The sequence below is a fragment of the Caballeronia glebae genome (genome assembly GCF_001545035.1).
GTDB classification, from domain to species: domain Bacteria; phylum Pseudomonadota; class Gammaproteobacteria; order Burkholderiales; family Burkholderiaceae; genus Caballeronia; species Caballeronia glebae.
Genome location: NZ_FCOJ02000052.1, coordinates 1 through 53,271 on the forward strand (window position 1 = coordinate 1; position 53,271 = coordinate 53,271).

Consider the following 53,271-nt stretch of genomic DNA (forward strand, 5'->3'; position numbering starts at 1 on the left):
TTTCTGGTCGGGGCGAGAGGATTTGAACCTCCGACCACCTGCACCCCATGCAGGTACGCTACCAGGCTGCGCTACGCCCCGAAAGAGCGAAAGTATATCAGAGAGAAACGAATAGTAGAACTGCTTCGAACAATTTCGCTGTTGCACTCACTAAATTCACTCGCCGCGCGTCAGAGCGTCAACTCCGACCGCGTATACGGCGAGGTTTGGATCTGCAGCGTGCCTTCGCGCTCGGCCGGCGCTCCGTCATGCGAGAGAGCGCGCGCGAAGCGCTGACGCCTGCGGAACCGCAATGCCAGGAACAGCGAAATCGCGCCTGGGATCAGATACGTGACGACGCGCTCGCTCCACGCGATCCTGGAGCCGAAGCTGTCATACGGCGTGCGCGCATTGAAGCCTGCGGACGCGAAGATCATCGTCAACGTGAAGTCCAGCAGCATGGCCGCGAAGCACAGAAACAGGAAAATCAGGGCGCCGTTCCACTTCAGACTGCGTTCACTCGCATTCAACGTGCGGCAGACAAACAGCGTGAAGCCCAACAAGCCCAGAATAAAAACCAAAGGAAGCCAGGGAAAATGCATGTCGCGCTTGCCTCGCGTGCGGGTGACAGGGGCGATCCCGGCGGCGCGCAAGATGGATGGACTTTTGTCGCATCTGGCACGCGAGATCCGGAAGCGAGCGCGATCATTACACGCGAGTTTCGGCGCTAAAATAAGAGTAATCCTAATCACATTGGCCGGTCAGCCAGCGACTCCGACAGGAAATCGATGAAAGTCCGCACCTTCGTCGTCATGTATTTGCGGCTCGTGTACACCGCGTACACCGACGGCGAGAACGCCGAATAGCTCGGCAGCACGCGCACGAGCGAGCCCGATGCCAGCTCCGGCTCGACGATCCACAGCGGAAAGTACGCGAGTCCGAGCCCGGCGCGCACGAGTTGCAGGGCCATCGACGTATCGTTGGTCTTCAGCACGGCCTGGTTCTTCACGGTGAACGCGCCGTCGGGCCCCGTCAATGTCACGGAATCGATGTTCGTATACGTCGGCAAGACAAAGCGATGACGCGCGACGTCGTCCGGATGAAGCAGCTTGCCGTGCCGTTCGAGATAGGCGCGCGAGCCCGCGAGCACGAAGGGCATCTTGCACAGCGGCCGCACGATCAGCGAGGGCGACGGCTCCGAGGTCGCGCGGATCGCCATGTCGTAGCCTTCCTCGACGAGATCGACGAAGCGATTTTCCAGCCGCAGATCGACGAGCACGCCGGGATAGCGCGCCTGATAAGCGACGAGCAGATCCGCGAACTTGCGATTGGCGAACCAGCCGGGCGCCGTGACCTTGAGCACGCCTTGCGGTTGCGCCGTTTGCACGCCGACGGCGGCTTGCGCGGCCTGCAGGATATCGAGCGCCTCGCTGCACTGCTCGTAGTAGACGTTGCCGGCTTCCGTAAGACTCAGATGCCGCGTCGTGCGGTTCAGAAGGCGCACGCCCAGTTGGCGTTCGAGATTGGCGACGTGCTTGCTCGTCATCGCGGTGGATATGTCGAGCCGTTCCGCCGCTTTCACGAAGCTTCCCGCCTCGACGACTTCGCGGAACACACGCAAGCTGGTCAAAGCATCCATCGATCATTTCCTGTCGGGAAACAAAACGCTAATGTTAGCCGGATTTATCGACGGACGATCACTGCCTAAACTCAAGTAATTCACCTTCAGAGGAGTTCTGCGATGTTCACGACTCAAGCTCGCCCGGCCACGACAAGCGCGCCCGCGCTCGCCGGCTACGCTCACGCGCTGCTGCGCATCGTCGCTTCGTATCTGCTGCTCACGCACGCGAGCGCGAAACTGTTCCACGTTCCGCATATCGCGATGTTCGACGGCTTGCCGCTGTTCTCGTTGCTCGGCGCGGCGGGCATCATCGAATTGATCGGCGGCGTGCTCGTGCTGATCGGCTTGTTCACGCGCGCGGCGGCGTTCGTGCTGTCGGGCGAACTGGCGTTCGCGTATTTCATCGGGCACGCGCCGAATGGGCACTTCTTTTTGCCGCTTCTGAATCAGGGCGAACCGGCCGTGCTGCTGTCGTTCATCTATTTGTTCATCGCGGCGGCGGGCCCGGGCGCGTGGAGCATCGACAAGCGGCGTTGAGGCCTATTTAGGCCATTCGTCGAGTTCGTCGTTGAAGAGCGAAGCGACGACGCCGCGCAGCCACATCGTGCGCGCATCGTTGTGAAACTTGCGGTGCCAGTGCTGTTTCAGATCGAAGCGCGGCAACGCGAGCGGCGGCTCGGCGAGCGTGATCGAGGCGTGCTCGGCGACATACGCGAAGCCGATCGCATGCGGCACCGTCGCGATCAGATCGGTGCGCGACAGGATGAAGGGCAGGCTCATGAAGTGCGGCGTTTCGAGCACCGCGCGCCGCCGCACGCGCTGCTTGTCGAGATAGTTCTCCAGAACCTCCTGGCTGCGACCTTCCGCGCGTACGACCGCGTGGCCGCATTCCATGAAGCGTTCGAGCGTGAGCGGCTGGTTCGCGAACGGATGATCGCGTCGCATCAGACAGATGAAACGATGCGAGAAGAGCCGCTGCTGGAAGAAGTTATTGCCGCGCAAGTCTGGAAAGTATCCGACCGCCAGATCGATGTCGCCGGCTTCGAGCCCGCGCTCGACGTCGCCGTGCGAAGCCGACACCGAGCGCAGATTCGCGTTCGGCGCCTTGTTCGCGAAGGCCTGCAGCAGGCGCGGCAGAAACACGATTTCGCCGACATCGGAAAGGGCGATCGAAAACGTCTCGGTGCTCGTCGAAGGATCGAAGTGCTGCCGGTCGAGCAGGCCGCGCTCGATTCGCGCCAGCGCCTCGCGCGCCGCGGGCACGAGCGCGAGGGTGCGCGGCGTCGGTTCCATGCCGCGCGAAGTGCGCACGAAAAGCGGATCGTTGAAGTATTCGCGCAGACGCGCAAGCGCCGTCGACACGCGCGGCTGACTCACGCCGAGCCGCTCGGCGGCGCGGCTCACGTTGCGCGTCTCCTCGATGGCGACGAGGTACGGAATCAGGTTGAGATCGAGATCGTTCATGGTAGAGCGGCTGCCTCCTCGCGCGTCGATGGCCGATGCGGTGTCATCCACGCCGCGCGACCATGTCCGACACGCGCTGGGCCGCTTCCTGCAGTGGTTCGAGATACGCCTTCACCATCTGCTTCGCGCTTTTGCGCTGCGCGTTGCCGCTGATGTTCAGCGCCGCGATCACGCGGCCTTGCCGGTCGCGGATCGGCGCGGACATCGAAATCAAGCCTTCCTCCAGTTCCTGATCGACGATCGCCCAACCCTGGCGGCGCACCGCGGCGATGGCTTCCTTGAGCGCGCTCTTGTCGACGATCGTGCGCGGCGTGCGCGCGACGAGCGAACTCGAATCGAGCGCTTCGTCGAGGCGCGCTTCGTCGAGCGCGGCGAGCAGGACACGGCCCATCGACGTGCAGAACGCGGGCAGACGGCTGCCGATAGACAGATTCTGCGTGATGATCTTGTGCGTCGGCACGCGCAGCACATAGACGATTTCCGCGCCGTTCAGCACGGCCGCCGAGCAGCTTTCGTGCACCTGCTCGACGAGATCTTCCATCACCGGCTCCGCGAGATTCCAGAAGGGCATCGACGTGAGATACGCGAAGCCGAGATCGAGGATCTTCGGCGTCAACTGAAAGAGCCGCCCGTCCGCCTCGACATAGCCGAGCGCCTGCAGCGTCAGAAGAATGCGGCGCGCGCCCGCGCGCGTGAGGCCCGTGGCGGCGGCGACATCGGTCAGCGTCTGGGCGGGGCGGTTGGCATCGAACGAGCGGATGACGGCGAGTCCGCGCGCGAACGACTGCACGTAGGCATCGCCGGGGCGCGTCTGCGCGTCTTGCGGCTCGGCATCCGGATTGAGCGTGGCTGAATTCTTCATAAGACCTGTCATGAAAGCGCGAACGGACGATGAACCCCGTGAAAACCCGCAGTTTGCAGATGCTTCGTTGACACGACAACGAATGCCGGACTAACATGCCGATGTTCGCTAAACGAATCCATGTTCGCATGACGAACATTCTGAAGCAAGTCTGATTACCAACTGGTAAACCCGAATTCGGGAAGCGCGGTTTGAGAACCGGCTCTCCCGGGACAGCAGAAGGAACGGCACATGATCAACAAGATTTTCGATTCGCTCGCCTCGGCCGTGGCCGACGTCCACGACGGCGCGACCATCATGATCGGCGGTTTCGGCACGGCGGGCATGCCGTCCGAGCTGATCGACGCGTTGATCGAGCAAGGCGCGCGCGAGCTCACGATCGTCAACAACAACGCCGGCAACGGCGACACGGGCCTGGCCGCGCTGCTCAAGGCGAAGCGCGTGCGCAAGATCATCTGTTCGTTCCCGCGCCAGTCAGATTCGCACGTGTTCGACGCGCTCTATCGCGCGGGCGAAATCGAGCTGGAACTCGTGCCGCAAGGCAATCTGGCTGAGCGTATTCGCGCGGCGGGCGCGGGCATCGGCGGATTTTTCACGCCGACCGGCTACGGCACGAAGCTCGCGGAAGGTAAGGAAACGCGCGTGATCGACGGCAAGCATTACGTGCTCGAAGCGCCGCTGCACGCGGATTTCGCGCTCGTGAAGGCATATAAGGGCGACCGCTGGGGCAATCTGGTCTATCGTAAAACTGCCCGCAACTTCGGTCCGATCATGGCGAGCGCCGCGAAAACGGCCATCGTGCAAGTCTCGAAGGTCGTGGCGCTCGGCGAGCTGGACCCCGAAAACATCGTGACGCCGGGCATTTTCGTGCAGCGCGTCGTGGAAGTGCCGCAAGCGGTGCACGCAGCGGAACTCGCAGCCTAAGGACAAAAGCCATGAAGAAACTCTCCCGTGACGAAATGGCCAAGCGCGTGGCCGCGGACATTCCCGAAGGCGCGTATGTGAACCTGGGCATCGGCGTGCCGACGCTCGTCGCCAATCATCTCGCGGCGGACCGCGAAATCTTCCTGCACAGCGAAAACGGCTTGCTCGGCATGGGTCCGGCGCCCGCGAAAGGCTCCGAAGACGACGAACTCATCAACGCCGGCAAGCAGCACGTGACGCTGCTCACGGGCGGCGCGTATTTCCATCACGCCGATTCTTTCGCGATGATGCGCGGCGGCCATCTCGACTTCTGCGTGCTCGGCGCGTTTCAGGTATCGGCGACGGGCGATCTCGCGAACTGGCACACTGGCGCGCCCGACGCGATTCCGGCTGTCGGCGGCGCGATGGATCTCGCGATCGGCGCAAAGCAGGTCTACGTGATGATGGAACTGCTCACGAAGCAGGGCGAAAGCAAGCTGGTCGACGTGTGCACGTATCCGGTGACGGGCGTTGCGTGCGTGAATCGCGTGTACACGGATCTCGCCGTGTTCGACGTCACGCCGGAAGGCCTCGTCGTGCGCGAGATCGTGGAAGGCTTGTCGTTCGAAGAGTTGCAGAAGCTGGCCCAGGTGCCGCTTCAATTCGCGCCGCTGACCGAAGCCGCCTGACGCCCGAAAGACATAAGAGAACTGGAGCAACTGATGAAAGAAGCTTTCGTATGTGATGCCATCCGCACGCCGATCGGCCGTTACGGCGGTTCGCTCGCTTCCGTGCGAGCCGACGATCTCGGCGCCGTGCCGTTGCGCGCGCTAGTCGAGCGCAACAAGGAAGTGGACTGGGAAGCCATCGACGAAGTGATCTACGGCTGCGCGAATCAAGCGGGCGAAGACAATCGCAACGTCGCGCGCATGTCGGCGCTGCTCGCGGGCCTGCCAATCGGCACGCCGGGCTCGACCGTGAACCGCCTGTGCGGTTCGGGCATGGACGCGATCGGCATCGCGGCGCGCGCGATCAAGGCGGGCGAGACGAGCCTGATGATCGCGGGCGGCGTCGAAAGCATGAGCCGCGCGCCGTTCGTGATGGGCAAGGCGACGAGTGCGTTCTCGCGTTCCGCCGAGATCCACGACACGACCATCGGCTGGCGTTTCATCAATCCGCTGATGAAGAAGCAATACGGCGTCGATTCGATGCCCGAGACCGCCGAAAACGTCGCGGACGATTACAAGATCAGCCGCGCCGATCAGGACGCGTTCGCATTGCGCTCGCAGCAAAAGGCGGCGCGCGCGCAGAAGGACGGCACGCTGGCGCAGGAAATCGTCGCGGTGACGATTGCGCAGAAGAAGGGCGACGCGCTCGTCGTGGACCGCGATGAGCATCCGCGTGAAACCAGCCTCGAAGCGCTCGCAAAGCTGAAGGGCGTCGTGCGTCCGGACGGCTCGGTGACGGCGGGCAACGCGTCGGGCGTGAACGACGGCGCGGTCGCCATGCTGATCGCCGACGAGCAAAGCGCGAAGCGCAACGGCCTCACGCCGCGCGCGCGCATCCTCGGGCTCGCGACGGCCGGCGTGGCGCCGCGCGTGATGGGCATCGGCCCGGGCCCGGCGTCGCAGAAACTGCTTGCGCGTCTTGGCATGACCATCGACCAGATGGATGTGATCGAGCTGAACGAAGCGTTCGCATCGCAAGGGCTTGCCACGCTGCGCATGCTCGGCGTCGGCGACGACGATCCGCGCGTCAATCCGAACGGCGGCGCGATCGCGCTCGGCCATCCGCTCGGCGCGTCGGGCGCGCGGCTCGTCACGACCGCGAGCTACCAGTTGCATCGCACGGGCGGCCGTTATGCGCTTTGCACGATGTGCATCGGCGTGGGCCAGGGCATCGCGATGATCATCGAGCGTGTCTGACCCGATGTTCGCATCCACGGGACGTCTCACCGATCTCATTTGCGGCAACGCAGCCGCGAACGAGATCTGGTCGCCGCGCGCGACCGTGCAGGCGATGCTCGACGTCGAAGCCGCGCTCGCGCGTGCTTCGGCGCTGCATGGCGTGATTCCGCCGGGCGCGGTCGAGGCGATCGTCGCCGCGTGCGACGCCGATAACATCGACGCCGATGCATTGATGACCGGCGCCGCGGCGGGCGGCAATCTCGCGATTCCGCTCGTCAAGCAACTGACGGCCGTGGTGAAGGCGCGCGACGCCGAAGCCGCGAAGTACGTGCACTGGGGCGCGACGAGCCAGGACATCATCGATACCGGCGTCGTGCTGCAATTGCGCGCTTTCCTCGACTCGATCGATACGGATCTGCGTGCGCTTTCCGATGCGCTCGTCGTGCAGGCGCAAGCTCACCGGACAACGCCGATGATCGGGCGCACCTGGCTTCAGCAGGCGCTGCCGGTCACGCTCGGTCTGAAGTTCGCGCAGTGGCTCGATGCGGTGACGCGTCATCGCGAGCGTCTTGGCGAGTTAAAGGCGCGCGCGCTCGTGCTGCAATTCGGCGGCGCGGCGGGCACGCTCGCGAGTCTGCGCGAGAACGCATTGCCGGTCGCTGCATCGCTTGCGCAAGATTTGAAGCTGACGCTTCCCTCATTGCCGTGGCACACGCAGCGCGATCGCATCGCGGAAGCCGCGTCGTTTCTCGGCATGCTGACGGGTTCGCTCGGCAAGATCGCGCGCGACATTTCGCTCATGATGCAGACCGAACTCGGCGAAGTCGCCGAACCGGCTGCGGCAGGCAAGGGCGGCTCGTCGACGATGCCGCACAAGCGCAATCCGGTCGGCTGCGCGGCCGTGCTCACGGCGGCGACGCGTGCGCCGAACCTCGTCGCGACGATCTTCGCGGGCATGGTTCAGGAGCACGAACGCGCGCTGGGCGGCTGGCAGGCCGAATGGGAGGCGCTGCCCGATCTCGCGCGTCTGACGGCGGGCGCCTTGTCGAATATCGTGGGCATCGTTGCGGCGCTGGAAGTCAATGTCGAACGGCTCGCGCGCAATCTCGACGTGACCAACGGACTGATTCTCGGCGAAGCGGTGATGCTCGCGCTCGGCGACGCCATCGGCCGGCTCGACGCGCACAAGCTGGTCGAAGGCGCATCGAAGGCGTCGGTCGCGAATGGCGGCTCGCTCTTCGACGAACTCGCCGCGAACGAAACCGTCACGCGTCCTCTGTCGCACGATCAATTGAAATCGTTGCTCGATCCGGCGAACTACGTCGGACAGGCGCAAGCGTTCGTCGATGCCGCCATCGCGAACGCTCACTCGAAAAAACAGGAGCGGTAAAAACATGCCTCTTGCCGAAGTCAACGGAACACGGATTCACTATCGCATCGATGCGACGGCGGGCGACCACGCGCCGTGGCTCGTGCTGTCGAATTCGCTCGGCGCCGATGTCTCGATGTGGACGCCGAACATCGAGGCGTTCGCTGCGCACTTTCGCGTGCTGCGCTACGACACGCGCGGCCACGGCCATTCGGACGTGCCGGCCGGCCCGTACACGATCGACCAGCTCATCGGCGACGTGATCGGCCTGATGGATCATCTGAAAATCGAGCGCGCGAACTACTGCGGCTTGTCGATGGGCGGGCTGACCGGCGTCGGACTGGCCGCGCGTCATCCGGAGCGCTTCTCGCGCGTGGTGTTGTCGAATACGGCCGCGCTGATCGGCTCGGACGCCGTGTGGACGCCGCGCGCCGCGAAAGCGCGCGAGCCGGGCGGCATGCCCGCGCTGACCGACGCCGTGATCGCGCGCTGGTTCACCGCGCCGTTCATCGAGCGCGAGCAACTCGAACTCGCGAACATTCGCGATGTGTTCCGCCACACGTCGGGCGACGGCTACGCGTCGAACTGCGAGGCGATCCGCGATGCGGACCTGCGCGGCGAAGCGAAGACGATCAAGCTGCCCGTGCTTGTTATTTCCGGCACGCACGATCTGTCGACCACGGCCGAGCAGGGCCGCGAGCTTGCGGGTTATATCGACGGCTCGCGCTACCTCGAACTGGACGCGGCGCATCTGTCGAACATCGAAAAGCGCGACGACTACACGCGCGCCGTCCTCGACTTCCTCGGAGAATAAAGATGACCGACGACGAACGTTACGAAGCCGGGATGAAGGTGCGCCGCGCGGTGCTGTCCGACGCGCACGTCGACCGCTCGCTTGAGAATCGCACCGAGCTTACGACCGAATTCCAGAATTTCATCACGCGCTACGCATGGGGCGAAATCTGGACGCGCGAGGGCCTGCCGCGTCACACGCGCAGTCTTCTCACGATCGCGATGATGGTCGCGTTGAACCGCGGCGAAGAACTCGCGCTGCATTTGCGCGCCGCCAAAAACAACGGCGTCACGCAGGACGAAATCAAGGAAGTGCTGTTGCAGACCGCGGTGTACTGCGGCGTGCCGGCGGCGAATTCGGCATTCCACCTCGCGCAGAAGATCTTCGACGAGGAGAGCAAGGCGTAGTCGCCACGCGGCTTCGACAGGAAACCGTCTCCGGGAAACCGGAGACGGTTTTTTGCTTTCTGGACTCAGAAGGCGTAGTACGGCCCCGGTCCCGCCGGCGTCGCGCGTCCGGAGAGCGCCGTGAACACGCGCCGGCCATAGAAGAACGGCAGGCCCCAGTCGAAGCCGCCGCTCGCGGCGCCGGCGAGATTGTCGAAGGCGAAGTTGCCCGAGCCGAACAAGGCCGTCGATTGTGCGACCGTGAAGCTCACCGCGCTCTGCGCGCCGCTCGACGAGCGGATCGTCGCGGTGATAGTTTGCGGCGTCGACGGGCAATACCACACGCCGCATCGGGCGAGCGTCGTCGACGGGAAGAAGACGCCGTTCGATCCGCTGTCGATGAAGCTCGACCCGTACTGGTTGCTGCCGAAATCCGTCGTCACGTAGCCGGAACTCGAACTCGATTTGAGCACCGTCGCGGAGCCGAGCAGATTGTTCGACTGCGAGCCGATGCCGAAGGTCATCGTCCCCGCGACCGCCGACGCGCCGCTGTCCGGCACGTCGGGCAGTTCGATCAGCACGCCGTTGTTGTCGGAGGCGAAGTTCGCGACCGGGTTCGTCACTTGTTGCGCAACCGCCAGCGCGCCCGCGACGCAGTTGCCCGAGACGCAGTTGTAGTACCAGCGGGGCAGCGCGGAGGCCGCGCAACTCGCGCCGCAGTCGGCGGCGAAGGGTCCGACGCCGAGAATGCCGTTGCCGCGCAAGCTCGACGCGGTGAGCATCGGCAGCCCGGACTGGCTGCAGTCCTGCGCCGCGTTGCCCGCGGCGGTGTCGGCGATCAGTTGCACCGGCGTCGAGCGTGCGACCTGGCTTGCGAGCCGTACATCGGCCGTGCGCACCGCGCCCCACGTGTAGCCCGAGCCGAACACGGCGCATTCCGCGACGATCGCGCTCTGGCTGCCGCCCGCGACGAGCGGCAGCACGATCGAAGGATCGAGCGCGGACGCCAGCACTCTCAGGCCGTGCGAACCGGTATCGACTTGAATGTTGTCGATGGTCTGACAGGTGTCCGTGCCGGGCACGCAGATCGTGACGCTGGTTTGCAGCATGTTGCGCGTGTTGGTCGGCGTGCTGACGACACGGACGGCCTGGACGTTGGGCGTCGTCGATTGCGGCACGCTCGTGTCGGCGGATGGGGATGACGACGGCGCGCTCGCGGGCGGCGCGGCGCTGGCCGTTTCGGGCGCGCTGGCCTGCTGCGGCGACGCAGCGGTACTTCCGCTAGAGCCGCCGCCTCCGCAGGCGTGCAGCAGAGCGCAAAGCGCGAGGGCCGGAATCGAGAGGAAGGCACGGGTGTTCATGTTCGACCTCTTACTCAATATCCGTGGAGTTCACGCCCGGCGGCAGAGCGCTCGCGAGCCATGCGCGGCCGGTGAATTCGCGCAGCCGCACGCGATTTTCGACGACGAGATCGTCCTTGGCGACGCGCGACGTATGCAAACCTGCATCGCCGGCCGACGCGTTCGCGCCTTGCCTGAACGTCTCGAAATAACTGCCGAGCAGCGACTGGACATCCGGCATCGCGGGGCCGCGCCACGAAACCGCGTACACCGCGCCGCTCGAATCCACGTACTCACGCACGGCGATGCCGTTGGCGTCGGTCGTTTCGTGATATCGCACGAGGCCGCCCTGCGCCTGATGCACGACATCGCCCTGCGACGCGCTCGCGGCGCGCCCGGTCGCGCCGAGTTGAGCGTGCGCGGCAACCGACGAGCCGATCGCGAGGAATGTCAGGCAAGTCGCTGCGTAGTGAGGAATTCTGATTTTTCTCATCACGTTCTCTCCGATATTTAGGACTGTTCTTATTTTCGAGATGCGATTTTATGAGGAAGTCGGAACAAAGCGATATGCGCCGATGCGTCCGCGCGAGGAGGGCGGATTCGCGATGGAGGGAAAGAAGCCTAGATGAATCAGTATGTTACGAAGATTGAAAAGTTGAATTGCCGATTTTCCGAATTGTCATAAATTGTCAATTCGACGTGAAGCGACTTAAATGGAGAAATGCAAAGGCGCCATTTTGCTGCTCGTAAGCTGCTTTCGTCATCGAAAGGCAACGTTCAGCGGGCGCGCTGCGGGTGCTCGGCGGAGACGCTCGAACCTCTTTTTTTGTCACGACGCGCGGCGGACCGGTAAAATAACGGGTTGATCCACGGAGAACGCCCGTGGCGTAGCGGAAGGACTTCTCCAAATGACAGATTTTCGTGTAACGAAGCGGATGGCTGCGCTTTTCGCGGTGGCCGGAATCGTGGCGGGATGTGGCTCGACCAATCCCAATGCATTCAACTACAAGAGCGATCAGCGTTCGAAACAGGTGTCTCTCGCCGTTCCGCCGAACCTGCTCGACGAAGCGGTCGACCAGCGTTCGCTGCCGCCTCAGGGCGGGCAGGCATCGCTGTCCGAGCTGCAGCAGGTCCAGAAAGTCGCACCGAACGCGCCTACGGTGGTTCCGCCGGTGTCGGGCATGCACGTCCAGCGCGACGGCACCGAGCGCTGGCTCGTCGTCGACGGCAAGACGCCCGATCAGGTGTGGCCGCAGATTCGCCGTTTCTGGCAGGAGCAAGGCTTCCTGCTCGTCGTCGATCAGCGCGACAAGGGCGTGATGGAAACGGACTGGAACGAAACCCATCCGCAGATTTCCGACGGCCTGATCCGCGACACGCTCGCCAAGGCAACCGGCAACTCGTATGTCACGGCCGAGCGCAACAAGTACCGCACGCGTCTGGAAGCGGCGCCGAGCGGCGGCACGTATGTGTTCATCAGCCAGAAGGGCATGCGCGAGGCGCTGACCGGCGTGAACAACGACACGAGCCAGTGGCAGGCGCGCCCGAACGATCCGGCGCTCGAAAACGAATACCTGAAGCGCCTGATGTCCTCGCTCGCGTTGGCCGATCAGCGGGCGGCTTCCGGCGGCGCGACGTCGCTCGACACGCCGGTTGCCGCCGGTGCAGCGGGCGCCGCGGGTGCGCAAGCCGCGAAGGGTGGCGATTCGAAGGCGGCGTCGGTCGCGGCGCAGAACGTCGTGAACGCGGGCAACTCGCCGATCCGCAACGAAGTCGTGCCCGAGGCCGCGTCCTCGCAACTCACTTTGCCGGAAGCCTATGACCGCGCGTGGTTGCGCGTGGGCATCGCGCTCGATCGCGCCAGCTTCACGGTGGACGACCGCGACCGCAGCAAGGGCGTCTACTACGTGCGCTACGTCGACCCGACCGACAAGAAGTCGGCGGAGCAGGGTTTCTGGAGCCAGGTGTTCCATGGCCGCACGGAAATGAAGGCGAAGCAGTATCAGATCAACGTGCGCGCCGTGACCGATCAGCAGACGCGCGTCGCGATCGTCGACGACAAGGGAAATCTCGATGCGTCGCCGCAAGCTCGTCAGATCATGGCTTTGCTTGCCGACCAGATCAGCTGATCGTTTTTAAGTCCAATCCCGCAGAAACCGCCTCCTTCGCGAGGCGGTTTTTTTTTGAGCCATCGCCGTCGCGCCGTCCGCGCAAACGATTTCTTCGGCATGCGCGGAAATGCGAGCGTGAAGTAATAATTGCGCAGACAATTCTTTCTATCGGGAAATGTGCGCAAAAGCTTATAGAAATGAACGTGCGGACAGTACATTGCATCAATGGCGAAATTCACCCGCCCGACGTTCTTCGAAAGCGCGCTCATCAGGCACGTTGCACCGACAAACAGACGATTGGCTCGCCACGCGCGAGCCCCGATGGCCCCGTCGCCTATCCTCGTAGGGCGACGGTTTTTGCCCGCGTTTCTCTCGGAACGCGGGCTTTTTCTTTGGCCCTGATCTGGCGTTTTCGGCGGTACGTGCGGTGCGCGGTTATGCTCCTGTTTTCATCGTTTGAGTGAAAACAGGAGAATGCTCATGTCGGAAGTTGCAGTCGTCGCTATTTTGGTCGCCAAGCCGGGCAAGGAAGAGGAACTGAGGCAAGTGCTGGAAGCGAACGTCGAGCCGACGCGCAAGGAAGCCGGTGCGCTGCAATACGACTTGCACCGCGACATCAAGGAGCCGCGGCGCTTCATCTTCGTCGAGCGCTGGGACAGTGAGGCGGCGCTCGCGAAGCACGGCGAGTCGGCGCATATTCAGGTGTTTCGAGCCAAGTCGCCGGATTTGTGCGAGCACGCCGAGGTGCGTGTCGCGAGCAAGATTCTCTGACGGACGGAATACCGCTTTTAGTGCGTTTCCTGCGGGACGTCGAGGATCAGGATGATGGTCCAGTCGGCGTCGCCGTCGTGATGATACTGGCGCTCCGCGACGATGAACGGCTGCTGCTTGCCGGCCGGCCCGAGGAAGAGCACGTCGCCTTCCATCGGCAGGCATTCGACGGGCGGCAGCGCCAGATACGAGTCCTTGTTCACGTTGCGCGGCATCAGTTTTTCGATTTTGCGCGATGCCGCTTCGGTCCATTCGATGTCGAGCTGGATATTGCTCATGCTGTCGTTCGCACGATGAGTGCGCTCCACGGTTGAATCGTTGAAAAGACGATGCGCAATGTAGCACACGCCATGCGCGATCCATGAGGCGCGACAGACGAAAAAACGGCCCGACGGCCGTTTTTTCCCGATGCGTGAAACGAAGCGAAACGCTCAGATTTCTTCGTAGAGCGGCAGCGTCAGAAATTCGGTGAATTGCGCCGACGTCGACATTTGCTCGAAGATCTTCGCCGCGCGTTCATACGGCTTCGTGTCGGCGCCCGACGCGCTGACGGCCTGCTTCACCTTCTCCAGTTCGTCGATGGTGATCTCGCGCACCATCGCCGCCGTGACCTTGCGGCCGTCGTCGAGCTTGCCCTTCGGCGAGCGGATCCACTGCCACACTTGCGAGCGCGAAATCTCGGCGGTCGCGGCGTCTTCCATCAGATTGTGGATGGGCACGCAGCCATTGCCCGCGAGCCACGAACCGAGATAGTGCACGCCGACGTTCACGTTGTTGCGCAAGCCGGCTTCGGTGATCGGCTCTTCCGGGCGGAAGTCGAGCAGGTCGTGCGCCGTCACCTGCACGTCGGTGCGCTGCTTTTCAATCTGGTTGGGCTTGTCGCCGAGCACCTTCACGAACTCTTCCATCGCGACCGGCACGAGTCCCGGATGGGCGACCCAGCCGCCGTCGTAGCCGTCGCTGGCGTCGCGCGCCTTGTCGGAGCGCACGCCGCCCATCGCGCGGTCGTTGGCCGCCGGATCGTTCTTGATCGGAATCAGCGCGGACATGCCGCCGATCGCCGGCGCGTTGCGCTTGTGGCAGGTCTTCAGCAATTCGAGCGCGTAGGCGCGCATGAACGGCGACGTCATCGTGATCTTCGCGCGGTCGGCGAGGCAGAAGTCCGTGTCGTTCTTGAACTTCTTGATCGCCGAGAAGATGTAATCCCAGCGGCCCGCGTTAAGGCCCGAGCTATGCTCGCGCAGTTCGTACAGGATTTCGTCCATCTCGAACGCGGCGAGAATGGTTTCGACGAGCACCGTCGCGCGAATCGTGCCGCGCGGAATGCCGATGCCTTCCTGCGCCGCGACGAAGATGTCGTTCCACAGACGCGCTTCGAGATGGCTTTCCATCTTCGGCAGATAGAAGTACGGGCCGCTGCCGCGCGCGATCAACTCCTTCGCGTTGTGGAACAGGAAGAGCGCGAAATCGAAGATGCCGCCCGACACGCGCTGGCCATCCACGGTGACGTGCTTTTCATCGAGATGCCAGCCGCGCGGACGCACGATCAGGGTCGCGATCTTGTCGTTGAGGCTGTACGACTTGCCGTTCTGTTCGAGCGAGATCGTGCGGCGCACCGCTTCCTTCAGGTTGGTCTGGCCGACGATCTGGTTGTCCCAGTTCGGCGCGTTCGAATCCTCGAAGTCGGTCATGTAGGAATCCGCGCCGGAGTTGAGCGCGTTGATGATCATCTTGCGCTCGACGGGCCCGGTGATTTCGACTCGACGGCGTTGCAGGTCCTTCGGCAGCGGCGCGACTTTCCAGTCGCCTTCGCGGATCGATTTCGTTTCTTCGAGGAAGCGGGGACGCTCGCCCGCATCGAGGCGTTTCGTGCGCTCGACGCGCGCGCCGAGCAATTGCTGGCGGCACGGCTCGAACTGGCGATGCAGCGACGCGACGAACGCGAGCGCTTCAGGCGTCAGGATGGTCTCGTAGCCGGGCTTGATATCGGCCGAGATTGCCATGCCTTTCGGAAGCGAAAGCGGATTCGATGGATGCGTCATGGTTTTCTCCTTGGTCGGTCAGACGGTTTTGCTAATGGTTGTTTTGAAGCAATGAAAAGGCGGCCGGTCGTTAGATGCCTGGCGGCCGCCGCGCGTTGCCTGACTTGCGCCCGCGCGATCCGGCGACCGCGCGCGCAGCGCCGCCTTCGATGAATGCGATGAGATCCGCCATGCCGCGGCCGCTGCCGTGCGGCGCGACGCCCAGCTCTTCGAGCGGCAGCGCGGCGCGGTTGATCCAGAACGTCGTGTAGCCGAACCATGTCGCGCCGGCGACGTTCCAGCCGTTGCTCGACGCGAACACGATGTCGCGCGCGGCGGCGTCGAAGGCGCGCGTGCCGAGCGCGTAGGCGGCGGGCGCGGGCTTGTAGGCGCGCGCGGCGTCGACCGACAGCGCGTGATCGAAGAGTCCGCCCATGCCGGCGCTTTTCACGGCGATATCGAGCATCGGCGGATTGCCGTTCGAAAGAATCGCGAGCGGAATGCCGAGGCCGTCGCGCAACGATCTGAGCGCGGGCAGCGTGTCGGGGAACGCGGAGAGGCACGCGTATTCGTCCATCAGGCGTTTCTCGGCGGCGCTCGTGAGCGCGTCGGCGAGTTTCAGGCGCGCGGCGGCGTGGCGCAACGCATCGATGGTGATCTTCCAGAACGGCTCGTAATGCGCGCCCGACGGGTCGGCGAGCGTGCGCAACTGCGTGTACTCGATTTGCTTGCGGCGCCAGAGTTTCGAGAGCGCGTCGCCGTGACCGGGAAAAAGCTGCTCGGCCGCCGCGACGACCGAATGGACGTCGAAAAGCGTGCCGTAAGCGTCGAAGATGACGGCGCGTGGAAGTCTGGACAGATCGATGGACGATGCGTGTGTCGTTATGGCCGACATAGCCTTGCGCTCCGTTTAGAGGTCGGAATCGATTGTATTCGTGATCTAAGTGATGGAAAAAGCACCGCAGCATCACTTGATCTTTTACTTTTGCTTACCTAATCTGTGCATCAGTACCCATATTGACGACGAACGCGCATGGATCGATTCAAGCAGATAGAGACGTTCGCCTCGGTCGTGGTGAAGGGCAGCCTGTCGGCGGCGGCGCAGGCGGAGGGCATCGCGCCAGCCGTTATCGGACGCAGGCTCGATGCGCTTGAAGAGCGGCTCGGCGTGAAGTTGCTCGTGCGCACGACGCGCCGGATCACGCTGACCTTCGAGGGCTCGGCGTTTCTCGAAGACTGCCAGCGCATCATCAACGACATGCAGAACGCGGAGGCGAGCGTGTCGGCGGGCGGCGTGAAGGCGAGCGGGCATTTGCGCGTCTCGGCGCCGGCGGGTTTCGGGCGTCGCCACGTCGCGCCGCTCGTGCCGAAATTCACGACCTTGCATCCGGATGTGTCCGTCAGTCTCGATCTGACCGACCGCATGATCGATCTCGTCAACGAGGGTTTCGATTGCGCCGTGCGTCTGGGCGAGCTGCCGGATTCGTCGCTCGTCTCGCTCAAACTCGGGGAGAACCGGCGCGTGTGCGTCGCGTCGCCGGATTATCTGGGCAGACGCGGCGAGCCCGCCGATCTCGCCGCGCTCGCGCATCACAACTGCCTCGCACTCGGCGCGTCGGCGAATCAGCAGCGCGGCTGGGTGTTCGAGCAGGACGGCAAGGTCGTGACGATCAAGGTCTCCGGCACGATGGAGTGTTCGGACGGCGCGGTGCTGCACGAATGGTGTCTCGAAGGCCGGGGCCTGGCCTGGCGTTCCTGGTGGGAAGTCGGCGAGGACATCGACGCGGGCCGCCTCGTGAGCGTGCTCGACGCGTTCGCCGCACCGCCGATCGGTATTCACGCCGTATTCCCGCAAAGACGACATTTGCCGTTGCGCGTGCGATTGTTTCTCGATCTGCTCAAGCATACGTATAACGCGACGGGGTATTGGGGTTGACCCGGCGGGCCGGAGAAAAATTCGGAATCCTATATGCAGCCATGGCGCGCAAGAGGCGGATCGCCACGCGAATGCATCGAAATTTCTCCGCCTCCGTCGCCGTTACTACAATGGAATCACGCACCATCACGTTACGGGAAGAACGCCATGTTCAAACACATCCTCGTGCCGACCGACGGCTCGGAGCTATCGCAAAAGGCCATCGACGGCGCGATCGATCTCGCGCAATCCGTCGGCGCGCGCATCACGGCTTACGCGTGCCTTCCTCAATATCCGTATTCGCCATTCGCCGATGTCGCCGTCGAGCCGCCCGATGACTTTCACGCCCGCGCCGAAAACGAAGCGCGCGAGCATCTGCGCGCGGTCGAGCGTGCCGCCGAAAGCGCCGGGGTGCCCTGCGCGAGCGTGACGAGCATCGATGCCGCGCCGTATATCGGGATCATCGAAGCGGCCGAGCAAAACGGCTGCGACGTGATTCTGATGGCGTCACACGGGCGGCGTGGAATCGGCAGCCTGCTGATCGGCAGCGAAACGCAGCGCGTGCTGACGCATACGAAGATTCCGGTCATCGTGTACCGCTGATTGCTCAAACGAAAAGCGCACGCGCGATGCGTTTTCGTTTGAGCGGCGGCGGTGGCGCGTCCCGCTTGCGCCACCGCCGCCGCTGCTTTCACCGCTCTCCCTGATTCAACCTGCCTGACGCGGTATTACGCCACCTTCTTGTCGAAGAACTGCTCGTCTTCGGTCGAGCCGTGCAGCGCGGTCGTCGAAGACTCCTTCTCGACAGTTTGCGTGACCGCGTCGAAGTAACCCGTGCCCACTTCGCGCTGATGCTTGACCGCCGTGAAGCCCCTGTCGGCGGCGGCGAATTCGGCCTGCTGCAATTCGACGAACGCGCTCATCTGCGAACGGGCGTAGCCGTGCGCGAGGTTGAACATCGAGTAGTTCAGCGCGTGGAAGCCGGCCAGCGTGATGAACTGGAACTTGTAGCCCATCGCGCCCAGTTCGCGCTGGAACTTGGCGATCGTCGCGTCGTCCAGATTTTTCTTCCAGTTGAACGACGGCGAGCAGTTGTACGACAGCATCTTGCCCGGGAATTCCTTGTGGATCGCCTCGGCGAACTTCTTCGCGTATTCGAGATCCGGCTTACCGGTTTCGCACCACACGAGATCGGCGTAGGGCGCGTAGGCGAGGCCGCGCGACACCGCCTGCTCCAGACCCGGCTTCGTGCGGAAGAAGCCTTCGACCGTGCGCTCGCCGGTGAGGAACGGCTTGTCGTTGTCGTCGACGTCGGACGTGACGAGATCGGCGGCTTCGGCGTCGGTACGGGCGATGAGCAGCGTCGGCGTGCCGCACACGTCCGCGGCCAGGCGCGCGGCCGAGAGTTTCGCGACGTTCTCGCGCGTCGGCACGAGCACCTTGCCGCCCATGTGACCGCACTTCTTGACCGACGCCAGTTGATCCTCGAAGTGCACGCCCGCGGCGCCGGCTTCGATCATCGCCTTCATCAGCTCGAATGCGTTCAGCACGCCGCCGAAGCCCGCTTCGGCATCCGCCACGATCGGCGCGAAGTAGTCGATATAGCCTTCATCGCCCGGATTCTTGCCTTCCGACCACTGAATCTGGTCGGCGCGCGTGAGCGTGTTGTTGATGCGCTTCACGACGAGCGGCACCGAGTTCGCCGGATACAGCGACTGGTCCGGATACATTTCGCCCGCGACGTTGGCATCGCCGGCCACTTGCCAGCCCGACAGATAAATCGCCTTGAGGCCGGCCTTGACCTGCTGCATCGCCTGGTTGCCGGTCAGCGCGCCGAGCGCGTTGACGAACGGCTCGTCGTTGATCGATGCCCACAGCCTCTCGGCGCCGCGTCGCGCGAGCGTGTGTTCCGGCTGCACCGAGCCGCGCAAACGCACGACGTCATCCGCCGAGTAGCCGCGCTTGATGCCCTTCCAGCGCGGATCGCTTTCCCATTGCTGCTGGAGTTGCTGAGCTTGTTGTTGGCGTGAGGTCATAGCGCTTCTCCTTGAGATTGGACTGAACGACGAATGTTGAATCGATGTTCCTGAACGACTTGAGCTCGGTGCGCCGGATTCGGCTGCCTGTGTTTGCTCAACTCTTATATAAGAGTCTAGGCAAATGCAGCCTTGCGACATACCCCTTGGAGGAAGATTTATCGATTATTTTTATATCGATAATTCAATGAGATACGATCCAAATATCGTATTGTGAAATGGCTTTTTCTATCTTGCAACGACAGTGTTTGTGCCGCGCAGCACGTCTTTTGCGACGCAAAAGGTCATTGCACATCGTGAAATATGGAGAGGGAACGAAAAAAAAACCGATGCACCAGGCATCGGTTTTCTTTTGCGACAGGGAAGCGGTGTGTGAAACCGCTCCTGGCGACTGCTTAGCTGCCGCGGCGCGGGGCGCGCGGACCGTCGTTGCGACGTGCGGCGTAGCCGTCGCGCGAGCCGAAGCCGCCTTCGCGGTTGCCGCCGCGATAGCCGCCTTCGCTATTGCCGCCACGATAGCCGCCTTCGCTGTTACCGCTGCGGAAGCCGCCTTCGCGCGAACCCGTGTTCGCACCTGCGTTCGACTTGTTGGCATAGCCGCCGGCGTTGCCCGATCCATAGCTGCGACCGGTGCTGCTGCCGCCGGCGTTGCCGCCGCCGCCAAAGCGTCGGCCGCCACCGCCGTTACCGGCCGGACGGCCACGACCGCCGCCGAAACCGCCCTTGGGCGCCGTCTTGCGCGGCTCGAAGCCCACAACGACGTTCACCGGCAGCGGGTTACGCACGAAGCGCTCGATGCGCTTCAGCGCGCCCGTTTCGGCGTGATGCACGAGGCTCACCGCGGTGCCGCTGCGGCCAGCACGGCCGGTACGGCCGATACGGTGCACGTAGTCTTCCGCGAACTTCGGCAGGTCGTAGTTGAAGACGTGCGTGATGCCCGGGATGTCGATGCCGCGCGCGGCGACGTCGGTTGCGACCAGCACGCGCACGCGACGCTCGCGCAGCGCGCGGATCGTGCGATTGCGCGCGCCTTGCGGCAGATCGCCGTGCAGCGCGGCGGACTCGAAGCCTGCGTCGGCGAGACGGTTGGCGATGAGATCGGCGTCGCTCTTCGTTGCCGTGAAAACGATCGCCTGATCGAGTTCGGAGTCGCGCAGCAGATGGTCGAGCAGACGATCCTTGTGGTCGCGGTCATCGACATAGTGCACGGTCTGCGCGATATTCTTCGCTTCCAGCTTCTGCACGATCTCGATGCGCTCCGGATTCTTCAGGAGACGCCCGGTCAGCGACGAAATCTTGCCGTCGATCGTTGCCGAGAAAAGCAGCGTCTGGCGCGAGGCCGGCGTCGCGTCGACGATCTTTTCGATATCGTCGATGAAGCCCATGTCGAGCATGCGGTCGGCTTCGTCGAGCACGAGAATGTTCAATTCCGACAGATCGATGCGGCCGCGCTCCAGATGGTCGATCAGACGGCCCGGCGTCGCGACCAGGATTTCGGGGTTCTTCGCGAGGAGCATCAACTGCTGACCGTACGCGACGCCGCCGAGAATGCTGACGGTGCGCAGGCGCAGATGCTTGCCGTACGTCGTCGCGGCGGTGGAAACCTGCATCGCGAGTTCGCGCGTCGGCGTGAGCACGAGCAGACGCGGGCGAGCGACCGGCTGCGGACGACGGCCGCGCTGGGCGTTCGCGTCACGCGGCGCACGCGGCTGTTGCGCTTCCAGCTTCTGCACTTGCAGGAATTTTTCGATGGCGGGCAGCATGAATGCCGCCGTCTTGCCCGAACCGGTCGGGCTGGAGACGAGCAGGTCGCGACCGGCGAGCGCGGCGGGAATAGCGCGCTGCTGCACGGGCGTCGGCGACTGATAGCCCGCTGCGGTCAGCGCGGACACGATTTCGGCGGAAAGGCCGAGCGATTCGAAAGTGGGGCCGGTGGGCGTGTCGGCCGGTGCTTCGATGGCCGGCGTGTCGACCGTGGGGGTGATGCTGATGTCTGCTGCGAGGTTGTCCAACGGGCTAGCTGTGAAGCTCGAAGTCATGTCGATCCTTGAAACGAGGAGTAAGGCGTCGGCGCCAATCGGCATACCCAGGTCGTTGGATTCAGCGAGCGAAGAAACAGCGAGCAAATCGAAAAACGTAGGCAACTCGCGCGAACGTGCGGCGAGTGTCTTTGTTAGAAGCTGTATCGTATACCGCAGGCTCGATCGTTCCAAAGAGAACGACGGGCGCTGACGTCAGCCTGATGCATGACGGGCCGCGGAACATACTGCGCGCAATACAACGGCGCAACGGCCTAGCAGGGAGGGGACAGTTTCTAAACTGGATTGGAGCGAAACGCTACGAAGCGCCTTGCTGCGCGAGGCTTGCCCGGAGTTTTGTCAACAGGCATGCGATCCGCAATTCAAGCGCTAACCGCAAGTATATCCGAGTTTGCTGCACTGCGCCACATTTTGACGCATGGCCGCGCCATCTTCGGGCATCGGGCGGCGCGGCCATTGTTCGGTGGGCTCTCAGGCGGCTTCGCCCCGCTTGAGCGATGCGACGAGTTCGACGTAGCGCGCCTTGGCGTCGTCGACGGGCGTGCCTTGCAGCGCGGCCCACGCTTCATGTTTGTACTTGCCGGCGACGTCCGTGAAGCCCGGCTTTTCGCCCTGCACGTCGCCGATGCTCGCCTGCTTGAAGAGTGCATAGAGGCGCAACAGCGTGAGGTTGCCGGGGCGCTCGGGCAGTTGCGTCACGTCGGACTGGGCCTGGGCGAATAGCTGGTCGATGTCGGTCATGCGTGCTCCGTTTCTCTCGGGATGGACCGACGATCTTAGCAAGCGAGGCGCACGCGCCCTGTCGAGGCTTTCCTCCAACCGAGGACGTCCGCGAGGCGCGAACCGGATCGATCGCGGCGCGCGGATCACGCGAATCCGGCGCATGTCCCGCATTACAATACCGGCTATGACACGCACCGTTTTGCTCGCCCTCGATACGTCGACAGAGTTTTGCTCCGTCGCGCTTCTGCTCGCCGACAGCGCTTTCGCCGCTACTCCGAATATCGCCGCGCCCCAGTACGTGAACGGCGACACGCGCGTCTGGCTTCGCCACGAGGCGACCGGCGCCGTGTCGAGCACGCGTCTCTTGCCCGCCGTGCGCGAACTCTTCGATGCCGCCGGTCTCGCGCTTGCCGATTGCGACGCGATCGCGTTCGGTGCGGGCCCCGGCTCGTTCACCGGGCTGCGTACGGCCACAGGCGTCGCGCAAGGACTGGCGTTCGGCCTGGGCGTGCCGGTCGTGCCGGTGAGCACGTTGCTCGCATGCGCGGAGGGCGCGCGCCTGAACGATCCGTCGATTCCTTCGCGCGTGCTCGCCGCGCTCGATGCCCGCATGGACGAGGCGTACTGGGCCGACTTCGAATTCGATGCCGCCGCCGGAGAATGGCGTACGCTGCATCCGGCCGCGCTCGATAAACCCGGCGCGCTGCCGTTGCCCGACGCGCCGTTCGCGCTCGCCGGCAACGCTGCGGCCGCGTTCGGCGATCGCCTGCCGGCGCTCGCCGCCGCCGCGCGTGTCGATCGTGAAGCGTTGCCGCATGCATTGCCGGTCGCGCTCATCGGCTTGCGCGAACTGCGGGCGGGACGTGCGGTCGCGCCCGAACTCGCCGCGCCGGAATACGTGCGCGACAAGGTCGCTCAGACCACGGCCGAGCGCATGAAGGCACGCGAGGAGGCGCTTCGGTGAGCGGGGTGCTGCTGGCCGATCGGTATCTCACGCCGATGACCGAAGCGGACCTCGATGAAGTCGCCGCGGTCGAAAAGCTCGCCTACGAGTTCCCGTGGAGCCGCGGCAATTTCCAGGATTCGCTGCGTAACGGTTATTTCGGCGTGTGTCTGCGCCACGTGACCGGTACGCTGATCGGCTATTGCGTGCTGATGCCCGTGGTCGACGAGATGCATCTGCTCAACTTATGCGTCGCGCCGGTGGCGCAGCATGCGGGCGCGGGTCTCACGCTGCTGCGCGAGGCGGTGCGCATCACGCGCGCGAAGAAGCTCGAAGGCGTGCTGCTCGAAGTGCGGCCGTCCAATCCGCGCGCGATCCAGCTTTACGAGCGATTCGGTTTCGCAGCCATCGGGCGTCGCAAAAATTATTATCCCGCGCGACATCGCTCGCGCGAGGACGCAATCGTCATGCGTCTGTCGTTCATGGAGGAGAGTGCGCATGGCGCTCGATGAAATGCTGATTGAGGAGTTGGGCATCGGACCGGTCTGGGTCCGGCGCGGCGCTGCCGCTTTGACGCCGGGCGAGGACGAGCGTCCACCCGTCGCGCAGGTGACGGAGGCGGGCACACCCGTCGCGGTGCGGCAAGAGCCGACGCCTGCCGAGCCGCCGTCGCAGCCGATAGAAGCGCCCACGCGCGCGATCCGGCACGAAGCGAAACCCGGCGATCAGCCCGAATCCGACGCGCCGCCCCTCGACGCCTACGACGATCTCCCCTGGACCGACGAGGCGCCCGTGCACGTCGAGCCCGCCGTCGCCGAAGCGCCGAGCGACGTCCACACGCTCGACTGGGACGCGCTTGCCGAGCGCGTCGCGAATTGCGAGCGCTGCCGTCTGTGCGAACGCCGCACGAACACGGTCTTCGGCGTCGGCGATCGCGAAGCGGACTGGATGCTGATCGGTGAAGCGCCGGGCGAGAACGAGGACAAGCAGGGCGAGCCGTTCGTGGGCCAGGCCGGCAAGCTGCTCGACAACATGCTGCGCGCGCTCACGCTGTCGCGGCAGTCGAACGTGTATATCGCAAACGTGATCAAGTGCCGGCCGCCCGGCAACCGCAATCCCGAACTCGATGAAGTCGCGCGCTGCGAGCCGTATCTGCAACGGCAGGTCGAGCTCGTGAAGCCGAAGGTCATCGTCGCGATGGGGCGCTTCGCCGCGCAAAGTCTGTTGAAGAACGAGGCCAGCATCTCGTCGATGCGCTCTCGTGTGCACGAATATCGCGGCGTGCCGGTGATCGTCACGTATCACCCGGCTTATCTGTTGCGCAGCCTTCAGGACAAGTCGAAGGCGTGGGCCGATCTCTGTCTCGCGCGCAAAACGTATCGCGAGGCGCTCGCCGCGCTCGGCGTCGAGCAAGGAGCGGAGAAGGGCGGCATCTGATGACGGCCCCGGCGAGCGAGCTCACGCGCCTCGTCGATCGTTTCGACGACGTTACGGTTCGCGATCTCGCCTGGCTTCTGTTTGCGCCCGATCTGCTGCGCGAGGGCGACGCCGCGCTGGCGCATCCGTTCGCATCGGCGCAAGAGCGCGACGCGACGCTCACGTGGCTGAAGGCGCTCGACGCCGCACCGCAGCCGCTCCACGGTCACGCGCGCGATCCCAAGTTCACACGGCTCGGCATCTATGCCGAGAGCCTCGTCCGCTTCTTTCTTGCGCATGGGCCGGCGGCGCGGCTCATCGCGGCGAACGTGCCGTTGCGGCATCAGCGGCGCACCATCGGCGAATGCGATTTTCTGCTCGAATCGGCAAGTGGCGCGCGGCTGCATTGGGAGCTGGCGGTGAAGTTCTACCTTCATATCGGCGACGACGACGGCGACGCGTCACGCGCGGCGCGTCTATCGAACTACGTCGGGCCGAATCTTCAGGATCGCTTCGATATCAAGCACGCGCGGCTCATGACGCATCAACTGGCGCTGACGCGGCGCGCCGAGTTCGCCTTGCTCGGCTTCGACGGGCCGTGGCAGGCGCAGTTGTTCATCAAGGGCAGGCTCTTCTATCACGGGCTCGACGGCGATCAGGTCGCGCCCGCGCCCGAAATCGGCGAGAACCATTTGCGCGGATGGTGGCTGACGGCCTCGGAATGGCGCGAGGCGCGGGCGATTGCGCCGAACGACGACCGCGCGTGGATCGTGCAGCCGCGCATGGCATGGCTCGCGTCGCGGCGGCTCGATGCGGATGCCGCCCGCACGCTGATCGCGGAATCGGATGCGATCCGCGCGCGTCTCGAAGGCACGATCGCGCCGACCATGATCGCCGCCTACGCGCGCGACGAAGCGGGGAATTTCGTCGAGGAATCGCGCGGTTTCATCGTGCCGGACGACTGGCCGATGCGCGCGCGCGAATTCGCCGCGTCGGCGAACTGATCACCACCAGCGGAAGAAATGATGCACCGGCCCGACGCCATGGCCGACGTCGAGCCGCACGCTCGCTTCGATCGCGCCGGTCAGATAGCGCTTGGCTTCGGCGGCCGCGCTCGCGAGATCATCGGATTGCGCAATGAGCGCCGCGATCGCCGACGACAGCGTGCAGCCCGTGCCATGCGTATTCGGCAGCGGCACGCGCGCGCCGCCGAGCCTGAGCGCGCCGGCCGCCTCAATGAGCCAGTCGGGGCTTTCGGTCGATGCGAGATGGCCGCCTTTCATCAGCACGGCCCGCGCACCGAGCGCGCGCAATGCTTCGCCCTGACGGACCATCGCGTCTTCGTCGGCGGCGCTTTCGGTGCCGAGCAGCGCCGCCGCTTCGGGCAGATTCGGCGTAACGAGCGTCGCGAGCGGCAGCAATTCGTCGCGCAGCGCGGCGACCGCTTCAGGGGCGAGCAACGCATGATTGCTCTTCGAGATCATCACGGTGTCGAGCACGACGTGGCGCGGCCGATGACGCTTCAGCGCAGCGGCGACCGCGCGCACGATGCCCGCGTTCGCCAGCATGCCGATCTTCACGGCATCGATACGGATGTCGTCGAACACGGCGTCGAGTTGCGCCGTGACGAATGCGGGCTCCGGAGCGTGGACAGCCGTCACGCCGCGCGTATTCTGCGCGGTGAGCGCCGTGATGACGCTCGCGCCATACGCGCCGAGCGCGGAGAAAGCCTTCAGATCGGCCTGAATGCCCGCGCCGCCGCCCGAGTCGGAGCCGGCGATGGTGAGAACGTTGGGAATGGATTTCGTTGCAGCCATATCAGATTCGGGTTCGGGCGCGCGTGATGGTCGCGCGCAATGCCGCGGCTGCCTCCCGCGGATCGGCTGCCTTGCAGATCGCGGAGACCACGGCGAGGCCGGCGGGTTCGGCGCGCATCACGTCGGCGGCGTTGTGCGCCTGGATGCCGCCGATCGCCACCGTCGGCAAGTGCGCGGCGGCGCAGATTTCAGCGAGGCCGTCGATGCCGCACGGCGTGGAGGCGTCGGTTTTGGTCGGTGTCGCGTACACCGGACCCGCGCCGAGATAGTCGATTATGCCCGCGAGCGTCCGGGCGTCGGCGGTTTCATCGAGATTCGATACCGACAGGCCGATCAACGCATCCGGCCCGAGCAACTGCCGCGCGAGCTCGGCGGGCAGATCGCGCTGGCCGATATGCACGCCGTCGGCGCCGACCGCCAGCGCGACGTCTAGATGATCGTTGACGACGAACGGCACGCCGTGCGCGCGCGTGAGCGGCAACAACTCGCGCGCGAGATCGAGCCACGCGCGCTTGTGCCACTCGGGCGCGCGCAGTTGCACGAAAGTCGCGCCGCCTTCGAGCGCGGCGCGCGCGACGCGAACCGCCGCGTCATGACCGCCGCACTGCACCGGATCGAGCACGAGATAGAGCGAGAGATCGAACGCGTCGCGCATGGTCAGCCGGAAACGATGTCGCGCCGCACGAGTGTCTTGCCGAACGCCGCTTCGTCGAGCGATGCGAGCCGGTCCAGATACGCGACGGCGAAGCTGCCGGGCAGGGCGGCGTCGCGCGCGGCGAGCTCGCCCGCGATGGTCGAATAGGCGATGGCGGCGACGGTCGCGGCCCAGAACTCGTCGCGATCCGACACCGCGCCGACGAACGCAGCCACCGTCGCGGATAGCGCGCAGCCGACGCCGGTCACGCGCGTCATCAAGGGCGAGCCGTTCGACAGCGCGATCACGCGGCGGCCATCGGTCACGTAATCGGTCTCGCCCGTGACCGCGACGACGGCCTGCGTCTTCAGCGCGAGCACCTGCGCGGCATCGAGCGCGGCGTCGGTGGCGGCGGTGCTGTCGACGCCTCGTCCGCTCGCCGCGCCGCCCGACAGGCTGATGATCTCCGACGCGTTGCCGCGGATCACCGCGGGCTTCGCGTCAAGGAGATCGAACGCGAACTCGGTGCGAAACGCGAGCGGCCCGACCGCGACCGGATCGAGCACCCACGGCGTGCCCGCGGCGTTGGCGGCTTCGACGGCGGCGCGGATCGCGCGGCTTTGCGGCACGTCGAGCGTGCCGAGATTGACCGACAGCGCGTTGGCCACGGCCGCGAACTCGCCGACTTCCTCACGCGCGACGACCATCGCCGGCGCGGCGCCGATCGCGAGCAGCACGTTGGCGGTGAAGTTGGTGACGACGAGATTCGTGAGGCAATGCACGAGCGGCGCGCGGTCGCGCACGCGGGTGACGAACGGGAAGAGATCGGCGGCGAGCATGATGGAAGTCGATTGAAACGAGTGCGTGCGACGCGTCAGTGCCGTGCTTCGCCGATCAGCGCGACCGAATCGAACGCGCGCTGATTGGCCTGATGTCGCCGCATCACGAAGTACATCATGAAACATACGAACGAACCGAACAGCACGATGACGAACTGGATCGGCACGTCAAGCCACACGAGCACTGCATAGAGGCACAGCATGACGAGCACCGAGAGGTTCTCGTTGAAGTTCTGCACGGCGATGGAATGTCCGGCGGAAAGCAGCACGTGCCCGCGATGCTGAAGCAACGCGTTCATCGGCACGACGAAAAATCCCGACAGGCCGCCCACGATCATCAGGAACACATACGCGATCAGCAGATAGCCGGGGAAGTGCATCTTGCCGAAGTAGATGCCCCAGTGCGCGGGAAAGAGATGGCGCGTGTAGAACGCCATCAGCATGACGGCGAGTCCCATGATGATGCCGACAGGCAGCACCGAGAGCGAGCGCTTGAGCGGCACGCGCGCGGCCGCGAGGATCGCGCCCACCGCGACGCCCACGGCGATCACGGCCTGCAGAATCGCGGCTTGCGAAAGCGTCATGCCGAGCGAAACTTCGGCCCATTTCAGCACGATGAACTGCAGCGTCGCGCCCGCGCCCCAGAAGAGCGTCGTGACGGCGAGCGAGATCTGGCCGAGCTTGTCGCGCCACAGCACGACAAAGCAGTCGGCGAAATCGGTGATGAGCTTAAGCGGCCGCGTTTCCTGCTTCGGATAACGCGCGCCGGTGTCGGGAATGCGCAGGTTGAACATCGCGGCGACCACGTACATCAGCATGATGACGAGCATCGCGGCTTCGGCGGGCGTGTAGATGCGCGGAATGTGCAGCGACAGCAGATGACCCGCGATATGCGGGCTGATGAGCGCGCCGCCCATGACCGTGCCGAGAATGATCGAGCCGACCGTCGTGCCTTCGATCCAGCCATTCGCGGCGACGAGCCGGTCGGCTGGCAGGAGTTCGGTCAGAATGCCGTACTTTGCCGGCGAATAAGCGGCCGCGCCGAAGCCGACGATGCCATACGCGAGCAACGGATGCGCGCCGAAGAGCATCGTCACGCAGCCGACGACCTTGATCGAATTGGTGACGAACATCACGTGGCCCTTGGGCCGCGAATCCGCGAAAGCGCCGACGAACGCCGCGAGAACCACATACGACAGGACGAAGAACAGCTTGAGCAGCGGCGTCATCCAGTTCGGCGCGTGAAGGTCTTTCAGCAGTGCGATGGCAGCGATCAGTAAAGCGTTATCGGCCAACGACGAGAAAAACTGCGCGGCCATGATGGTGTAAAAACCTTTTTTCATCTGATCCGAAGCTTTCCTCACTGCGGGTGATCCGCCCCGGGCACCTGTCGTGCACTCGGGCTTATGCCTTTCGAAATGGGTTGTGCGCACGGCTTTATAACACGAAAATAGGCGCATTCTGATCAGCAGTAATCTCGATCGCGCCAGAAATGACGCGTCTGCGTCCGGGATTCCTCATAAGATACTGATTCGCAAGGCGTCCCGGCCGGCGCAGCAGGACGCGGCCCGCTCGCGTATGCTCGACTTTTAGACCGCACTCGTTGCAATTCCACCAAACGCTCATGCCGCGCCCCCTCTCTGCAACAATCCACACCGCCGCACTTGCCAACAACTTAGCCATTGCACGCAAGTACGCGCCGAAATCCAAGATTTGGGCCGTCGTCAAGGCCAATGCGTATGGCCACGGTCTCGCCCGGGCGTTCCCCGGACTGCGCGCAACAGACGGCTTTGGCCTTCTGGACCTCGAAGAAGCCGCGAAGTTGCGTGAATTGGGCTGGGCCGGGCCAATTCTTTTGCTCGAAGGCTTCTTCCGGCCGACCGACATCGACGTGATTGATCGCTACAGCCTCACCACGGCCGTGCACTGCGACGAGCAGTTGCGCATGCTGGAAATGGCGCGGCTCTCGAAGCCGGTCAACATTCAGTTGAAGATGAACAGCGGCATGAACCGCCTCGGTTACACGCCCGAGAAGTTCCGCGCCGCATGGGAGCGCGCGCGCGCCGTGCAGGGCATCGGTCAGATCACGCTCATGACCCATTTTTCCGATGCCGACGCTCCGCGCGGCATCGCGCATCAACTGGAGGCGTTCGAGCGCGGCGCGGAAGGCATCGCGGGCGCGCGCAGCCTCGCGAACTCGGCAGCGGTCTTGTGGCATCCGGACGCGCACTGCGACTGGGTGCGGCCCGGCATCATGCTGTATGGCGCGTCGCCGTCGGGCGTGACCGCGGACATCGCCGATACCGGTCTCAAGCCCGCGATGACGCTCCAGTCCGAGCTGATCGCGGTGCAGACGGTCGACGCGGGAAGCAGCATCGGTTATGGCTCGACCTATACGGCGGGAACGTCGATGCGTATCGGCGTGGTCGCGTGCGGTTACGCCGACGGCTATCCGCGCGTGGCGCCCGAAGGCACGCCCGTGATCGTGGACGGCGTGAGGACGCGGCTCGTCGGCCGGGTGTCGATGGACATGCTGACCGTCGATCTGACGCCGTGCCCGGGCGCGGGCATCGGCTCGCGCGTGGAACTGTGGGGCGGGAATCTGCCGATCGACGATGTCGCGAGCTCGGCCGGCACGATCGGCTACGAACTCATGTGCGCCATCGCGCTACGCGTGCCGGTGCGCGCGGAATAGGCGCGGCATAACTCTCAACGAAAACTCAAAGCAAGGCAGTGTGTGGCAAAAGTAGCGAAGGCAAAGACGCTTTATACGTGTAGCGAATGCGGCGGTCAGTCGCCAAAGTGGGCCGGTCAGTGCGCCGCGTGCGGGGCGTGGAACACGCTGATCGAATCGGTGGAGCAGGCGCCTTCCGCGCACCGCTTCCAGGCGCTCGCGAAGAGTTCGTCGGTGCGCAAGCTCGCGGACATCGAGGCGTCGGATGTGCCGCGTTTCACGACCGGCGTCGGCGAATTCGATCGCGTTCTGGGCGGCGGCCTCGTGCCGGGCGGCGTCGTGCTGATCGGCGGCGATCCGGGCATCGGCAAATCGACGCTGCTGCTGCAATCGCTCGCCGAAATCGCGCGCGAGCGCCCCGCGCTCTACGTGAGCGGCGAGGAATCCGGCGCGCAGATCGCGCTGCGCGCGCAGCGGCTCGGGCTGATCGGCGAGGCGAGCGCCGCGGGCGATCTCGCGCTACTCGCGGAAATCCAGCTGGAAAAGATTCAGGCGACCATCGACGAGCAACGCCCCGAAGTCGCCGTCATTGACTCCATCCAGACGATCTACTCGGAAGCGTTGACCTCCGCGCCGGGCTCGGTCGCGCAGGTGCGCGAGTGCGCGGCGCAACTCACGCGCATCGCGAAGCAGACGGGCACGTCGATCATCATGGTCGGCCACGTGACGAAGGAGGGCAGTCTCGCGGGGCCGCGCGTGCTGGAGCACATCGTCGATACCGTGCTGTATTTCGAGGGCGACACGCATTCGTCGTTCAGGCTCGTGCGTGCGTTCAAGAATCGCTTCGGCGCGGTGAACGAGCTCGGCGTCTTTGCGATGACCGAAAAGGGCTTGCGTGGCGTCGCCAATCCGTCGGCGCTCTTCCTGTCGCAGCACGAGCAAAGTGTCGCGGGTTCGTGCGTGCTCGTGACGCAGGAAGGTTCGCGGCCGCTGCTCGTCGAAGTGCAGGCGCTCGTCGATACCGCGCACGTGCCCAATCCGCGCCGGCTCGCGGTCGGCCTTGAGCAGAACCGGCTGGCGCTGTTGCTGGCGGTGCTGCATCGGCACGCGGGTATCGCGTGTTTCGATCAGGACGTGTTCCTGAACGCGGTCGGCGGCGTGAAGATCACGGAACCCGCCGCGGATCTGGCCGTGCTGCTTGCGATTCACTCGTCGTTGCGCAACAAGCCGCTGCCCAAGGGCCTCATCACGTTCGGCGAAGTCGGCCTGGCCGGTGAGATCCGGCCGTCGCCGCGCGGGCAGGATCGCCTGAAGGAGGCGGCGAAGCTCGGCTTCTCGATCGCGCTGATTCCGAAGGCGAACGCGCCGAAGCAGCCAATCGATGGCCTCAAGGTGATCGCGGTGGACCGCATCGAGGAAGCGATCGACCGGGTTCGCGATCTCGAATGATTTAATGATCGGACCCTTCGTAACGGGGCGTAAAAATCCCGTTGCGCAATGTAACCCAAGCGACGCGCGGTTTTTCTATCCTTACGGGGCTACCTCATTGGGGTAACTTCGCGGCCAACTTCGCTAAATGCATCTCAATAAGCGACGTGACTGGAAGGATCGAGAGGACCACGCATTGAAACACTCAAAATCAAGCCGAACGAAGGCCGCGTTCCATCTGCGCGGATGCCGAGTCTCCCCGCCGCTTCAGCAGCCGTGGGGAAGCGTCTGCCGGATCGTCGAATGGATCGACGAGCAAGGCCAGATCTCGCGCCGCGTCGTCGCGGCCGATGTCACCGAGGATGAAGTCGTCGCAACCATTCGCGAGCACGTGACGGGCCGCAAGCACGTGCTTATCGACGACGAGCGCCAGCCGCGTCAGGTCTTGCCGCGGCGCTAGGCGCTTCTAGGCGCTTTTGAAGAGCGGGTGCGCCGCCGCTTCGGCGGGCGTGAGCACGGGCGCGACGCAGCAATCGAGCGGCTCCAGCAACGTCATCCATTCGTCGCGCGTGCGTTCGCGAAAACGCGCGGCAACTTGCGCGGACAATTCCGCCGCGTCCGCCTGGCCGATGGCCTGCCCGAGACTCCAGTGCCGCTGCGCCCAATCGGGACGGCCGAGCGCTTCGCACAAGGTCTGCCAGAACTTCAGCTCCAGCGCGCCCACCGCGACGAAGCGGTCATCGCGCGTGCGATACACGTCGTAGCAGGGCACGCCGCCGTTCAGGAGGCCAGCGCCCGCGCGCGTCCCGGCTTCGTTGGCATTGGCGAGCGCGACATGCGCCATCACGTTGTGCGCGTGCATCGCGTGGGTCATCGATACATTCAGGCAGCGTCCTTCGCCGCCGCGCGCGACATGCCACGCGGCCGCGAGTATTTCCATGACCGCCGAAAGCGCGCCGCCGAGCAGATCCGCCAACTGAAAATTCGGTACGACGGGCGTGCCGTCGCGCGCCGTGAGTTGGTCGAGCACGCCCGCATACGCGATGTAGTTCAGATCGTGGCCGGCTTTGTGCGCGAACGGACCCTCGCTGCCGAAGCCCGTGATCGCGCAATAGACGAGCTTCGGATTCGCCTCGCGCAGCACGTCGTAGCCGACGCCGAGCCGCGCCATTACCGAAGGGCGGAAGCTCTCGACGAGAACGTCCGCATCGCGTGCAAGCTCGATCAGCTTCGCGCGGTCATCGTCCGTTTTGAGATCGAGCGTGAGTTGCCGCTTTCCACGATTGACGATGCGGTAGAACGCGCTCGGCGTGCTGCTTTGCCGGTCGGCTTCGCCTTGCAGCATCGTGCGCGCGTAGTCGCCTTCTCCGGGCGGCTCGATCTTGAGTACATCGGCGCCGAGTTCCGCGAGCCGCAGCGTGGCGACGGGGCCGGGCAGAAGCCGCGTCAGATCCAGCACGCGCAGGCCAGTCAGAGAAGGCGTCAATTCGTCGATCTCCGGTTATGAGCCGATCTGCTCAAGTTCCTCATGCGCTTCGAGCCATTCCATTTCGAGCGTTTCGAGGCGGGTATTCACTTCGCCCTGGCGGCGGATCGTCTCGGTGAGCTTTGCCTTCATCGCGGCTTCGTAGCTCGCCGGATCGGCGACGAACGCATCGAGCTCCGTTTTTTCCGCGTTGAGCTTCTCCATCTCTTTCTCGATTTTCGAGATGCGCGACTTGAGCGGCTTGGTCAGATGCGCAAGCTTCTGACGCTCCTGCGCTTCCTGTCGACGCTGCTCCTTTCGATTGAGCGCGCTGTCCGCGGAGTCGCCCGAGCCCGCGCCGCTCGCTTCCTTCGCGGCCGCGCGCGTTTCGGCGGCGTGCTGCAAAAGCCAGTCGCGGTAGTCGTCGAGATCGCCGTCGAACGGATTCAGGCGATGCTTTGCGACGAGCATGAAAGTATCGGTCGTCGCGCGCAGCAGATGCCGGTCGTGCGACACGAGAATGAGCGTGCCTTCGAACTGCGCGAGCGCCATGGTCAGCGCGTGGCGCGTTTCGAGGTCGAGGTGGTTGGTCGGCTCGTCGAGCAGCAGCAGATTCGGCTTCTGCCAGATGATGAGCGCCAGCGCGAGCCGCGCTTTCTCGCCGCCGGAGAAGGGCGCGATTTTCGCAGTCGCCATTTCGCCGGAGAAGTTGAAGCTGCCGAGGAAATCGCGCAGTTCCTGCTCGCGCGTGTCCGGCGCGAGGCGCGCGAGATGCTGGAGCGCGGAATCGTCCGGGCGCAGCGTTTCCAGCTGGTGCTGCGCGAAATAGCCGATCCGCAGGCCTTTGCCCTGTTGCACGTCCCCGGAGAGCGGTTCGAGGGTCTGCGCGAGCGTCTTGATGAGCGTCGATTTGCCCTGGCCGTTCGCGCCCAGCAAGCCGATGCGCTGGCCGTTCTGGATCGACAGCGTCACGTCCTCGACGATCGGAATCTCGCCGCCCGCGTCGTTGTGATAGCCGCAGCGCACGCTCTCCATGACCATCATCGGATTGGGCGCGACGGCGAGTTCGCGGAATTCGAACGTGAAGGGCGAGCTCGCATGCGCGGGCGCGATCAATTCCATCTTTTCGAGCGCCTTCACGCGGCTTTGCGCCTGCTTGGCCTTGCTCGCCTTGGCCTTGAAGCGGTCGATGAAGCTCTGCAGATGCGCGACCGTTCGTTGCTGCTTCTCATACGCGCTCTGCTGCAGCGCCATTTGCTGCGCGCGCAGCACTTCGAACTGGCTGTAGTTGCCGCCGTAGCGCTTCACCTGGCGATTCTCCAGATGCAGCGTGACGTTGCAGACGGAGTCGAGAAACTCGCGATCGTGCGATATGACGACGAGCGTGCCTGGATAGCGCCCGAGCCAGTCTTCCAGCCAGACGATGGCGTCGAGGTCCAGGTGGTTGGTCGGTTCGTCGAGAAGCAGCAAATCGGACGGACACATCAGTGCCTGCGCGAGATTCAGGCGCATGCGCCAGCCGCCCGAGAAGCTCGACACCGGCTCGCGCGTTTGTTCGAGCGTGAAGCCGAGGCCGAGCAGAAGCGTTTCGGCGCGTGCGGGCGCGGTGTAGCCGTCGGCGTCCGCGAAGGCGGCGTGGGCTTCACCGGCGGCCACGCCGTCGTGCGCGGCGGAAGCGGCAGCGATGCGCGCTTCGATCGCACGCAGATGCGTGTCGCCGTCGAGCGTGTAATCGAGCGCGCTGCGATCCACTGCAGGCGTTTCCTGTGCGACGTGCGCGATGCGCCACGACGGCGGCATCGAGAAATCGCCTCCGTCCGCGTGCAGTTCGCCGCGCAGCACGGAAAAGAGCGTCGATTTGCCCGCGCCGTTTGCGCCGACGAGACCGGCCTTCTCGCCCGGATTGAGCGTGAAACTCGTGTCTTCGAAAAGCGGCTTGGTGCCGCGGGACAGGCTGAACTGGTTGAAACGGATCACGTGGGAATGGCGGCGAAAAGGGCGCGGCTTTGAGGGAAAGCGCTATTTTAGACCGGACCGGTTGCGAGGCAGGGGTCGGCCGTTCGGCTAATGGCGGCCGAACGCGCGCCGGGTTAGCATCGCGTGACTCTCATCGAATTTTTTCGGAGCACGCCATGAGCGCAGCCAGCGAAGGCATCTACGGCTTCTCGGCCGAAACACTCGACGGCGCAACCGTCAGTCTCGACAAGTACCGCGACAAGGTGCTGCTCATCGTGAATACGGCGAGCGAATGCGGCTTCACGCCGCAGTACAAGGGTTTGCAGGAGGTCTACCAGCAGTACGCGACGCGCGGTTTCGAGGTGCTGGGCTTTCCGTGCAACCAGTTCGGCAGGCAGGAACCGGGCGATGCCGGGCAAATCGGCGCCTTCTGCGAGAAAAATTACGGCGTCACGTTTCCGATGTTCGCGAAGGTCGACGTGAACGGCTCGAACGCGCATCCGCTCTACAGGTATTTGAAGGACAAGGAACCGGGTCTGCTCGGCATCGAAGCGATCAAATGGAATTTCACGAAGTTTCTCGTCGATCGCACGGGCAAGGTCATCAGGCGCTATGCGCCCCAGACGAAGCCCGAGTCGATCGCGGACGACATCGAAAAGCTGCTCTGACGCCGCTCAGAGAATGGGCGCGAAGAGCCGCGCGACGTGCATCGCCATGCGACGCCAGAAGGCCTTGCCGCGATAGTCGTCACTGTCGATCTCGAAGGAATGCGCGAAGTCGGCGAGCAGCATGGTTTCGACTTCGCTCGCGAATGCCCGATCCACCGTCAGCACCGTGATCTCGAAGTTCAGGCGGAACGAGCGGTTGTCGAGATTTGCGCTGCCGATCGACGCGGCGATGTCGTCGACGAGCACGACCTTCTGATGCAGAAATCCCGGCTTGTAGCGGAAGATGCGCACGCCCGCCTGCACCAGGTCGTACGCGTAGAGCCGCGACGCCGCGAACACCACGCGATGATCGCGCCGGCTCGGAATCAGGATGCGCACGTCCACGCCGCGCATCACCGCGAGCCTGAGCGCCGAGAACACGGCTTCGTCCGGAATCAGATAGGGCGACGTAATCCAGATGCGCTCGCGCGCCGCGTTGATCGCCTCGACGAAAAAGAGCGAGCAGGTTTCCTGTTTGTCCGCCGGGCCGCTCGACAGCACCATGCAGTGCATGTTCTCGCCGGAATGCGGCACCGGGCCGAGTTCGGGCAGGCGCTGCGTCGCCCAGTACCAGTCCTCGGTGAAGACGAACTGAATGCTCGCGACCGCCGGGCCGCGCACTTCCACATGTGTGTCGCGCCAGGGCGAAAGCCGTGGATTGCCGCCGAGATATTCGACGCCCACGTTATGCCCGCCGACGAACGCGCATTTGCCGTCCACCACGACGATCTTCCGATGATTGCGGAAGTTGATCTGGAAGCGGTGCACGAACTTGCGCGTGGCCGCGAACGGATGCGCCTCGACGCCGCCCGCGCGCAGCGCATTCACGTAGCGGTGCGGCAGGTCGAAGCTGCCGATGCTGTCGTAGAGAAAGTACACGCGCACGCCGGCCTGGGCTTTCTTGATGAGCGCGTCCTTGAGCATGTCGCCGAGCGCGTCGGCACGCACGATGAAGAACTGCACGACCACGTAGTGTTCGGCTGCGGCTATCGCTTCGAAGATCGCGGCGAACGTGGCGTCGCCGTTGATGAGCACGCGCGCCGAGTTGCCGCGCAGGAACGGCATGCCGGACAGGCGTTGCAGCGTGCGGATCGTCGGATTGCCAAGATAGGCCGCCGGTCCCGGCGCGATCTCGCCGCGCGCGCCGGCGGAATCGGCGAGCGGAGCGCCATCGAGTGTATCGCTGCGGGCCCCCGAATCCCACTCGGCGGGCTTCGAACGGCTGCGCAGGATCTCGATTTCCAGCCTGCGCGCGTCGATATACCCCGCGAACTTGCTGCGGCCGAGGAAGAGATAGGGAATCAGCGTGAAGTAGGGCATCGCGACGAGCGACACCGCCCACGCCACCGCGCCTTGCGACGTGCGTGTGTTAATGATGGCGTGGATCGCGGCGATCACGCCGAGCACGTGCGCGGCCATCACGAGCGTGCCGAGGTGAAGCCAGTCGGATGCTTGCATAGACGCGAGAAGGACCGAAGTGCCTGGTAAATGGCGATCCGCCATATTACCCAACGCTCATGCGCGAAGTGTCAGAGATCGTTGCGGCGCGTGCGTCGCCGCAACGATCGTTCGGGCCGGGGCGTCAGGCCGGCAGATCGGCGGCCTGGATCAGGAAAACATTGTCGTCGCCGGCGCTCGTCGAAAGCCACACGAGATCGAGGCCGCCCAGCGCCGCTTCCACGTTCGGGCGCTCGTTGCCGATCTCGACGACGAGCACGCCGTCCTCGGTCAGCCACTTGCCTGCGTCGCGCACGATGCGCCGTACCACGTCCATGCCGTCCGCGCCGCCCGCAAGCGCGAGTTCCGGTTCGTGACGATACTCTTCGGGCAGCGCCTGCATCGCGTTCGCGTTGACGTACGGCGGATTCGTGATGATGACCTCGTAGCGCGCCGCGGGCAGCGGCGCGTACAGGTCGCCTTCGTAAAGACTTACGCGCTCGCCGAGACGGTAATCGTCGACGTTGCGGCGCGCGACCGCGAGCGCATCGGCGGAGATGTCGACCGCATCGACATCGGCGTTTTCGAAGGCTTGCGCCGCGAGAATCGCGAGGCAGCCCGAGCCGGTGCACAACTCGAGTACGCGCGTGACCTGATCCGGATCGGTCACGTAGGGCTGCAAGCCGTCCTGCAGCAATTCGCCGATGAACGAGCGCGGCACGATCACGCGCTCATCGACGTAGAAACGGCGGCCGTGCATCCACGCTTCCTGCGTGATGTACGCGGCGGGAATGCGCTCCTTTGCGCGGCGCTCGATCACTTTCATGACGGCGTCGATTTCGTGGTCGAGCAGGCGCGCGTCGAGGAACGGATCGAGCGTGTCGAGCGGCAGGTGCAGCGTGTGCAGGATCAGATACGCGGCTTCGTCGTAGGCGTTGGACGAGCCGTGGCCGAACGACAAGCCCGCTTCGGTGAAACGCGAGACGCCGAAGCGCAGCAGGTCGCGCACGGTGGTGAAGGGCAGCGCCATCGAAGGCTCCTTTTTATTGTCGGATATGAATTAGGCGATCAGTGCTTCGAGCACGCGGCGGTACACGTTCTTCAACGGCTCGATGAAACGCACTTCGACATGCTCGTCGATCTTGTGGATCGTGCCGTTCGGCGGGCCGAATTCGACGACCTGATCGCAGATTTGCGCGATGAAGCGTCCATCGGACGTGCCGCCCGTGGTGGACAACTCGGTGCGCACGCCGGTTTCGTCGGCGATGGCTTTTTCGAGCGCGTCCGAAAGTGCGCCGCGCGGCGTGAGAAACGGCAATCCGCTCACGATCCACTGCAAATCGTAATCGAGACCGTGCTTGTCGAGAATCGCGCGGACGCGGTTTTGCAGGCTCTCGACCGTACTCGCGGTCGAGAAGCGGAAGTTGAACATCAGGTCGGCGTGACCGGGAATGATGTTGGTCGCGCCCGTGCCCGAATGCAGGTTCGACACTTGCCAGGTTGTCGGCGGGAAGTATTCGTTGCCGTCGTCCCAGCGCTCGGCGACGAGTTCCGCCAGAGCGGGCGCGAGCAGATGCACCGGGTTCTTCGCGAGATGCGGATACGCGATATGCCCCTGCACGCCCTTGACGACGAGCTTGCCCGTCATCGAGCCGCGCCGGCCGTTCTTGACCATGTCGCCGAGCGTGGCGTTCGAGGTCGGCTCGCCGACGATGCAGTAATCGAGCCGCACGCCGCGCGCTTTCAGCGCTTCCACGACCTTGATCGTGCCGTCGGTCGCGGGGCCTTCTTCATCGCTCGTGATGAGAAACGCGAGCGTGCCGCGATGCTCGGGGCATTGCGCGACGAATTCCTCGCTCGACACGACGAACGCCGCCAGCGACGCCTTCATGTCCGCCGCGCCGCGCCCGTACAGCTTGCCGTCGCGATGCGTGGGCGAAAACGGCGGCGAGGTCCATTGTTCGAGCGGGCCGGTCGGCACGACATCGGTATGGCCGGCGAACGCGAGCAGTTTGGCCGTGGCGTCGGTGCCGCGCCTGACGGCCCAGAGATTGGTGACGCCGCCCGATTCGATCGTTTCGCATGCGAAGCCGATCGCCGCGAGCCGCTCGATCATGAGCGCCTGACAAGCCTGATCGTCGGGCGTGACGGATGCACGCGCGATCAGTGCTTCGGTGAGGGAAAGGGTGCCGGACATGGTCGTTTCGAAATATTGCGACAGATGACGCGATAAAAAAATGCCGGCGCGCGGGCCGGCACTCGTAGCAAGCTTGCGATGACCGTCGAGTTCACAGTCATCGCCTTCGCTCAGGCAAAGAGCGTTTCGTACTGCTCGGCGGAAAACCCGAGCGTCTTCACGCGCCCGTTCACGACCACGACCGGCCGCTTGATGATCGACGGCTTGTGGATCATCAGCGCGATCGCGCCGTTGGTCGTGTCGGCTTCGGCCTTGTGCACGTCGGACAGGCCGCGCCACGTCGTGCCGCGCTTGTTGATGAGCTGATCGGTCGATACGTCCTTCAGCCAGTCCCGAACCAGTTGCTCGTTCACGCCGGCCTTCTTGAAGTCGTGGAACTCGAACGGCACGTCGTGCTCTTCCAGCCACACGCGCGCTTTCTTCACGGTGTCGCAGTTCGGAATGCCGTAGACGACAGTCGTCTTAGCCAAATCAGTCGCCTCGCAGCAGTTCGTTCAGGCCGACCTTCGCACGCGTCTTGGCATCGACCTTCTTGACGATGACGGCGCAGTAAAGGCTGTGCGACCCGTCCTTCGACGGCAGGTTGCCCGCGACGACGACCGAACCCGCCGGAATGCGGCCGTAGCTGACTTCGCCGGTTTCGCGGTCGTAGATCTTGGTGGACTGGCCGAGGTACACGCCCATCGAGATGACGGAATTCTCTTCGACGATCACGCCTTCCACGACTTCCGAGCGCGCGCCGATGAAGCAGTTGTCTTCGATGATGACCGGGTTCGCCTGCAACGGCTCCAGCACGCCGCCGATGCCCACGCCGCCCGAGAGATGCACGTTCTTGCCGATCTGCGCGCACGAGCCGACGGTGGCCCACGTGTCGACCATCGAGCCTTCATCGACGTATGCGCCGATGTTCGTGTACGACGGCATCAGCACGACGTTCTTCGCGATGAACGAGCCGCGGCGCGCGATGGCCGGCGGCACGACGCGGAAACCGCCCGCGGCGAAGTCTTCGGCCGTGTAGTTGGCGAACTTCGAGGGAACCTTGTCGTAGAACTGCGAGTAGCCGCCCGCGGGCATCGGCGCGTTGTCTTCGAGACGGAACGACAGCAGCACGGCCTTCTTCAGCCACTGATTCACGACCCAGTCGCCATCGCGCTTTTCGGCGACGCGCATCTGACCTTTGTCGAGCTGCTCGATCGCATGCGCGACGGCTTCGCGGACTTCGGCGGGCGCGGCCTTGGGCGACAGCTCGGCGCGGTTTTCCCAGGCGGTATCGATGATGCTCTGAAGTTGTTGCGACATAGTGATATCAAGGATGGAGAGTTAAGACCGGCAGGCTCAGACGATGAGCGTGCGGCAGAATTCGACGATGCGGCGAGCGCCTTCGACACATTCCTCTGTTTCGGCCACGAGCGCGAAGCGCACGAAACCCTCGCCGGGATTCGTGCCGTGCGCCGAACGAGCGAGAAAAGAGCCCGGCAGAACCGTCACATTATAGTCGGCGTACAGGCGCGCCGCGAACTCGGTATCCGTGAGCCCGGTGCCCGAAACGTTCGCCCAGAGGTAGAACGCGGCGTCGGGCAGGCGCACGTCGAGCACGTCGGCGAGCATTGGCGTGACCGTCTGGAATTTTTGCAGATACCGCGCGCGGTTGTCGCGCACGTGCGTTTCATCCTGCCACGCGACGACGCTCGCGCGCTGAAACACCGTCGACAGCGCCGCGCCGTGATACGTGCGATAGAGCAGGAAATCCTTCAGGATCGACGCGTCGCCCGCGACGAAGCCCGAGCGCATGCCGGGCACGTTCGAGCGCTTCGACAGGCTCGACAGCATCACGAGACGATCGAAGTTGCGATTGAGCAGCCGCGCGGCTTCGAGCCCGCCGAGCGGCGGATTGGTCTCGTCGAAATAAATTTCCGAGTAGCACTCGTCCGACGCGATCACGAAGCCGTGCTTGTCCGACAGCGCGAAGAGTTCGCGCCAGTTTTCGAGCGTGAGCACGGCGCCCGTCGGGTTGCCCGGCGAGCACACGTAGAGCAGTTGCGTGCGCGCCCAGATGTCGTCGGGCACCGCCGAGTAATCGCACGCGAAGTTGCGCGCCGGATCGCTGTTGACGAAGTAGGGCTCGGCGCCGGCGAGCAGGGCCGCGCCTTCGTAGATTTGATAGAACGGGTTCGGACAGAGTACGATGGGCGGTTCGGCGGCGTTGGTCGTGCGGCTGTCGATCACGGTCTGCGCGAGTGCGAAAAGCGCCTCGCGCGAGCCTGCCACGGGCAGCACTTGCGTCGCCGGATCGAGCGATTCGAGGCCGTAACGCCGCATCGCCCACGCCGCGATCGCCTGGCGCAGCGGCTCGCTGCCGAGCGTCGCCGGATAGGTGGCGAGGCCGTCGAGCGAATGGATTACCGCGTCGCGGATCAGCGCGGGCGTCGGATGTTTCGGCTCGCCAATGCCGAAGCTGATCGGCGTGAATTCCGCGCGCGGCTCGATGCCTTTGAAGAGCACACGAAGCTTTTCGAACGGATAAGACTGAAGTTTATCGAGAAGTGGATTCACGGCGTGACCGGTAAGCAGTGAGCGATGCGCGCGAGGCAAGTGGCCTGCGAGCGCGGCATCGGAAGACATCGAGCGGACGTGAAGCAAGCGGACGATTATAGCGCGCGGCCCCGGCTCGCAAGCGGGCGGCGGCACGCGCCACGAAGGACATGGTACGAATGAACAAGCTCGAAAAGGGCGCGATCGGCGGAGCGCCGGCATGACTCGCAGCCTTCGGAATGCATGGCCGACGCTTGCGATCATGCTCGGCGCGTCGGTGTGGGGTCTCGTCTGGTACCCGATGCGCATGCTCGCCGCGATGGGTCTCTCCGGCACGGCCGCGAGCGCCACGACGAGCGCCGCCGCGTGCGTCTTCGTGCTGCTCGCGAAACGCCGCTCGATCAGCACGCTGTCGTGGCACTGGCTGCTCGTCGCGCTCGGCGTGGCGGCGGGCGTGACCAATATCGGTTTCGTGTGGGGCGCGATCCACGGCCAAGTGATGCGCGTGCTGCTGCTCTTTTATCTGACGCCTGCGTGGACCGCGGTCTTCGCCCACTTCATTCTGCAAGAGCGCCTGACCCGCGCCGACGCCGCGCTTTCGCTGCTATCGCTCGCGGGTGCGGTGACGATGCTCTGGTCGCCCGAGCTCGGCATGCCGCTGCCGGCCAATCTCGCCGAATGGGCGGGTCTGATGGGCGGCATGGGCTTCGCGATGAGCAACGTGCTCATCGTGAAAGTCACGCGCACGCTGCCCGCGATGAAACCCGAGATGCGCACGGCGGTGATCTTCGGCGGCGCGGCGTTCATCGCGTCCATCGTCACGCTGTTCGAGCCGATGCCCGCGCCGCCCACCGCCGCGCTTCTGCCCACGGTGGCGCTGATCGTGATCGGGCTCGGCGTCGTGCTCGCCGGCAACAACATGATCGTGCAACTGGGTCTGGCCCGCGTGCCGGCCAATCGCGCGTCGATCATCATGCTGTTCGAGCTCGTCGTCACGGCGCTGTCGGCGTGGCTCTTCGCGGGCGAAGCGCCCGGGCCGCGCGAATGGGCGGGCGGCGCGTGCATCGTCGTCGCGTGCGTGTTGTCGGCGTGGCTGCATCGGCCGCGCGCATCGCGTTCGCCGCCTGCGCCGGACATCGGTGAAGACGCGCCGCAAAGCCAAAAGAAATCGACTCGCGCGATGGTATGATGGTGTCCGCTTCGCCGGGCCTCTCGCGCACAGGGTGCTGCGTGGCCGAATGCGATCGACAGACCCGGTTCTGGTCTGTCTGCCCTATCCTCCGTCACTCATTCAAAACAGCGATATCGCCGTGCGTCTGACCTCGATAAAACTCGCTGGCTTCAAGTCCTTCGTCGATCCCACGCATTTCCAGGTCCCCGGCCAGTTGGTCGGCGTCGTCGGACCGAATGGCTGTGGCAAGTCCAACATCATCGATGCCGTGCGCTGGGTGCTCGGCGAATCGCGCGCCTCCGAGTTGCGCGGCGAGTCGATGCAGGACGTGATCTTCAACGGATCGACGGCGCGCAAGCCCGGCAGCCGGGCCAGCGTCGAACTCATTTTCGATAACGGCGACGGCCGCGCCGCCGGTCAATGGAGCGCCTACGGCGAAATCGCCGTGAAGCGGGTGCTCACGCGCGACGGCACCTCCAGCTACTACATCAACAATCTGCCCGCGCGCCGCCGCGACATCCAGGACATCTTCCTCGGCACGGGTCTCGGCCCGCGCGCCTACGCGATCATCGGGCAGGGCATGATCGCGCGCATCATCGAGGCGAAGCCGGAAGATCTGCGCGTGTTTCTCGAAGAAGCGGCGGGCGTGTCGAAGTACAAGGAGCGCCGCCGCGAGACGGAGAATCGTCTGCATGACACGCGCGAGAATCTGACGCGCGTGGAAGACATCGTGCGCGAACTGTCGGCCAATCTGGAGAAGCTCGAAGCGCAGGCGGTCGTCGCGACCAAGTACAAGGAATTGCAGGCCGACGGCGAAGAGAAGCAGCGCCTTCTGTGGCTTTTGCGCAAGAAGGAAGCAGGCAACGAGGCCGAGCGTCAGCAGCGCGCGATCCGCGAGGCGCAGGTCGATCTCGAAGCACAGACCGCGCGTTTGCGCGAAGTCGAAGCGCAACTGGAAACGCTGCGCGTCGCGCACTACAGCGCGAGCGACGCAATGCAGGGCGCGCAAGGCTCGCTCTACGAAGCCAATGCCGAAGTGAGCCGGCTCGAAGCGGAGATCCGCTTCATCGTCGAGTCGCGCAATCGCGTGCAGGCGCAGATCGCCGCGCTCACCGCGCAGCGCGAGCAATGGCAGATGCAGGCGCAAAAGGCGCGCGACGAGATCGATACCGCGACCGAAGCGCTCGCCGAAGGCGAGGAAAAGGCCGCTATCGCGCAGGAAAACGCCGCCGCGAAACACGACGCGCTGCCCGCGCTCGAAGCCCGCTGGCGCGATGCGCAGACGCAGTTGAACGAAGAACGCGCGGGCATCGCACGCGCGGAACAGGCGCTGAAGCTGGAAGCGGCGCATCAGCGCAACGCGGATCAGCAGCTTCAGCAATTGCAGCAGCGCCAGGAGCGTCTGAAGAGCGAGTCGAGCGGGCTCGATGCGCCTGACGAAGCGCATCTCGAAGAGTTGCGCATGCAGCTCGCCGAAAACGAAGAGATTCTCGCGGAGGCGCAGGCGCGTCTCGCCGATGCGCAGGAAACGGCGCCACGGCTCGACGCCGAGCGCCGCGCGGCGCAAGAGCGTGTGCAGAAGGAAAGCGCGCAGATCCATCAGCTCGAAGCGCGGCTCGCCGCACTGAAGCAGCTTCAGGAAAGCGTGCAGACCCAAGGCAAGATCCAGCCGTGGCTCGACAAGCACGAGCTCGGCGCGCTGCCGCGTCTGTGGAAGAAACTGCACGTCGAAGCCGGCTGGGAAGCGGCGCTCGAATCTGTGTTGCGCGAGCGTCTCGCCGCGCTGGAAGTATCGAATCTGGATTGGGTCAAGGCCTTCGCCACCGATGCGCCGCCCGCCAAGCTCGCCTTTTATTCGCCGCCCGTCGCGGGCAAGCCGGTCGAGACGCCGCAAGGCTTGCGCTCGCTGCTATCGCTCGTGCGCATCGACGATCCGGGCCTGCGCGCGGTGCTCAACGAATGGCTCGCCGCAACCTTCGTAGCCGACGATCTCGCGCAGGCGCTCGCTTCGCGCAATCAATTGCCCGATGGCGCCGCGTTCGTCGTGAAGGCGGGGCATATCGTGACGCGTGTGGGCGTACAGCTCTACGCGTCGGATTCCGAGCAGTCGGGCATGCTCGCGCGTGCCCAGGAAATTGAGAACCTCACGAAGCAGGTGCGCGCGCAGGCTTTGCTTTCCGATGAAGCGAAGGCCAACGCCGTGCGCGCCGACGCCGCGCACACGCAGGGCGCTCAGACGCTCGCGGAAGCGCGCGCCGCCGCGGAGCGCGCGACGCAGCGCGTCCACGCATTGCAGATGGACGTGCTCAAGCTCGCCCAGGCACACGAGCGCTACACGCAGCGCAACACGCAGATCGGCGAGGAGCTCGAAGAAATCGCCGCGCAGGTCGACGAGCAGCGTGCATTGCGCGCCGAATCGGAAGCCGCGTTCGAGCGTCACGATGGCGAAATCGCGCAATTGCAGGCGCGTTTCGAAGACAACCAGCTCGCGTTCGAAGCGCTCGACGAGGAACTCACGAACGCGCGCCACGAGCTGCGCGAACTGGAGCGCGCCGCGAGCGACGCCAGCTTCGCCGTGCGCGGGCTCGCCGCGAAGATCGACGAATACCGACGCAACATCGACACGGCGCACGATCAGAGCGAGCGTATCGCGGGCACGCTGGAAGACGCGCGCGCCGAGCTCGAAACGATCAACGAGCAGACCGCGCAGACGGGCCTGCACGACGCGCTCGAAGTGCGCGCGGCGCGTGAGGAATCCCTGCATGCGGCGCGTGTCGAACTGGACGATCTGACCGCGCGTCTGCGTCAGGCCGACGAGCAGCGTCTCATGGCCGAACGCTCGCTGCAGCCGCTGCGCGACAAGATCAACGAATTGCAGTTGAAGGAGCAGGCGGCGCGCATCAGCGGCGAGCAGTTCGTCGAGCAGTTGCAGGCGGCCGGCGTCGATGAAGCCGAGCTTGCCGAAAAGCTCACGCCGGACATGAAGCCGTCGTATCTGCAAGGCGAAGTCACGCGACTGAACAACGCGATCGCGGCGCTCGGTCCTGTCAACATGGCCGCGCTCGAAGAACTCGCAACGGCAACCGAGCGCAAGCATTTCCTCGACGCGCAGTCGGCTGATTTGAATAACGCCATCGGCACGCTGGAAGACGCAATCCAGAAGATCGACCAGGAAACGCGCTCGTTGCTGCAAGGCACATTCGACGAAGTGAACCGTCATTTTGGCGAACTGTTCCCGCGTCTTTTCGGCGGCGGGCAGGCGAAGCTCATCATGACCGGCGACGAAATCCTCGATGCCGGCGTGCAGGTGATGGCGCAGCCGCCCGGCAAGAAGAATTCGACGATCCACCTGCTTTCGGGCGGTGAAAAGGCGCTGACCGCGACCGCGCTCGTGTTCGCGATGTTCCAGTTGAATCCCGCGCCGTTCTGTCTGCTCGACGAGGTGGACGCGCCGCTCGACGACGCCAACACCGAGCGCTTCGCGAATCTCGTGCGTGCGATGTCCGTCAAGACGCAGTTCCTGTTCATCTCGCACAACAAGATCGCGATGGAAATGGCGCAGCAACTCATCGGCGTGACGATGCAGGAGCAGGGTGTGTCGCGCATCGTCGCGGTGGATATGGAAGCGGCGGCGGGCTTTGCGCAGAACGGCTGAAGCATCGCGGTCCGCAAGTTTTTTGATTGAGTGAAAGGGCCGGACGACGATCCGGTGGCGTGCGTCAAGGCGCGGAGTGGCGCGCATCGGCCAGGCGGCGGCGAGAAGCCGGAACGCGGCGCGATGCGTGCGACAGATCGCGCGACGCTTCGTAACTTAAAAGAATGATGGAGCCTGCATGGACGAGTTGACACTCGGTTTGATTGGAGCCGGAGCCGTGGTGGTGGGCGGCGTGGTGGTGTACAACGCGTGGCAGAACGCGAAGGTGCGTCGCAAGATGCCGCGTCCGATGCCCGACGAAGCGGCCGACGCGCTTGCGCGCCAGGACGCCGACGAGGAGCACCCGTTCATCGAGCCCGTGCGCCAGTCGCGGCGCGAGCCGGTCGCGGGCGATGTCGATAACTCCGACGATCAGCCGCGCGATGCGCGTGTCGAACCGAGCTTCGGCACGGCGAGTGCGTCGACGGCGGCCGCGCCGGGTGCGCCGGCTGTGCCCATCGCGCCTGCCGATACTGCCGTGGATCTTCAGGCCGAGGCGACATCCGCCAATGGCCCAGTCGAAGAAGCGGAAAGCGGCAGTGAAGATGAACGCAGCGAACCGGTGATGCCCGCCGCGACGACGATTTCGCAGGCGCCGCCGGCGGTCGTGGATCGCCGCATAGATTGTGTCGTGCCGATTCGCCTCGCCGCGCCGGTCGCGGGCGATCGCGTGATTCCGCTCGCGCAGCGGCTGCGTCGCGCGGGCACGAAGCCTGTGACGATCGAAGGCAAGACCGAAGGCGAGACAACGTGGGAATTGCCGCGCAACGGCGTGCGTTACGACGAACTGCGCGCGGCCGCGCAACTCGCGAACCGTAGCGGCCCGCTCAACGAGCTCGAATTTTCGGAGTTCGTGACCGGCGTGCAGCGACTCGCCGATGCCATCGACGGCGCGCCAGAATTCCCCGACATGATGGAAACCGTCGGCATGGCGCGCGAACTCGACGCGTTCGCGGCGCAATGCGATGCGCAACTCTCGATCAATATCCTTTCCGACGGCGCGCCGTGGTCCGCGAACTACGTGCAGGCGGTGGCGTCGCAAGACGGTCTTTTGCTCTCGCGCGACGGCACGCGCTTCGTGAAGCTCGACGCGAAGCAGAATCCCGTCTTCATGCTCCAGTTCGGCGACACGAACTTCCTGCGCGACGACCTCACCTACAAGGGCGGCCAGATGATCACGCTGGTGCTCGACGTGCCGGTCGCCGACGAAGACATTCTCCCGTTCCGCCTGATGTGCGATTACGCGAAGTCGCTGTCGGAGCGCATTGGTGCGCGCGTCGTCGACGATCAGCGCCGGCCGTTGCCTGAGTCCGCGCTGCTCGCCATCGAGAAGCAGTTGATGACCCTTTATGCGAAGCTGGAGCAGGCGGGCATTCCCGCCGGATCGCCCGCTACGCGGCGTCTTTTCAGCCAGTAATTTCTTGCTGTGCGCGCTCGGCAACGCGCGCTCGCCGCAAGAGAATCGCGCCCCAGCCGGGGCGCTTTTCTTTGCATGCGCGCCGCCGCACCGACGCCCGCACTTAGGCCATTCGGCCGACGCCACGATTTACCGATCTTCTGAGACAATCGAACGGTCGGTTGACTGACTTACCTACTTTATCGAGCCGCATGTCAGCAAAAACAAAAGCCGAATCCGCCGCGACCGCCAAGTCGGGAGCCGCCGTGCCGAGCGCCGATCGTCCGGCCGAGCGCGCGGCATGGCTGCGTTCGGAACTGGAACGCGCGAACTACGCGTATTACGTGCTCGATCAGCCGGATTTGCCCGACGCCGAATACGACACGCTCTTCAAGGAGCTTCAGGGCATCGAGACGGAGCACCCGGATCTGATCACGCCAGATTCCCCGACGCAGCGCGTGGGTGGCGAAGTCGCCGGAGGCTTCACGCCGGTCGTCCACGACGTGCCGATGCTCTCGCTCAACAACGGCTTCGCGGACGAGGACATCGCCGCGTTCGACAAGCGCGTGTCCGACGCGCTGGGTCACGCGCCCGTCGAATATGCGTGCGAACTGAAGTTCGACGGCCTCGCCATTTCCCTGCGCTACGAAGACGGCCATTTTGTGCAGGCCGCGACGCGCGGCGACGGCGCGACGGGCGAAGACGTGACGGCGAACGTGCGCACCATTCGCTCGATTCCGCTCACGCTGAAGGGCAAGAACCCGCCGAAACGGCTCGACGTGCGCGGCGAAGTGCTGATGTTCAAGCGCGACTTCGAGCGCCTGAATACCCGTCAGCGCGACGCGGGGCAGCGCGAGTTCGCGAATCCGCGCAATGCCGCAGCGGGTGGCTTGCGTCAACTCGATCCGAAGATGACGGCGCAGCGCTCGCTATCGTTTTTCGCTTACGGCATCGGCGTGCTGGAAGGCGCCGAGATGCCCGCCACGCACGCGGCGCTGCTCGACTGGTACAAGGAATTAGGCTTGCCGGTGAATGCGGAGCGCGCCGTGGTCGAAGGCGCGGACGGTTTGCTCGGTTTCTTCAACGAGATCGGCGAGAAGCGCGACAAGCTGCCGTACGACATCGACGGCGTCGTCTACAAGGTCGATCGCCGCGACGAGCAGGACAAGCTTGGCTTCGTTTCGCGCGCGCCGCGCTTCGCCCTCGCGCACAAGTTTCCGGCGCAAGAAGCGCTGACGCAATTGCTCGCCATCGACGTGCAGGTCGGCCGCACGGGCGCAATCACGCCGGTTGCGCGTCTCGCGCCGGTGTTCGTCGGCGGCGCGACGGTCACGAACGCCACGCTGCACAACGAGGATGAAGTCCGGCGCAAGGATATCCGCATCGGCGATACGGTCACGGTGCGCCGCGCGGGCGACGTGATTCCCGAAGTCGTCGGTGCGATTCTGGAGCGCCGTCCCGCTGACGCCCGCGAATTCGTCATGCCGACGGAGTGCCCGGTTTGCGGCTCGAAGATCGAGCGCCTACCGGACGAGGCGATCGCGCGCTGCACGGGCGGGCTCTTCTGCCCGGCGCAGCGCAAGCAGGCGCTTTGGCACTTCGCGCAGCGCCGCGCGCTCGATATCGACGGGCTCGGCGAGAAGATCATCGATCAACTGGTCGAGCAGAACCTCGTGCGCACGCCCGCCGATCTCTTCAATCTCGGCTTCTCCACGCTTGCGGCGCTCGACCGTTTCGCGGACAAATCCGCGCAGAACCTGATCGATTCGCTGGAGAAGGCGAGCAAGACGACGCTCGCGCGTTTCATCTACGCGCTCGGCATCCGGCACGTGGGCGAATCGACGGCGAAGGATCTCGCAAAGCATTTCGGCTCGCTGGATCCGATCATCGCGGCGTCGGTCGAGGAGCTGCTCGAAGTCAACGATGTCGGCCCGATCGTCGCCGAGGCCATCCACAATTTTTTCAGCGAAGAGCACAACCAGCACGTGATCGACCAGTTGCGGGTCAAGGTGTCGTGGCCGGAAGGACCGCCCGCACCGAAGGCGCCGCAGGGCGTGCTGGCTGGCAAGACCGTCGTGCTGACAGGTACCTTGCCCGCGCTGTCGCGCGAGGAAGCGAAGGAAATGCTGGAGTCGGCGGGTGCGAAGGTCGCAGGCTCAGTATCGAAAAAGACCGACTACGTCGTGGCGGGCGCGGACGCGGGCAGCAAGCTCGCCAAAGCGGAGGAACTTGGGGTTCCGGTCCTCGACGAAGACGGCATGCGTAAGCTTTTGGAAGGAGTCACTCCATGATTCGAGAAATCCTGAAGATGGGCGATCCGCGGCTGTTGCGTATCGCGGAGCCGGTCGAGCATTTCGACACGCCCGAACTGCACGCGCTCGTGCAAGACATGTTCGACACGATGCGCGACGCCAACGGCGCGGGCCTCGCCGCACCGCAGATCGGTGTCGATCTGCAGGTGGTGATCTTCGGCTTCGGGCATAACGAGCGTTATCCGGACGCGCCGTCGGTGCCGGAGACGGTGCTCATCAATCCGATCATCACGCCGAACGGGCATGACATGGAGGAGGGCTGGGAGGGCTGTCTGTCGGTGCCGGGTTTGCGCGGCGCGGTGCAGCGCTTCTCGATGATCCGCTATCAGGGATTCGATCAGTACGGGAACGCCATCGAACGGCTCGCCGAGGGTTTTCACGCGCGTGTCGTGCAGCACGAGTCCGACCATCTGATCGGCAAGCTCTACCCGATGCGCATCACCGACTTCTCGAAGTTCGGCTTCACCGACGTGCTGTTTCCGGGACTCGATCCGGCGCGCGACGATTGACCCGCACAGTTCGAATCGCAAGCAATCAGCCTTAAGACGGAAAGCCGCTTTAACGAGAAGCGGCTTTTTCTTTACGCCAACGTTTTCTGGCTGCCGCTGAGGTCGGGTTGACGGAACAGGGAGACATGCTCGGGATTCGCGGATGCCTGAAGGCGTCCGTCAGGCAGGCGGGCAATCACCATTTCACCGACGCCGGGACTCATCACGACGACTTCGTCGCGCAGGGCGAGCAGGGCTTCGAGCCGTCGTCGGCCGCTCACGATCTCCAGACCGGTTCCCGTCTCACGAACAATGATCTCAACTGACATGGCGATTTCTCCATCAATGCCGTTCAAAGCCGCTGATCCCGCTGCCCTTCACCGGACCGCCGAGGCCGCGCGCGGCGCCCGTCCGCATGATGGTTTTATCGGATCGGTGACTTATTTTCTTTAGCCAAAAAGCCGCCGAAAATAAAAAGGCACGACCGGGATTGCGTCGTGCCGATTTTGCCGCTGAAACGTCGCTTTTTTGCGACGCAATATCACAAGACCGGCACGCACGTTCGATCGATGTGCGTGCGGTCTATTCGGTTCGCTCAGAAGGTCTCGTTCGGGCCGAGATAGCGCCACTGGCCGGGCGGCAGCGCGCCGAGCGCCACGCCACCCATGCGAATGCGCTTCAGGCCGACGACTTCCAGTCCGACCATCTCGCACATCCGGCGAATCTGCCGCTTCTTGCCTTCGCGCAGCACGAAGCGCAATTGTTCGCCGTTTTGCCAGCTGACTTGCGCCGTCTTGAGCGGCACGTCGTCGAGTTCGAGGCCATGACGCAGGAGCGCGAGTTTTTCGGCGGGCAGATGCTGGTCGACGTCGACCGTATGCTCGCCGAGGCGCACGCGCACGAGGTATTCCTTGTCGACTTCCGAATGGCCGCCGATCAGTTGCTTCGCGATGCGGCCGTCCTGCGTGAGCACGAGCAGTCCGGTCGAGTCGATGTCGAGTCGGCCCGCCGGCGCGAGCGTGCGCAGATGGCTCGGCACGAAGCGCAGACCCGAGCGGTCCTCATCCCAATGATTGGCCGGGTTGATGAGCGTGACCGCGGGCTCATAGCCGTCTTCCGCCTGACCCGACACATAGCCGACCGGCTTGTGCAGCAGGATTGTGACGAGTTGCGACTGCGCGGACTGCGCGGCGGGCAGAATTTCGATGTTCTGCGTCGGGCGGATGCGCGAGCCGAGCGTGTCGATGACTTCGCCATCGACGAGCACCCAGCCTTTTTCGATCCATTCGTCGGCTTCGCGGCGCGAGCAGAGGCCGAGTTCCGACATTACTTTGGACAGGCGCACGAGGCCGTCATGGTGATCGCGGGGCTTCGGCGCGGACTCGGCGACGGGCGCGGCTGGCGTCGTCGCTGGTTTCGCCGCCGGCTTGCGTGCTTCGCCGCGCTCTTCGTGTTTGGCGTATGGCCGATCGTTCTCGTCGCGGCGTGCGGGGCGCGTTCCCGGCGCGCGATCGTCGCGTGCCTTGAACGGACGATCTTCGTTCGATCTGCGCGGACCGCGTTCACCGAAAGCGGGACGCGAATCGTCGCCGCGCGGCTTGAACGGGCGACGCTCATCACTACCCGAAGGGCGTTCGCCACGCGGAGCCGGACGGCCTTCGAACGACTTGCGCGGGCCGCGTTCACCGAAAGCGGGACGCGAATCGTCGCCACGCGGCTTGAACGGGCGACGCTCATCACTACCCGAAGGGCGTTCGCCACGCGGAGCCGGACGATCTTCGAATGACTTGCGCGGACCGCGTTCACCGAAAGCGGGACGCGAATCGTCGCCGCGCGGCTTGAACGGGCGACGTTCATCGCCACCCGATGCACGCTCGCCACGCGGTGCCGGACGGCCTTCGAACGACTTGCGCGGACTGCGTTCA

General features: G+C 64.5%; 51 protein-coding genes and 1 tRNA gene. 24 read left to right on the forward strand and 28 right to left on the reverse strand.

Features of this window, described 5'->3' with window-relative positions; translation table 11 throughout:
* Positions 1–4: 4 nt before the first annotated feature.
* The 3 genes from AWB82_RS27630 to AWB82_RS27640 form a co-directional block, all read right to left on the reverse strand.
* Positions 5–81: transfer RNA gene (locus AWB82_RS27630), tRNA-Pro, on the reverse strand.
* 89 nt (positions 82–170) lie between these two features.
* A complete protein-coding gene (locus tag AWB82_RS27635; protein ID WP_235023469.1) occupies positions 171–632 on the reverse strand; it encodes a hypothetical protein in 462 nt (153 codons plus the stop codon).
* 95 nt (positions 633–727) lie between these two features.
* Positions 728–1,618, reverse strand: a complete 891-nt coding sequence (locus AWB82_RS27640) for a LysR family transcriptional regulator (protein WP_086972512.1) — start codon at positions 1,616–1,618, stop codon at positions 728–730.
* Between the two features lie 102 nt (positions 1,619–1,720).
* Between AWB82_RS27640 and AWB82_RS27645 the strand changes: the two genes are divergently transcribed.
* On the forward strand, positions 1,721–2,137 hold the full coding sequence (locus AWB82_RS27645) for a DoxX family protein (protein ID WP_086972513.1): 417 nt from the start codon (positions 1,721–1,723) through the stop codon (positions 2,135–2,137).
* A 3-nt stretch (positions 2,138–2,140) separates the two neighbouring features.
* Here the strand turns inward: AWB82_RS27645 and AWB82_RS27650 are convergent, their stop codons facing one another.
* The gene (locus AWB82_RS27650) at positions 2,141–3,064 is read right to left on the reverse strand and encodes a LysR family transcriptional regulator (RefSeq protein WP_086972514.1); all 924 of its coding nucleotides are present in this window, start codon (positions 3,062–3,064) and stop codon (positions 2,141–2,143) included.
* Between the two features lie 43 nt (positions 3,065–3,107).
* The gene (locus AWB82_RS27655; protein WP_086972515.1) at positions 3,108–3,926 is read right to left on the reverse strand and encodes an IclR family transcriptional regulator; all 819 of its coding nucleotides are present in this window, start codon (positions 3,924–3,926) and stop codon (positions 3,108–3,110) included.
* Between the two features lie 231 nt (positions 3,927–4,157).
* Here AWB82_RS27655 and AWB82_RS27660 point away from each other — a divergent pair, with 231 nt between their 5' ends.
* The 6 genes from AWB82_RS27660 to pcaC are packed head-to-tail and all read left to right on the forward strand — an operon-like array spanning position 4,158 to position 9,305.
* Positions 4,158–4,850 carry a 3-oxoacid CoA-transferase subunit A gene (locus AWB82_RS27660; RefSeq protein ID WP_086972516.1) on the forward strand — a complete coding sequence of 231 codons (693 nt, stop codon included), beginning with the start codon at positions 4,158–4,160 and terminating at the stop codon, positions 4,848–4,850.
* A gap of 11 nt (positions 4,851–4,861) precedes the next feature.
* Complete coding sequence (locus AWB82_RS27665) at positions 4,862–5,518, forward strand: 3-oxoacid CoA-transferase subunit B (protein ID WP_086972517.1); 657 nt, start codon at positions 4,862–4,864, stop codon at positions 5,516–5,518.
* Between the two features lie 33 nt (positions 5,519–5,551).
* The gene (gene pcaF / locus AWB82_RS27670; RefSeq protein ID WP_086972518.1) at positions 5,552–6,754 is read left to right on the forward strand and encodes a 3-oxoadipyl-CoA thiolase; all 1,203 of its coding nucleotides are present in this window, start codon (positions 5,552–5,554) and stop codon (positions 6,752–6,754) included.
* 4 nt (positions 6,755–6,758) lie between these two features.
* Positions 6,759–8,126: a 3-carboxy-cis,cis-muconate cycloisomerase gene (locus tag AWB82_RS27675; RefSeq protein ID WP_086972519.1), complete on the forward strand. Its 1,368-nt coding sequence runs from the start codon at positions 6,759–6,761 to the stop codon at positions 8,124–8,126.
* Positions 8,127–8,130: 4 nt separating this feature from the next.
* Positions 8,131–8,919: a 3-oxoadipate enol-lactonase gene (gene pcaD / locus AWB82_RS27680; RefSeq protein ID WP_086972520.1), complete on the forward strand. Its 789-nt coding sequence runs from the start codon at positions 8,131–8,133 to the stop codon at positions 8,917–8,919.
* Between the two features lie 2 nt (positions 8,920–8,921).
* Positions 8,922–9,305 (forward strand): 4-carboxymuconolactone decarboxylase, encoded by a 384-nt coding sequence (gene pcaC, locus AWB82_RS27685; protein ID WP_086972521.1) that lies wholly within the window; start codon positions 8,922–8,924, stop codon positions 9,303–9,305.
* 65 nt (positions 9,306–9,370) lie between these two features.
* Here the strand turns inward: pcaC and AWB82_RS27690 are convergent, their stop codons facing one another.
* Together AWB82_RS27690 and AWB82_RS27695 are read right to left on the reverse strand one after the other, a co-directional pair.
* Positions 9,371–10,645, reverse strand: coding sequence for a DUF3443 domain-containing protein (locus AWB82_RS27690; protein ID WP_086972522.1), 1,275 nt, complete (start codon positions 10,643–10,645; stop codon positions 9,371–9,373).
* A gap of 10 nt (positions 10,646–10,655) precedes the next feature.
* Entirely contained in the window at positions 10,656–11,117 is a 462-nt protein-coding gene (locus AWB82_RS27695; RefSeq protein WP_086972523.1) for a DUF2844 domain-containing protein, read from the reverse strand.
* A gap of 415 nt (positions 11,118–11,532) precedes the next feature.
* Between AWB82_RS27695 and bamC the strand changes: the two genes are divergently transcribed.
* Positions 11,533–12,753 (forward strand): outer membrane protein assembly factor BamC, encoded by a 1,221-nt coding sequence (bamC, locus tag AWB82_RS27700; protein WP_086972524.1) that lies wholly within the window; start codon positions 11,533–11,535, stop codon positions 12,751–12,753.
* Here the strand turns inward: bamC and AWB82_RS27705 are convergent.
* Positions 12,717–13,004 carry a hypothetical protein gene (locus AWB82_RS27705; RefSeq protein ID WP_086972525.1) on the reverse strand — a complete coding sequence of 96 codons (288 nt, stop codon included), beginning with the start codon at positions 13,002–13,004 and terminating at the stop codon, positions 12,717–12,719. The genes bamC and AWB82_RS27705 overlap by 37 nt on opposite strands.
* Before the next feature lie 211 nt (positions 13,005–13,215).
* On the opposite strand from AWB82_RS27705, the gene AWB82_RS27710 reads away from it, so the two are divergent.
* Entirely contained in the window at positions 13,216–13,506 is a 291-nt protein-coding gene (locus AWB82_RS27710; protein ID WP_086972526.1) for a putative quinol monooxygenase, read from the forward strand.
* Between the two features lie 17 nt (positions 13,507–13,523).
* Here AWB82_RS27710 and AWB82_RS27715 read toward each other — a convergent pair whose 3' ends face one another.
* From AWB82_RS27715 to AWB82_RS27725, 3 genes are all read right to left on the reverse strand, one after another.
* Entirely contained in the window at positions 13,524–13,784 is a 261-nt protein-coding gene (locus tag AWB82_RS27715; RefSeq protein WP_086972557.1) for a DNA-binding protein, read from the reverse strand.
* 153 nt (positions 13,785–13,937) lie between these two features.
* Positions 13,938–15,548: a malate synthase A gene (gene aceB / locus AWB82_RS27720; protein WP_086972527.1), complete on the reverse strand. Its 1,611-nt coding sequence runs from the start codon at positions 15,546–15,548 to the stop codon at positions 13,938–13,940.
* Between the two features lie 70 nt (positions 15,549–15,618).
* Positions 15,619–16,422: a haloacid dehalogenase type II gene (locus tag AWB82_RS27725; RefSeq protein WP_086972528.1), complete on the reverse strand. Its 804-nt coding sequence runs from the start codon at positions 16,420–16,422 to the stop codon at positions 15,619–15,621.
* Positions 16,423–16,560: 138 nt separating this feature from the next.
* Here AWB82_RS27725 and AWB82_RS27730 point away from each other — a divergent pair, with 138 nt between their 5' ends.
* Positions 16,561–17,463, forward strand: a complete 903-nt coding sequence (locus tag AWB82_RS27730; RefSeq protein WP_086972529.1) for a LysR family transcriptional regulator — start codon at positions 16,561–16,563, stop codon at positions 17,461–17,463.
* A 147-nt stretch (positions 17,464–17,610) separates the two neighbouring features.
* Positions 17,611–18,045, forward strand: a complete 435-nt coding sequence (locus AWB82_RS27735; protein ID WP_061134619.1) for a universal stress protein — start codon at positions 17,611–17,613, stop codon at positions 18,043–18,045.
* A 125-nt stretch (positions 18,046–18,170) separates the two neighbouring features.
* Here the strand turns inward: AWB82_RS27735 and aceA are convergent, their stop codons facing one another.
* The 3 genes from aceA to AWB82_RS27750 all read right to left on the reverse strand — a co-directional run bounded on the left by aceA (position 18,171) and on the right by AWB82_RS27750 (position 22,258).
* Positions 18,171–19,478 carry an isocitrate lyase gene (aceA, locus tag AWB82_RS27740; protein ID WP_086972530.1) on the reverse strand — a complete coding sequence of 436 codons (1,308 nt, stop codon included), beginning with the start codon at positions 19,476–19,478 and terminating at the stop codon, positions 18,171–18,173.
* Positions 19,479–19,873: 395 nt separating this feature from the next.
* A complete protein-coding gene (locus AWB82_RS27745) occupies positions 19,874–21,517 on the reverse strand; it encodes a DEAD/DEAH box helicase (protein WP_086972531.1) in 1,644 nt (547 codons plus the stop codon).
* A gap of 471 nt (positions 21,518–21,988) precedes the next feature.
* The gene (locus AWB82_RS27750; protein ID WP_086972532.1) at positions 21,989–22,258 is read right to left on the reverse strand and encodes an acyl-CoA-binding protein; all 270 of its coding nucleotides are present in this window, start codon (positions 22,256–22,258) and stop codon (positions 21,989–21,991) included.
* Positions 22,259–22,424: 166 nt separating this feature from the next.
* Between AWB82_RS27750 and tsaB the strand changes: the two genes are divergently transcribed.
* The 4 genes from tsaB to AWB82_RS27770 are packed head-to-tail and all read left to right on the forward strand — an operon-like array spanning position 22,425 to position 25,603.
* Entirely contained in the window at positions 22,425–23,204 is a 780-nt protein-coding gene (tsaB, locus tag AWB82_RS27755; RefSeq protein WP_200818216.1) for a tRNA (adenosine(37)-N6)-threonylcarbamoyltransferase complex dimerization subunit type 1 TsaB, read from the forward strand.
* Positions 23,201–23,695 (forward strand): ribosomal protein S18-alanine N-acetyltransferase, encoded by a 495-nt coding sequence (gene rimI, locus AWB82_RS27760; protein ID WP_086972533.1) that lies wholly within the window; start codon positions 23,201–23,203, stop codon positions 23,693–23,695. The genes tsaB and rimI overlap by 4 nt, the downstream gene beginning before the upstream one ends.
* Entirely contained in the window at positions 23,682–24,620 is a 939-nt protein-coding gene (locus tag AWB82_RS27765; RefSeq protein WP_086972534.1) for a uracil-DNA glycosylase, read from the forward strand. The genes rimI and AWB82_RS27765 overlap by 14 nt, the downstream gene beginning before the upstream one ends.
* A complete protein-coding gene (locus AWB82_RS27770; protein ID WP_086972535.1) occupies positions 24,620–25,603 on the forward strand; it encodes a DUF1853 family protein in 984 nt (327 codons plus the stop codon). Before AWB82_RS27765 ends, AWB82_RS27770 begins: the two co-directional genes overlap by 1 nt.
* Here AWB82_RS27770 and thiD read toward each other — a convergent pair whose 3' ends face one another.
* Genes thiD through lplT form a run of 4 tightly spaced genes read right to left on the reverse strand, consistent with a single transcriptional unit; the run spans position 25,604 to position 29,232 of the window.
* Positions 25,604–26,416 (reverse strand): bifunctional hydroxymethylpyrimidine kinase/phosphomethylpyrimidine kinase, encoded by an 813-nt coding sequence (gene thiD, locus AWB82_RS27775; protein ID WP_086972536.1) that lies wholly within the window; start codon positions 26,414–26,416, stop codon positions 25,604–25,606.
* Position 26,417: 1 nt separating this feature from the next.
* Positions 26,418–27,071, reverse strand: a complete 654-nt coding sequence (thiE, locus tag AWB82_RS27780) for a thiamine phosphate synthase (RefSeq protein ID WP_086972537.1) — start codon at positions 27,069–27,071, stop codon at positions 26,418–26,420.
* A 2-nt stretch (positions 27,072–27,073) separates the two neighbouring features.
* Positions 27,074–27,889 (reverse strand): hydroxyethylthiazole kinase, encoded by an 816-nt coding sequence (thiM, locus tag AWB82_RS27785; protein WP_086972538.1) that lies wholly within the window; start codon positions 27,887–27,889, stop codon positions 27,074–27,076.
* A gap of 35 nt (positions 27,890–27,924) precedes the next feature.
* The gene (gene lplT / locus AWB82_RS27790) at positions 27,925–29,232 is read right to left on the reverse strand and encodes a lysophospholipid transporter LplT (protein ID WP_086972539.1); all 1,308 of its coding nucleotides are present in this window, start codon (positions 29,230–29,232) and stop codon (positions 27,925–27,927) included.
* 281 nt (positions 29,233–29,513) lie between these two features.
* Between lplT and alr the strand changes: the two genes are divergently transcribed.
* The 3 genes from alr (at position 29,514) to AWB82_RS27805 (ending at position 32,451) form a co-directional block, all read left to right on the forward strand.
* Positions 29,514–30,584: an alanine racemase gene (gene alr / locus AWB82_RS27795; protein WP_086972540.1), complete on the forward strand. Its 1,071-nt coding sequence runs from the start codon at positions 29,514–29,516 to the stop codon at positions 30,582–30,584.
* A gap of 42 nt (positions 30,585–30,626) precedes the next feature.
* The gene (gene radA / locus AWB82_RS27800) at positions 30,627–32,012 is read left to right on the forward strand and encodes a DNA repair protein RadA (RefSeq protein ID WP_086972541.1); all 1,386 of its coding nucleotides are present in this window, start codon (positions 30,627–30,629) and stop codon (positions 32,010–32,012) included.
* A gap of 175 nt (positions 32,013–32,187) precedes the next feature.
* Positions 32,188–32,451 carry a DUF2866 domain-containing protein gene (locus tag AWB82_RS27805; protein WP_086972542.1) on the forward strand — a complete coding sequence of 88 codons (264 nt, stop codon included), beginning with the start codon at positions 32,188–32,190 and terminating at the stop codon, positions 32,449–32,451.
* 6 nt (positions 32,452–32,457) lie between these two features.
* On the opposite strand, the gene AWB82_RS27810 is transcribed toward AWB82_RS27805, so the two are convergent.
* Positions 32,458–33,477 (reverse strand): CaiB/BaiF CoA transferase family protein, encoded by a 1,020-nt coding sequence (locus tag AWB82_RS27810; protein ID WP_086972543.1) that lies wholly within the window; start codon positions 33,475–33,477, stop codon positions 32,458–32,460.
* 15 nt (positions 33,478–33,492) lie between these two features.
* Positions 33,493–35,433: an ATP-binding cassette domain-containing protein gene (locus AWB82_RS27815; RefSeq protein ID WP_086972544.1), complete on the reverse strand. Its 1,941-nt coding sequence runs from the start codon at positions 35,431–35,433 to the stop codon at positions 33,493–33,495.
* A 155-nt stretch (positions 35,434–35,588) separates the two neighbouring features.
* On the opposite strand from AWB82_RS27815, the gene AWB82_RS27820 reads away from it, so the two are divergent.
* Positions 35,589–36,080: a glutathione peroxidase gene (locus AWB82_RS27820; RefSeq protein WP_086972545.1), complete on the forward strand. Its 492-nt coding sequence runs from the start codon at positions 35,589–35,591 to the stop codon at positions 36,078–36,080.
* Positions 36,081–36,086: 6 nt separating this feature from the next.
* On the opposite strand, the gene cls is transcribed toward AWB82_RS27820, so the two are convergent.
* The 6 genes from cls to dapC form a co-directional block, all read right to left on the reverse strand.
* The gene (cls, locus tag AWB82_RS27825; protein ID WP_086972546.1) at positions 36,087–37,577 is read right to left on the reverse strand and encodes a cardiolipin synthase; all 1,491 of its coding nucleotides are present in this window, start codon (positions 37,575–37,577) and stop codon (positions 36,087–36,089) included.
* Between the two features lie 124 nt (positions 37,578–37,701).
* Complete coding sequence (gene prmB / locus AWB82_RS27830) at positions 37,702–38,586, reverse strand: 50S ribosomal protein L3 N(5)-glutamine methyltransferase (protein WP_086972547.1); 885 nt, start codon at positions 38,584–38,586, stop codon at positions 37,702–37,704.
* A 30-nt stretch (positions 38,587–38,616) separates the two neighbouring features.
* On the reverse strand, positions 38,617–39,753 hold the full coding sequence (gene dapE / locus AWB82_RS27835) for a succinyl-diaminopimelate desuccinylase (RefSeq protein ID WP_086972548.1): 1,137 nt from the start codon (positions 39,751–39,753) through the stop codon (positions 38,617–38,619).
* Positions 39,754–39,863: 110 nt separating this feature from the next.
* The gene (locus AWB82_RS27840) at positions 39,864–40,223 is read right to left on the reverse strand and encodes an ArsC family reductase (protein WP_086972549.1); all 360 of its coding nucleotides are present in this window, start codon (positions 40,221–40,223) and stop codon (positions 39,864–39,866) included.
* A gap of 1 nt (position 40,224) precedes the next feature.
* Complete coding sequence (gene dapD / locus AWB82_RS27845; protein ID WP_086972550.1) at positions 40,225–41,052, reverse strand: 2,3,4,5-tetrahydropyridine-2,6-dicarboxylate N-succinyltransferase; 828 nt, start codon at positions 41,050–41,052, stop codon at positions 40,225–40,227.
* A 36-nt stretch (positions 41,053–41,088) separates the two neighbouring features.
* Positions 41,089–42,306: a succinyldiaminopimelate transaminase gene (gene dapC / locus AWB82_RS27850; protein WP_086972560.1), complete on the reverse strand. Its 1,218-nt coding sequence runs from the start codon at positions 42,304–42,306 to the stop codon at positions 41,089–41,091.
* A gap of 199 nt (positions 42,307–42,505) precedes the next feature.
* Here dapC and AWB82_RS27855 point away from each other — a divergent pair, with 199 nt between their 5' ends.
* From AWB82_RS27855 to def, 5 genes are all read left to right on the forward strand, one after another.
* On the forward strand, positions 42,506–43,474 hold the full coding sequence (locus tag AWB82_RS27855) for a DMT family transporter (protein ID WP_086972551.1): 969 nt from the start codon (positions 42,506–42,508) through the stop codon (positions 43,472–43,474).
* Between the two features lie 121 nt (positions 43,475–43,595).
* Complete coding sequence (smc, locus tag AWB82_RS27860; protein WP_086972559.1) at positions 43,596–47,111, forward strand: chromosome segregation protein SMC; 3,516 nt, start codon at positions 43,596–43,598, stop codon at positions 47,109–47,111.
* Positions 47,112–47,289: 178 nt separating this feature from the next.
* Positions 47,290–48,567: a cell division protein ZipA C-terminal FtsZ-binding domain-containing protein gene (locus AWB82_RS27865; protein ID WP_086972552.1), complete on the forward strand. Its 1,278-nt coding sequence runs from the start codon at positions 47,290–47,292 to the stop codon at positions 48,565–48,567.
* A 191-nt stretch (positions 48,568–48,758) separates the two neighbouring features.
* Entirely contained in the window at positions 48,759–50,837 is a 2,079-nt protein-coding gene (gene ligA / locus AWB82_RS27870) for an NAD-dependent DNA ligase LigA (protein ID WP_086972553.1), read from the forward strand.
* Positions 50,834–51,367: a peptide deformylase gene (gene def, locus AWB82_RS27875; protein WP_086972554.1), complete on the forward strand. Its 534-nt coding sequence runs from the start codon at positions 50,834–50,836 to the stop codon at positions 51,365–51,367. Before ligA ends, def begins: the two co-directional genes overlap by 4 nt.
* Positions 51,368–51,438: 71 nt before the next feature.
* Here the strand turns inward: def and AWB82_RS37340 are convergent, their stop codons facing one another.
* Both AWB82_RS37340 and AWB82_RS27885 read right to left on the reverse strand, forming a co-directional pair.
* Positions 51,439–51,675: a hypothetical protein gene (locus AWB82_RS37340; RefSeq protein WP_143756885.1), complete on the reverse strand. Its 237-nt coding sequence runs from the start codon at positions 51,673–51,675 to the stop codon at positions 51,439–51,441.
* A gap of 266 nt (positions 51,676–51,941) precedes the next feature.
* Positions 51,942–53,271, reverse strand: a 1,330-nt coding sequence (locus AWB82_RS27885; protein WP_086972556.1) for a pseudouridine synthase, incomplete at its 5' end; no start/stop codon positions are given.

Bases quoted from the DNA above. Each gene is read 5' to 3' on its own strand.
- def (WP_086972554.1), top strand. From the start codon at position 50,834: ATGATTCGAGAAATCCTGAAGATGGGCGATCCGCGGCTGTTGCGTATC.
- aceB (WP_086972527.1), bottom strand. From the start codon at position 15,548: ATGACGCATCCATCGAATCCGCTTTCGCTTCCGAAAGGCATGGCAATC.
- bamC (WP_086972524.1), top strand. From the start codon at position 11,533: ATGACAGATTTTCGTGTAACGAAGCGGATGGCTGCGCTTTTCGCGGTG.
- AWB82_RS27695 (WP_086972523.1), bottom strand. From the start codon at position 11,117: ATGAGAAAAATCAGAATTCCTCACTACGCAGCGACTTGCCTGACATTC.
- AWB82_RS27645 (WP_086972513.1), top strand. From the start codon at position 1,721: ATGTTCACGACTCAAGCTCGCCCGGCCACGACAAGCGCGCCCGCGCTC.
- AWB82_RS27640 (WP_086972512.1), bottom strand. From the start codon at position 1,618: ATGGATGCTTTGACCAGCTTGCGTGTGTTCCGCGAAGTCGTCGAGGCG.
- AWB82_RS27665 (WP_086972517.1), top strand. From the start codon at position 4,862: ATGAAGAAACTCTCCCGTGACGAAATGGCCAAGCGCGTGGCCGCGGAC.
- pcaD (WP_086972520.1), top strand. From the start codon at position 8,131: ATGCCTCTTGCCGAAGTCAACGGAACACGGATTCACTATCGCATCGAT.
- thiE (WP_086972537.1), bottom strand. From the start codon at position 27,071: ATGCGCGACGCGTTCGATCTCTCGCTCTATCTCGTGCTCGATCCGGTG.
- ligA (WP_086972553.1), top strand. From the start codon at position 48,759: ATGTCAGCAAAAACAAAAGCCGAATCCGCCGCGACCGCCAAGTCGGGA.
- alr (WP_086972540.1), top strand. From the start codon at position 29,514: ATGCCGCGCCCCCTCTCTGCAACAATCCACACCGCCGCACTTGCCAAC.
- lplT (WP_086972539.1), bottom strand. From the start codon at position 29,232: ATGAAAAAAGGTTTTTACACCATCATGGCCGCGCAGTTTTTCTCGTCG.
- pcaC (WP_086972521.1), top strand. From the start codon at position 8,922: ATGACCGACGACGAACGTTACGAAGCCGGGATGAAGGTGCGCCGCGCG.
- AWB82_RS27725 (WP_086972528.1), bottom strand. From the start codon at position 16,422: ATGTCGGCCATAACGACACACGCATCGTCCATCGATCTGTCCAGACTT.
- AWB82_RS27750 (WP_086972532.1), bottom strand. From the start codon at position 22,258: ATGACCGACATCGACCAGCTATTCGCCCAGGCCCAGTCCGACGTGACG.
- AWB82_RS27660 (WP_086972516.1), top strand. From the start codon at position 4,158: ATGATCAACAAGATTTTCGATTCGCTCGCCTCGGCCGTGGCCGACGTC.
- AWB82_RS27655 (WP_086972515.1), bottom strand. From the start codon at position 3,926: ATGAAGAATTCAGCCACGCTCAATCCGGATGCCGAGCCGCAAGACGCG.
- AWB82_RS27715 (WP_086972557.1), bottom strand. From the start codon at position 13,784: ATGAGCAATATCCAGCTCGACATCGAATGGACCGAAGCGGCATCGCGC.
- dapE (WP_086972548.1), bottom strand. From the start codon at position 39,753: ATGTCCGGCACCCTTTCCCTCACCGAAGCACTGATCGCGCGTGCATCC.
- AWB82_RS27730 (WP_086972529.1), top strand. From the start codon at position 16,561: ATGGATCGATTCAAGCAGATAGAGACGTTCGCCTCGGTCGTGGTGAAG.
- AWB82_RS37340 (WP_143756885.1), bottom strand. From the start codon at position 51,675: ATGTCAGTTGAGATCATTGTTCGTGAGACGGGAACCGGTCTGGAGATC.
- aceA (WP_086972530.1), bottom strand. From the start codon at position 19,478: ATGACCTCACGCCAACAACAAGCTCAGCAACTCCAGCAGCAATGGGAA.
- AWB82_RS27855 (WP_086972551.1), top strand. From the start codon at position 42,506: ATGACTCGCAGCCTTCGGAATGCATGGCCGACGCTTGCGATCATGCTC.
- cls (WP_086972546.1), bottom strand. From the start codon at position 37,577: ATGCAAGCATCCGACTGGCTTCACCTCGGCACGCTCGTGATGGCCGCG.
- AWB82_RS27690 (WP_086972522.1), bottom strand. From the start codon at position 10,645: ATGAACACCCGTGCCTTCCTCTCGATTCCGGCCCTCGCGCTTTGCGCT.
- AWB82_RS27770 (WP_086972535.1), top strand. From the start codon at position 24,620: ATGACGGCCCCGGCGAGCGAGCTCACGCGCCTCGTCGATCGTTTCGAC.
- pcaF (WP_086972518.1), top strand. From the start codon at position 5,552: ATGAAAGAAGCTTTCGTATGTGATGCCATCCGCACGCCGATCGGCCGT.
- AWB82_RS27735 (WP_061134619.1), top strand. From the start codon at position 17,611: ATGTTCAAACACATCCTCGTGCCGACCGACGGCTCGGAGCTATCGCAA.
- AWB82_RS27765 (WP_086972534.1), top strand. From the start codon at position 23,682: ATGGCGCTCGATGAAATGCTGATTGAGGAGTTGGGCATCGGACCGGTC.
- prmB (WP_086972547.1), bottom strand. From the start codon at position 38,586: ATGGCGCTGCCCTTCACCACCGTGCGCGACCTGCTGCGCTTCGGCGTC.
- thiD (WP_086972536.1), bottom strand. From the start codon at position 26,416: ATGGCTGCAACGAAATCCATTCCCAACGTTCTCACCATCGCCGGCTCC.
- AWB82_RS27820 (WP_086972545.1), top strand. From the start codon at position 35,589: ATGAGCGCAGCCAGCGAAGGCATCTACGGCTTCTCGGCCGAAACACTC.
- AWB82_RS27650 (WP_086972514.1), bottom strand. From the start codon at position 3,064: ATGAACGATCTCGATCTCAACCTGATTCCGTACCTCGTCGCCATCGAG.
- tsaB (WP_200818216.1), top strand. From the start codon at position 22,425: ATGACACGCACCGTTTTGCTCGCCCTCGATACGTCGACAGAGTTTTGC.
- AWB82_RS27705 (WP_086972525.1), bottom strand. From the start codon at position 13,004: ATGAGCGCGCTTTCGAAGAACGTCGGGCGGGTGAATTTCGCCATTGAT.
- AWB82_RS27865 (WP_086972552.1), top strand. From the start codon at position 47,290: ATGGACGAGTTGACACTCGGTTTGATTGGAGCCGGAGCCGTGGTGGTG.
- dapD (WP_086972550.1), bottom strand. From the start codon at position 41,052: ATGTCGCAACAACTTCAGAGCATCATCGATACCGCCTGGGAAAACCGC.
- AWB82_RS27745 (WP_086972531.1), bottom strand. From the start codon at position 21,517: ATGACTTCGAGCTTCACAGCTAGCCCGTTGGACAACCTCGCAGCAGAC.
- AWB82_RS27710 (WP_086972526.1), top strand. From the start codon at position 13,216: ATGTCGGAAGTTGCAGTCGTCGCTATTTTGGTCGCCAAGCCGGGCAAG.
- AWB82_RS27675 (WP_086972519.1), top strand. From the start codon at position 6,759: ATGTTCGCATCCACGGGACGTCTCACCGATCTCATTTGCGGCAACGCA.
- thiM (WP_086972538.1), bottom strand. From the start codon at position 27,889: ATGCTCGCCGCCGATCTCTTCCCGTTCGTCACCCGCGTGCGCGACCGC.